The 57671-nt window shown below is 54.3% G+C and carries 49 protein-coding genes, 1 tRNA gene and 2 pseudogenes (2 of these 52 running past the window's edge); 29 read left to right on the top strand and 23 right to left on the bottom strand.

Annotation, left to right across the window (positions count from 1 at the left end):
* From PS2015_RS02245 to PS2015_RS02210, 8 genes are all read left to right on the top strand, one after another.
* A protein-coding gene (locus PS2015_RS02245; RefSeq protein WP_058020636.1) for a sigma-54-dependent transcriptional regulator crosses the window boundary here: on the top strand, nucleotides 1–455 show its 3' portion. Its footprint begins 949 nt before the window's first position; 455 of the gene's 1404 nt are visible here — the last part of the coding sequence; the start codon falls outside the window, past its left edge; its stop codon occupies nucleotides 453–455.
* A 156-nt stretch (nucleotides 456–611) separates the two neighbouring features.
* A complete protein-coding gene (locus PS2015_RS02240) occupies nucleotides 612–995 on the top strand; it encodes a DUF4168 domain-containing protein (protein WP_058020635.1) in 384 nt (127 codons plus the stop codon).
* A gap of 110 nt (nucleotides 996–1105) precedes the next feature.
* Complete coding sequence (locus tag PS2015_RS02235; RefSeq protein ID WP_058020634.1) at nucleotides 1106–3088, top strand: AsmA family protein; 1983 nt, start codon at nucleotides 1106–1108, stop codon at nucleotides 3086–3088.
* Nucleotides 3089–3090: 2 nt separating this feature from the next.
* Nucleotides 3091–4152: an A/G-specific adenine glycosylase gene (gene mutY, locus PS2015_RS02230; RefSeq protein WP_237113358.1), complete on the top strand. Its 1062-nt coding sequence runs from the start codon at nucleotides 3091–3093 to the stop codon at nucleotides 4150–4152.
* A 7-nt stretch (nucleotides 4153–4159) separates the two neighbouring features.
* Nucleotides 4160–4438, top strand: coding sequence for an oxidative damage protection protein (locus PS2015_RS02225; RefSeq protein WP_058020633.1), 279 nt, complete (start codon nucleotides 4160–4162; stop codon nucleotides 4436–4438).
* 92 nt (nucleotides 4439–4530) lie between these two features.
* A tRNA-Phe gene (locus PS2015_RS02220) sits at nucleotides 4531–4606 on the top strand.
* A gap of 321 nt (nucleotides 4607–4927) precedes the next feature.
* Nucleotides 4928–5884 (top strand): DNA cytosine methyltransferase, encoded by a 957-nt coding sequence (locus tag PS2015_RS02215; RefSeq protein WP_058020632.1) that lies wholly within the window; start codon nucleotides 4928–4930, stop codon nucleotides 5882–5884.
* A complete protein-coding gene (locus PS2015_RS02210) occupies nucleotides 5884–6747 on the top strand; it encodes an NgoMIV family type II restriction endonuclease (RefSeq protein WP_058020631.1) in 864 nt (287 codons plus the stop codon). The genes PS2015_RS02215 and PS2015_RS02210 overlap by 1 nt, the downstream gene beginning before the upstream one ends.
* Before the next feature lie 29 nt (nucleotides 6748–6776).
* Here the strand turns inward: PS2015_RS02210 and PS2015_RS02205 are convergent, their stop codons facing one another.
* The 3 genes from PS2015_RS02205 to PS2015_RS02195 all read right to left on the bottom strand — a co-directional run bounded on the left by PS2015_RS02205 (nucleotide 6777) and on the right by PS2015_RS02195 (nucleotide 12193).
* Nucleotides 6777–7907, bottom strand: coding sequence for a flavin monoamine oxidase family protein (locus PS2015_RS02205; RefSeq protein ID WP_058020630.1), 1131 nt, complete (start codon nucleotides 7905–7907; stop codon nucleotides 6777–6779).
* Between the two features lie 46 nt (nucleotides 7908–7953).
* Nucleotides 7954–9051, bottom strand: coding sequence for a glycosyltransferase WbsX family protein (locus PS2015_RS02200; RefSeq protein WP_058020629.1), 1098 nt, complete (start codon nucleotides 9049–9051; stop codon nucleotides 7954–7956).
* Nucleotides 9052–9124: 73 nt separating this feature from the next.
* Complete coding sequence (locus PS2015_RS02195; RefSeq protein WP_058020628.1) at nucleotides 9125–12193, bottom strand: TonB-dependent receptor domain-containing protein; 3069 nt, start codon at nucleotides 12191–12193, stop codon at nucleotides 9125–9127.
* Nucleotides 12194–12463: 270 nt separating this feature from the next.
* Between PS2015_RS02195 and PS2015_RS02190 the strand changes: the two genes are divergently transcribed.
* Nucleotides 12464–12886, top strand: a complete 423-nt coding sequence (locus PS2015_RS02190) for a DUF4399 domain-containing protein (protein WP_058020627.1) — start codon at nucleotides 12464–12466, stop codon at nucleotides 12884–12886.
* A gap of 295 nt (nucleotides 12887–13181) precedes the next feature.
* On the opposite strand, the gene PS2015_RS02185 is transcribed toward PS2015_RS02190, so the two are convergent.
* Nucleotides 13182–16448, bottom strand: coding sequence for a bifunctional diguanylate cyclase/phosphodiesterase (locus PS2015_RS02185; protein ID WP_058020626.1), 3267 nt, complete (start codon nucleotides 16446–16448; stop codon nucleotides 13182–13184).
* A 137-nt stretch (nucleotides 16449–16585) separates the two neighbouring features.
* On the opposite strand from PS2015_RS02185, the gene yrfG reads away from it, so the two are divergent.
* The 4 genes from yrfG to gshA all read left to right on the top strand — a co-directional run bounded on the left by yrfG (nucleotide 16586) and on the right by gshA (nucleotide 20948).
* Nucleotides 16586–17260, top strand: a complete 675-nt coding sequence (gene yrfG, locus PS2015_RS02180) for a GMP/IMP nucleotidase (protein WP_058020625.1) — start codon at nucleotides 16586–16588, stop codon at nucleotides 17258–17260.
* Nucleotides 17253–17654, top strand: a complete 402-nt coding sequence (locus PS2015_RS02175; RefSeq protein WP_058020624.1) for an RNA-binding S4 domain-containing protein — start codon at nucleotides 17253–17255, stop codon at nucleotides 17652–17654. Before yrfG ends, PS2015_RS02175 begins: the two co-directional genes overlap by 8 nt.
* A gap of 134 nt (nucleotides 17655–17788) precedes the next feature.
* Nucleotides 17789–19369, top strand: coding sequence for a phosphoenolpyruvate carboxykinase (locus PS2015_RS02170; protein WP_058020623.1), 1581 nt, complete (start codon nucleotides 17789–17791; stop codon nucleotides 19367–19369).
* A 4-nt stretch (nucleotides 19370–19373) separates the two neighbouring features.
* Nucleotides 19374–20948: a glutamate--cysteine ligase gene (gene gshA, locus PS2015_RS02165; RefSeq protein WP_237113357.1), complete on the top strand. Its 1575-nt coding sequence runs from the start codon at nucleotides 19374–19376 to the stop codon at nucleotides 20946–20948.
* Nucleotides 20949–20971: 23 nt separating this feature from the next.
* On the opposite strand, the gene PS2015_RS02160 is transcribed toward gshA, so the two are convergent.
* Nucleotides 20972–21487 (bottom strand): disulfide bond formation protein B, encoded by a 516-nt coding sequence (locus PS2015_RS02160; RefSeq protein WP_237113356.1) that lies wholly within the window; start codon nucleotides 21485–21487, stop codon nucleotides 20972–20974.
* On the bottom strand, nucleotides 21480–22748 hold the full coding sequence (locus tag PS2015_RS02155) for a mechanosensitive ion channel family protein (protein WP_058023098.1): 1269 nt from the start codon (nucleotides 22746–22748) through the stop codon (nucleotides 21480–21482). The genes PS2015_RS02160 and PS2015_RS02155 overlap by 8 nt, the downstream gene beginning before the upstream one ends.
* A 111-nt stretch (nucleotides 22749–22859) precedes the next feature.
* Here PS2015_RS02155 and PS2015_RS02150 point away from each other — a divergent pair, with 111 nt between their 5' ends.
* Nucleotides 22860–23357 carry a flagellar basal body-associated FliL family protein gene (locus PS2015_RS02150; protein WP_058020622.1) on the top strand — a complete coding sequence of 166 codons (498 nt, stop codon included), beginning with the start codon at nucleotides 22860–22862 and terminating at the stop codon, nucleotides 23355–23357.
* Nucleotides 23358–23392: 35 nt separating this feature from the next.
* On the opposite strand, the gene PS2015_RS02145 is transcribed toward PS2015_RS02150, so the two are convergent.
* Entirely contained in the window at nucleotides 23393–25531 is a 2139-nt protein-coding gene (locus PS2015_RS02145; RefSeq protein ID WP_058020621.1) for a dihydrolipoyl dehydrogenase family protein, read from the bottom strand.
* Nucleotides 25532–25620: 89 nt separating this feature from the next.
* On the opposite strand from PS2015_RS02145, the gene hemB reads away from it, so the two are divergent.
* The 4 genes from hemB to ubiD all read left to right on the top strand — a co-directional run bounded on the left by hemB (nucleotide 25621) and on the right by ubiD (nucleotide 30046).
* A complete protein-coding gene (gene hemB, locus PS2015_RS02140; protein WP_335338249.1) occupies nucleotides 25621–26625 on the top strand; it encodes a porphobilinogen synthase in 1005 nt (334 codons plus the stop codon).
* A 76-nt stretch (nucleotides 26626–26701) separates the two neighbouring features.
* Nucleotides 26702–27028 carry a thioredoxin TrxA gene (trxA, locus tag PS2015_RS02135; RefSeq protein ID WP_058020620.1) on the top strand — a complete coding sequence of 109 codons (327 nt, stop codon included), beginning with the start codon at nucleotides 26702–26704 and terminating at the stop codon, nucleotides 27026–27028.
* 280 nt (nucleotides 27029–27308) lie between these two features.
* Nucleotides 27309–28568, top strand: a complete 1260-nt coding sequence (gene rho, locus PS2015_RS02130) for a transcription termination factor Rho (protein WP_058020619.1) — start codon at nucleotides 27309–27311, stop codon at nucleotides 28566–28568.
* A gap of 14 nt (nucleotides 28569–28582) precedes the next feature.
* Nucleotides 28583–30046: a 4-hydroxy-3-polyprenylbenzoate decarboxylase gene (ubiD, locus tag PS2015_RS02125; RefSeq protein WP_058020618.1), complete on the top strand. Its 1464-nt coding sequence runs from the start codon at nucleotides 28583–28585 to the stop codon at nucleotides 30044–30046.
* A gap of 261 nt (nucleotides 30047–30307) precedes the next feature.
* Here ubiD and PS2015_RS02120 read toward each other — a convergent pair whose 3' ends face one another.
* Genes PS2015_RS02120 through hemC form a run of 4 tightly spaced genes read right to left on the bottom strand, consistent with a single transcriptional unit; the run spans nucleotide 30308 to nucleotide 33503 of the window.
* Nucleotides 30308–30550 (bottom strand): heme biosynthesis HemY N-terminal domain-containing protein, encoded by a 243-nt coding sequence (locus tag PS2015_RS02120; RefSeq protein WP_058020617.1) that lies wholly within the window; start codon nucleotides 30548–30550, stop codon nucleotides 30308–30310.
* Between the two features lie 4 nt (nucleotides 30551–30554).
* A complete protein-coding gene (locus PS2015_RS02115; protein ID WP_058020616.1) occupies nucleotides 30555–31748 on the bottom strand; it encodes a uroporphyrinogen-III C-methyltransferase in 1194 nt (397 codons plus the stop codon).
* Nucleotides 31749–31754: 6 nt separating this feature from the next.
* Nucleotides 31755–32543, bottom strand: coding sequence for a uroporphyrinogen-III synthase (locus tag PS2015_RS02110; RefSeq protein WP_058020615.1), 789 nt, complete (start codon nucleotides 32541–32543; stop codon nucleotides 31755–31757).
* Nucleotides 32544–32570: 27 nt separating this feature from the next.
* Nucleotides 32571–33503, bottom strand: a complete 933-nt coding sequence (hemC, locus tag PS2015_RS02105; RefSeq protein ID WP_058020614.1) for a hydroxymethylbilane synthase — start codon at nucleotides 33501–33503, stop codon at nucleotides 32571–32573.
* 125 nt (nucleotides 33504–33628) lie between these two features.
* Between hemC and argH the strand changes: the two genes are divergently transcribed.
* The gene (gene argH / locus PS2015_RS02100) at nucleotides 33629–35041 is read left to right on the top strand and encodes an argininosuccinate lyase (RefSeq protein ID WP_058023096.1); all 1413 of its coding nucleotides are present in this window, start codon (nucleotides 33629–33631) and stop codon (nucleotides 35039–35041) included.
* A gap of 104 nt (nucleotides 35042–35145) precedes the next feature.
* Here the strand turns inward: argH and PS2015_RS16000 are convergent.
* From PS2015_RS16000 to PS2015_RS02090, 3 genes and pseudogenes are all read right to left on the bottom strand, one after another.
* Nucleotides 35146–35496, bottom strand: a pseudogene (locus tag PS2015_RS16000) (response regulator); the annotation flags it as partial.
* Between the two features lie 105 nt (nucleotides 35497–35601).
* Nucleotides 35602–36234: pseudogene (locus PS2015_RS15995) on the bottom strand (sensor histidine kinase); the annotation flags it as partial.
* 752 nt (nucleotides 36235–36986) lie between these two features.
* Nucleotides 36987–37700: a response regulator gene (locus tag PS2015_RS02090; RefSeq protein WP_082627909.1), complete on the bottom strand. Its 714-nt coding sequence runs from the start codon at nucleotides 37698–37700 to the stop codon at nucleotides 36987–36989.
* Between the two features lie 166 nt (nucleotides 37701–37866).
* On the opposite strand from PS2015_RS02090, the gene lptM reads away from it, so the two are divergent.
* The 6 genes from lptM (at nucleotide 37867) to PS2015_RS02065 (ending at nucleotide 45793) form a co-directional block, all read left to right on the top strand.
* Nucleotides 37867–38058 carry an LPS translocon maturation chaperone LptM gene (gene lptM / locus PS2015_RS15990; RefSeq protein WP_082627908.1) on the top strand — a complete coding sequence of 64 codons (192 nt, stop codon included), beginning with the start codon at nucleotides 37867–37869 and terminating at the stop codon, nucleotides 38056–38058.
* Nucleotides 38018–39274, top strand: a complete 1257-nt coding sequence (gene lysA, locus PS2015_RS02085; protein WP_058020611.1) for a diaminopimelate decarboxylase — start codon at nucleotides 38018–38020, stop codon at nucleotides 39272–39274. Before lptM ends, lysA begins: the two co-directional genes overlap by 41 nt.
* A gap of 97 nt (nucleotides 39275–39371) precedes the next feature.
* Nucleotides 39372–40238: a diaminopimelate epimerase gene (gene dapF, locus PS2015_RS02080; RefSeq protein WP_211271221.1), complete on the top strand. Its 867-nt coding sequence runs from the start codon at nucleotides 39372–39374 to the stop codon at nucleotides 40236–40238.
* Nucleotides 40222–40896, top strand: a complete 675-nt coding sequence (locus PS2015_RS02075) for a DUF484 family protein (protein ID WP_058020610.1) — start codon at nucleotides 40222–40224, stop codon at nucleotides 40894–40896. The genes dapF and PS2015_RS02075 overlap by 17 nt, the downstream gene beginning before the upstream one ends.
* A gap of 4 nt (nucleotides 40897–40900) precedes the next feature.
* Entirely contained in the window at nucleotides 40901–44950 is a 4050-nt protein-coding gene (locus tag PS2015_RS02070; RefSeq protein WP_058020609.1) for a glycosyltransferase, read from the top strand.
* Nucleotides 44951–44956: 6 nt separating this feature from the next.
* On the top strand, nucleotides 44957–45793 hold the full coding sequence (locus PS2015_RS02065; protein WP_058020608.1) for a phytanoyl-CoA dioxygenase family protein: 837 nt from the start codon (nucleotides 44957–44959) through the stop codon (nucleotides 45791–45793).
* Here the strand turns inward: PS2015_RS02065 and PS2015_RS02060 are convergent, their stop codons facing one another.
* Genes PS2015_RS02060 through PS2015_RS02040 form a run of 5 tightly spaced genes read right to left on the bottom strand, consistent with a single transcriptional unit; the run spans nucleotide 45794 to nucleotide 50536 of the window.
* The gene (locus tag PS2015_RS02060) at nucleotides 45794–46765 is read right to left on the bottom strand and encodes a glycosyltransferase family 2 protein (protein ID WP_058020607.1); all 972 of its coding nucleotides are present in this window, start codon (nucleotides 46763–46765) and stop codon (nucleotides 45794–45796) included.
* On the bottom strand, nucleotides 46762–47667 hold the full coding sequence (locus PS2015_RS02055; protein WP_058020606.1) for a glycosyltransferase family 2 protein: 906 nt from the start codon (nucleotides 47665–47667) through the stop codon (nucleotides 46762–46764). The genes PS2015_RS02060 and PS2015_RS02055 overlap by 4 nt, the downstream gene beginning before the upstream one ends.
* Nucleotides 47654–48193 carry a hypothetical protein gene (locus PS2015_RS02050; RefSeq protein WP_058020605.1) on the bottom strand — a complete coding sequence of 180 codons (540 nt, stop codon included), beginning with the start codon at nucleotides 48191–48193 and terminating at the stop codon, nucleotides 47654–47656. Before PS2015_RS02050 ends, PS2015_RS02055 begins: the two co-directional genes overlap by 14 nt.
* 10 nt (nucleotides 48194–48203) lie before the next feature.
* On the bottom strand, nucleotides 48204–50063 hold the full coding sequence (locus PS2015_RS02045; protein ID WP_058020604.1) for a PleD family two-component system response regulator: 1860 nt from the start codon (nucleotides 50061–50063) through the stop codon (nucleotides 48204–48206).
* Nucleotides 50060–50536, bottom strand: coding sequence for a response regulator (locus PS2015_RS02040; RefSeq protein WP_058020603.1), 477 nt, complete (start codon nucleotides 50534–50536; stop codon nucleotides 50060–50062). Before PS2015_RS02040 ends, PS2015_RS02045 begins: the two co-directional genes overlap by 4 nt.
* 119 nt (nucleotides 50537–50655) lie before the next feature.
* Here PS2015_RS02040 and gshB point away from each other — a divergent pair, with 119 nt between their 5' ends.
* Genes gshB through ruvX form a run of 4 tightly spaced genes read left to right on the top strand, consistent with a single transcriptional unit; the run spans nucleotide 50656 to nucleotide 53550 of the window.
* Nucleotides 50656–51609, top strand: coding sequence for a glutathione synthase (gshB, locus tag PS2015_RS02035; protein ID WP_058020602.1), 954 nt, complete (start codon nucleotides 50656–50658; stop codon nucleotides 51607–51609).
* Nucleotides 51610–51635: 26 nt separating this feature from the next.
* On the top strand, nucleotides 51636–52484 hold the full coding sequence (locus PS2015_RS02030; protein ID WP_058020601.1) for an energy transducer TonB: 849 nt from the start codon (nucleotides 51636–51638) through the stop codon (nucleotides 52482–52484).
* Between the two features lie 21 nt (nucleotides 52485–52505).
* The gene (locus PS2015_RS02025; RefSeq protein WP_058023094.1) at nucleotides 52506–53093 is read left to right on the top strand and encodes a YqgE/AlgH family protein; all 588 of its coding nucleotides are present in this window, start codon (nucleotides 52506–52508) and stop codon (nucleotides 53091–53093) included.
* 7 nt (nucleotides 53094–53100) lie between these two features.
* Nucleotides 53101–53550, top strand: coding sequence for a Holliday junction resolvase RuvX (ruvX, locus tag PS2015_RS02020; protein WP_237113355.1), 450 nt, complete (start codon nucleotides 53101–53103; stop codon nucleotides 53548–53550).
* 50 nt (nucleotides 53551–53600) lie between these two features.
* On the opposite strand, the gene PS2015_RS02015 is transcribed toward ruvX, so the two are convergent.
* The 4 genes from PS2015_RS02015 to PS2015_RS02000 all read right to left on the bottom strand — a co-directional run.
* Complete coding sequence (locus PS2015_RS02015) at nucleotides 53601–54284, bottom strand: fumarylacetoacetate hydrolase family protein (protein ID WP_058020600.1); 684 nt, start codon at nucleotides 54282–54284, stop codon at nucleotides 53601–53603.
* A 65-nt stretch (nucleotides 54285–54349) separates the two neighbouring features.
* Nucleotides 54350–54520, bottom strand: coding sequence for a hypothetical protein (locus tag PS2015_RS15565; RefSeq protein WP_156412632.1), 171 nt, complete (start codon nucleotides 54518–54520; stop codon nucleotides 54350–54352).
* A 231-nt stretch (nucleotides 54521–54751) separates the two neighbouring features.
* Complete coding sequence (locus tag PS2015_RS02005) at nucleotides 54752–57184, bottom strand: zinc-dependent metalloprotease (RefSeq protein ID WP_082627906.1); 2433 nt, start codon at nucleotides 57182–57184, stop codon at nucleotides 54752–54754.
* Between the two features lie 98 nt (nucleotides 57185–57282).
* Nucleotides 57283–57671 carry the 3' portion of a MipA/OmpV family protein gene (locus PS2015_RS02000; RefSeq protein WP_058020598.1) on the bottom strand. The gene runs 442 nt beyond the window's last position, so the window shows 389 of its 831 coding nt (coding positions 443–831); its start codon lies off the right edge, out of view; its stop codon occupies nucleotides 57283–57285.

Genomic DNA, 57671 nt, shown 5'->3' with positions numbered 1-57671 from the left:
AGGTCCCGGCACTGCGCCAGCGTGGCGATGACCTGGACATCCTCATTGCGCACTTTATCCGTCGCGTTAACCTGCAGCAGAAGCGCCAAATCGCCGGCATCAGTGACGCCGCGCTGCAGCAGATGCGCCAATATACATTCCCCGGCAATGTCAGAGAGCTGTCCAGTGCCATTGAGCGGGCGGTAACATTCTGCCAGGGCGAACAACTACGCATTGAAGATTTGCCAGAAAAAATTCGCAGCGGCGGTCTGACAGCCAGGCTGCCAGAGACAGGCTCCGAACTCTCTGCAACCACCGAAAACTGGCCAACCCTGGCACAACTGGAGCTTCAACACATTCAGCAGACTCTGAAAAAATTTGACGGCAACAAACGTCAGGCCGCAGCCGCATTGGGCATTGGTCGGCGCACCCTGTACCGAAAACTGGGCGAAGAACCAGGCCATAGTGAGTCATAATCGCCGCACGCACTGACACATGTGTCGTATTGGCACATGCTCAGAATTTTAGCCATCCAAACAAAAAATAACATTTTCAACAGCTTAAAAATTTCAGCAACCTGGCACGATGCTTGATTGACTCCTGACACATACATAAAAACCAGGAGACATTTCATGTTGAAGAAAATGACTGCACTTACTGCTCTGTTTATCATGGCCCTGTTCAGCGGCTCGCTACAGGCTCAGCAACCCCCTGCCCAGCAAGCCCCCACACCCCAGGCGGCACCGCAGATTGAGCTGACTTCCGAGCTGAAATCAAATTTTGTGTCAGCCTACAACGACATCATGCAAATTCAGATGCGCTACGCGCAGCAGCTGCAATCGGTCACCGACGAAGCTGAAGCCAACGGCCTGCAGCAGGCTGCCCAGCTGGAGATGCAGGAAGCCGTAGAAGACAATGACCTGTCTATCCAGGAGTACAACCAGATCATCCAGATGGCCTCTGCCGATCCGGAGCTGCTGGAAGAGCTGGAAGCCGCGATTGAAGCAGCTTCCTGATTGATTGGCGCTGGGGACGGAGGCGGTCTACGTCCCCCGCGTTTCTCTCCACACCGCTTTCGTGAGACAATCCCCATCCGCTGTCTGATTGCCACGGGATGTCTGCAACCATGTCAAAGCTATTGAAGTACCTCGTTTTTTTAGTTTCCGGCCTGATCGTTTTTGCGCTGGCCCTGGTTTTTATCCTGTTTGTGGTCATCGACCCAAACCGCTACCGCCCCGCCATCGAGTCAGTGGTGGCCAGTCAGTCGGATCTGCAGCTGCAGATTGCCGGTGATATCGGCTGGACGTTCCGCCCCGTATTTGGCCTGAGTATTCAGGACGTTCGCCTGAGCAATGGCGTAACCCCCCAGGAGCTGGCTTCTTTTTCTAACGTAGCCCTGCGGCTGGATCCATCGTCGCTGATGCGTGGACAGCTTGATATCCAGGAATTTGTAGCGGACGGGCTGCATGTCAACTGGATTATCGATGCCAACGGTCAAAGCAACTGGCTGCGAGAAGCACCACAAAACACCACCAACACAGCGCAGACCGACATTCCGGTTGATATCAACATCCGCCAGATCACCGTCACCAATACCCGCTTGGACTATCAGGACAATCTGCAGGGCATTTTCAGCACGGTGCAGATCCCCAGCCTGATCAGCCGGAATACCAACGTCAACGGCCGGCCGTTCGACGTAGAGATGTCAATGCAGGTGATCGATCAGGTGGCCAGTCGCACGCTCGATATGTCCCTGCAAAGCAGCATGGCGTTTGATTACCAGCAGGGTACGGCTCAACTGAATAACCTGCAATTTACCATGAGTCCGCTGGTTATCAGCGGTTCAGCCAGCGCCAGCAACTTCCCGGACAATCTGCGCTGGCAGGCAGACCTGAGCAGCAACACCTTCAACCTGAGCTACCTGCTGGAAAATTTCATGCGCATCGATGAGGCTGCCATGCCGCCACCCGATGCCCAGCAGGTCACTGTGCAGAGCCTTAAACTGAATGGCGATGCAGCCGGACTGACACTGGAGGAACTGCTGCTGGGCCTGAATGATTCCGCCATTGAGCTGCGCGGCGATCTGCTCTACCCCACTGATACCCGCAAGATGCTGATCGGATATGAATTACAGGGTGGCAGCATCACCATCGATGATTGGCTCAACCAGCCGGAGAGGCAAACACCAGTCGCTGACGGGGCGGACAATATCACTGCCCCCATCGACACCCCGCTGCCGCTGGAAATGCTCGCCGACTTTGACCTGCGCGGCAATCATAGTCTGGAGTCAGTGACATACGCCGGCATGAACCTGGCGCCCGTGAATTTCTCTGCGCAGTTGCAAAGAGGCACACTCAATCTGGATGCTCGGCAGATCGGCTTTTACGAAGGCACTATCGATGCCAACCTGGTTGTTGATGCCAGCACCCAGCCTGCTCAAATCAACCTGAATTCCGAGCTGCAGAACATCAGCGCTGCTGCCCTGACGCGCGACAAAGAGCGCCTGGGCTTTTTTACCGGCCGCTTCAATGCCAACACTAACCACAGTCTGCAAGGCAATTCAGTGTTTGCCCTGCGTGACAGTATCAGCGGTGCCGCCCAGGTTCAGGTCGCCGACAGCTCTGTGGACATCACCCTGGTCAAACGCGTGTTCTCCGCCATTTCTGTGCTCAACCCGCAGGGCGATATGGCATCCCAGTGGCCCGACGTAGTACGCTTTAATAACGTTGACGCCCTGCTGATGTTCAACAATGGTATTCGCGAAAACCAGGAGCTCAGTGTTCGGCTGGACAACTTTGATGTTGCCGGTACTGGCGGCATTGATCTGGATAACGGCAGTTTTGATTACCGGCTGAGTTTTACCTTTCTGGGCGAGCCGGCACCTCAAAGCATCCGTATCAACGAAGATTACCAGAACATTCCCTGGCCGGTCCGCTGCGAAGCCGCTTTCAGTGACCCCGGGCTGCAATATTGCAGCCCCGACCTGCAGCAGGTGCGCGATGTATTTGCCCGCATGGCCCGTGACGAAATTGAGCGCCGGGCTACCGATGTCATCACCGAACAGGTGGACCGGCTGCGCGACAGAGTCCGCAATCTGTTTCAGGACTGAAGGTGAGTTCCACTCATAAGACACTGGACAGCCAGGCCGTGCTGACATGGTTCGATCAGCATGGCCGCCATGACCTGCCCTGGCAACAGGGCATCACACCTTATCGCGTCTGGGTGTCTGAGATCATGCTGCAGCAGACCCAGGTCACGACCGTTATCCCTTACTTCCAGCGTTTTATGCAGCACCTGCCCGATGTGCAGTCACTGGCCAGCGCACCGCTGGACAGCGTGCTGCACCTGTGGACCGGACTGGGTTATTACGCCCGGGCACGCAATCTGCACAAGACTGCCGTCATTATTGCCGGGGAGCTAAGCGGCCAGTTTCCAGACACCCTGGAAAAATTGTGCGAACTACCCGGTATCGGTCGCTCAACCGCCGGCGCCATCCTCTCCTTATCCATGCAGCAGCGTGGCGTCATCCTGGACGGTAACGTGAAACGTGTGCTGTGCCGTTACTACGCCATTGATCAGTGGTCTGGCACCAGCGCCGCCCAAAAACAACTCTGGCAGTTGGCCGAGGCAGCAACACCCGACATACGCAACAGCGCCTATACACAGGCCATGATGGACCTGGGCGCAACCGTGTGCACACGCAGCAGGCCCGACTGCCAGATCTGCCCCCTGCTGCGGGACTGCCTGGCATTTAAACACAGGCTGACCGACAGACTGCCCGTCAGCAAACCGCGCAAGACCCTGCCCGTCAAATCCGTTTATATGCTGATGTGGCGTGATACTGACGGCCGGGTAATGCTGCAGCAACGCCAGTCAACAGGCATCTGGGGAGGCCTGTGGAGCTTTCCAGAATGTGCCGACGACTCATCCTTGCAGGACTGGCTGGCCACCCGGATGATTGAAAAACAGCAAACCTGGCCAGTGGTCAGGCATACCTTCAGCCACTATCATCTGGACATCACGCCAGTGCTGGTAGATGGTCAGCCACAACCCGACCTGACAGATTCTGCCGGCATCCTGTGGTATAACCCCGATCATAGCGACCAGCGCATAGGCCTTGCGGCGCCCGTCAAAAAACTGCTGGGACAACTGGCATCAGAAAAACCCATGTGAGGTAAAAATGAGCAGAATGGTTTTTTGCAAAAAATATCAGAAAGAATTGCCAGCCCTGCCGACGCCGCCCTATCCCGGCCCGGTCGGCCAGGAGATCTTTGAGACCGTATCCGCACAGGCCTGGCAGGACTGGCAGAAAGAGCAGGTCATGCTGATCAACGAGAAACACCTGAGCATGGCATCTGCCGACGACCGCAAGTACCTGCAGCAGCAAATGCAGCGCTTTCTGAACAACGAAGCCTACGACACCGCCAGCGGCTACGTGGCCCCTGATTCAGACACATAATCAGCAATATTTCACCGCCACAGACTTGACTCCGGCGCCGTCAGCGGTTTTAATACGCGCCTTGTTGCGCAGTCAGGCGCTGACAGAGAAATGCCCAGGTAGCTCAGTTGGTAGAGCAGAGGATTGAAAATCCTCGTGTCGGTGGTTCGATTCCGCCCCTGGGCACCACATACAAAAGCCTCGCTTAAGCGGGGCTTTTTTGTATGTGCTGCCCAGGGGCGGATGAGAACCACCGATCTGGTTCGACAAGTTGCGTCAGCAACTTGCAACGAGTGCGACAGCACGAAGCCCGAAGGGTCCAAACAGCCCCAAGCTGTTTGGATTATTCCGCCCCGCTGGTGGGTATGACAGCAAAAGATCAGAAATCATCAATTGACGTAATTTGCCTGCAGGCAGCCCCATCCATCTGCTAAACTTATTCAGGCCAGCCATTCGACGGAAGATGGCTGATCATGATGTACTGAAGGCTGAACGCCAAAGGAATAAAGGATGAGCGAATTCACGTCGCTGGAAATATGCGCAGGTGCCGGCGGCCAGGCACTCGGCTTGGAGATGGCTGGTTTCGATCACGCAGCACTTGTTGAACTTGAACCGCCAGCATGCCAAACCTTAAGGCTTAATCGCCCGAGCTGGAATGTTATTGAAGGCGATCTGCGTGAATTTAGTGGGCTACTTTATCCTGGAGTGGACTTGTTGGCTGGTGGGGTACCTTGCCCGCCTTTTTCAAAAGCAGGCAAGCAGTTGGGAGCAGAGGATGATCGCGATTTGTTCCCTGAAGCTCTTCGTCTCGTCGATGAGTGTCGCCCGAAAGCCGTGATGCTGGAAAATGTCCGTGGACTACTCGATGCTGTCTTTGATGACTACCGCAACAAAGTTGAAATTCAACTTAAAAAACTTGGCTATGTCCCAGGATGGAGACTATTAAACGCATCAGACTTTGGAGTATCACAGCTCCGCCCACGAGTTGTGTTTGTAGGCATACGTAAAGATTTAGCGTCTGGATTCGAGTGGCCAAAACCTCAAGAAGCAGAACCTCCCACTGTCGGAGCATTGTTACACGACTTAATGAAGTCGGATGGATGGCGCGGAGCAGATAATTGGCGCGAACACGCCAACGCAATCGCTCCCACGCTAGTTGGAGGCTCGAAAAAGCATGGTGGCCCCGATCTGGGCCCCACACGTGCGAAAAAAGCCTGGGCAAGCCTGGGCGTAGATGGTATGGGCTTGTGGGATGCCCCCCCGCCACGTGACTTTATAGGGATGCCTAGACTCACTACCCGAATGACTGCACGCGTTCAAGGCTTCCCGGATGATTGGCAGTTTTACGGCAGAAAAACAGCAGCCTATCGCCAAATTGGAAATGCCTTTCCACCCCCGGTTGCTGCAGCCGTTGCACGTCAGATCCATAAGGCCCTATCAGTAAAACAAATATTCAAGGTCGCCTGATGAGCACAAGATCCGCGTTCTTAGACGCTCGCAAAGCATTTCATGCTGCGCTACTGGAAACAACCCTGACAATTAACAGTGCAGGCGTGGTCAGTAACGCTGATAGTAGCAATACAACAAGCAAAAAAATCGCTCGTGGGATCGCGGATCGCTTAAAAGCAGAAACAGTTGGCGAGCGAATTGCTGGGCAGACCTCAGGCAATCAATTCGAAAGCGTTTGTGCGGATTTTGTTAAAGCGACATTCATTCAATTGGAGCATTTACGCCCGGGCCCCTGGGACGTGCATCAAGTAGCGGGCCGCAACCGGCTGGAAATTGCAAAGTATGAGCAATATGCTCATTTGGTCGCGCTCGACAAAGCAGCTCGAAATGATGCGGAACTTGCAGCGGCATTAGGAAGTGATTACACCATCACACCCGACATCGTAGTTGTCCGGGAAACACTTAGTGACCAACAGATAAATCAACCAGTTTTAATTGTGGATGATACCATCGCAAGACTCGCTAGTTTGCGCAAAAAGAATGGTGGATTACCATTGCTTCATGCCAGCATCTCCTGCAAATGGACAATCCGAAGTGACCGAGCTCAGAATGCGCGATCCGAAGCACTTAATTTGGTTCGAAACCGAAAAGGACGGTTACCACACATCGTGGTCGTCACGGCTGAACCCACACCAAGTCGACTTGCATCTATAGCACTAGGAACTGGGGATATTGACTGCGTTTATCACTTCGCATTAACGGAATTGCAAGAAACAGTCAGAGATTTGGGCATGAGCGATGCGGAAGACATGCTTGCCATTATGGTGGATGGCAAACGACTTAAAGACATAGCAGATTTACCATTGGACCTGGCGATATAAAGTTCGACAACGATGCTACCTCACCACACTCATCGCCTCAGCACCCCCTCAACCCCCACAGCCGCCGCATCCACCGCCCCGGCCAAATACCCCGGATAAGCCACCGACCACTCACTGCCAATGCCAACCAGGCAACGTCGCCATGGCCCGTCCGCCGCCCGGTTGGGTGGCGCCTTGACATGATGACCTGCTGCGTTTTCGTCAGCTTCAGTTGCGGTAAACATTTCCTGCGCCCAATCCTTTATCAGCTCCGCCCGGGGTTCCAGAGCCCGGGCCCCGAACAAGCGCCCCAGCTGCTCACGGCACAGCTCTTTAAGCCGCTGTTCGCTCAAACCTCTGCGCATGTGAGACGGCACCCCCAGAAAGCCAAACAGTGCCGCGCTGCCGCCGGGCATCGATGCGTCGTGTATCTCATTCATGGGACCACACAGACTTCTGGCTTCGCCAGACAGACCCTGCTTACGCCAGAACGGTGCATCATAGACGGCAATATATTTCGCATGCGGAGCCATCCACGTTGGCGTGGCCTGCCAATGATGCCTTAAGGATTCTGGCAAAGGGGGGATACATTCAATCTTGCTGACAGCCAGTCGTGGCGGCAAGGCCAACAGGACCGTTGGCGTGCGCCACTGGCTGACATTGCCAGCTTCATCCACACTGCCGACCTCGACATGCGAGCCATGACAGGACAGTCTGTTTACAATCTGCCCGGTAAAAATCCGTTCAGCGCCAAGTCTCTTTTGCAAGGCTTCGGTCAGCTGCTGCGTGCCACTTGACAGTCGCATGGACGGTGGGGAATTGACATAACCGCGCATTCTGACCGGCGCTTCCGAGGGCGAGCGCTCACCGATCAGGTCGCCGCTCTCATGTTGTTGAAAGACTTCCAGACCCAACGACTCTATCAGGGACCCCAGCTCAGCCTGCATATCTGGCCAGAACCAGCTCGGCCCAAGATCAAACCGATCAAGACTGATGCCGCTCTGCTGATCTTTATCTACGCTGGCTGTCACCGACAGAATGCGGCCACCAATCCGCTGACGAGCCTCCAGCAGCACATAGTTTGTGATACCGGCCTGCTCCAGTAACCAGGCCGCATAAAGACCACTCAGACCACCGCCGATGATGGCGACATCTGCCTCGCATACATACCGATCCACCATCACACCCCACGCAGCATTTCTGAGGCGTGAAGCTTAGCTTATTCGGCTATTTTTTGCAGTGTCCAGCAACCCGCCGCAAAGCCTCAAGGTAGGCTCGTCCGTGGCGCTGATCAGGCTCCAGGTAATTTCCCTCGCCCCACTCATTCCAGGATTTGATAAAGATAAGCTGATGTTCAGGTTTTTTACCGGCAACGGCTTCAACGGCCTCGGCAACATGTTTTTCGAACAAGACCGGCGTCGACCCGGTTAACACCGTGCCACCCAGGCCACTGCGCGGCGTATGGTCCCAGCCAGGAATGACGGAGGGATAAATATTTTCGCGATATTCCTGTTCGGTCACAAACAGGGGTGCGGCTTTGGCGTAGGGCGTTATCCTTGGCAGACGCGCCAGACGCCAATACAGTTTTTTAAGGGTGCGTTTGAAACGGGATGTGGCGAGCTTGAAGTGGTCAAACAGACGAATAGTATTGATGCCGTCCACGCCCAGTTCGAATAACCGACCTTCTTCAACATCCAGCCGCTCAGTCTGGGCAATAAAAAATATTCCGGGCAAGCCATTTTCGACAGCAAGCTGTTGCCAGCGTTGAATAAATTGTCTGGCGTCCGGATGCTCTAGCGCTCTGTAAATCATGAACACCGGTTTACCGTCCACCTTCACGTAGCGCCTATCCTTAAAGGCCGGCAGGCAATAATGAAAATGCTGGACCACGTCATCGTCGCCCGGATAACTCTGTTCAACCAACAGCTCCCCATGGTGACTGCCATCAGCGTTCCAGAATTTTTTATGCCAGGACTGATTAGCCCAGCACAGACAGAACGGAAAGTCCGGCTGGTCGCTCTGCAGCACTTCCCGAAACGGCAGCTCCAGTTCCATACGGCCGTTGCCAAACCAGTAGTGGTAATAACAAAAGGCTTCTATGCCATGCGCACGGGCCAGATCAGCCTGCGCCTGACGCACTGCCGGGTCGCGCAGATCATAGTACCCCAGCTCACCGGGAACCGTCGGCCAGTCATGCCGGGCGAACAACTTCCTGGATTTTTTGAGATTACTCCACTCGGTGAAATTTTCACCGTAAGCCTGGTTATTGGTTTCAGTGGGGTGAAACTGAGGCAGATAAAGAGCAATGAAGCGGGGATTGATCATTCAGCAAACCATCAGAATAAAAAACACCCCGCAGCTTATCACTACGGGGTGTGTTTTTGAACGATATGACTGATCAGAAGGTCTTGCGCAAACCAACTTCAAAGGTACGTCCCAGCGGATTACCAATACGCGGATCGTAACCAAACTCCTGGCGCGAGGCCGGCGGATCCTCATCCGTTATATTGTTAATGGACGCTGTAAAGGTTGCCCAGGAATGATCCCACACCCAATGGAAATCAGCGGCCAGCCAGCCGCCGGGATCAACCCCATAAAACGACGGTTCAAAAGGCGTAGTTGTTCCTGGCTGGAACCCTCCTGGGATCAGCGCCGCTTCATTGATGGATCCATCCGCATTGTAGTAGCGCTCATCTTTCACGCCATCAATATATCCCAGGACAAAGCGGAAGTTGTGATCCCCCTGGCTATAGTTCACATTCAGGTTAGCGCGCCACTCAGGTGCTGACTGAGCGATAGTCGCAAAGTTGAGCGTACCCAGACGATCATCACCCGGATCCAGCAGGAATCCGTCCAGGGTGGTTTCCCCGAACTCAAACTTCTGCACTTTGGTCAGCGTCAGACCCAGCCGCATATCGCCGGCAAAGGCCGGGAAGCTGTAGTTGGCCTGCACATCAAAGCCTTCTGTGAGCTGACCGGGTCCGTTACCATATTCCGTGGTAATGCTGGCAAAGTCATTGGCTGTTGTCACTCCCTGAGTACAGGTGCCACCGTTAAATGTGACGCGATTGATCAGCGGGTGCGAACAATCTGCCAGGGCTGTTCTGTTGCTAGGCACGTTAGTCTGACCGGGTGGCGGAATGCTGAACACAGAACTGGCGATGGTGTTCGCCGATGCCAGCAGCCCCAGCTCATCCTCGGTTTCGATACTGAAGTAGTCCACAATAAACTGGAAGTTATGGGACACATCAAAACCTTCAGACTGCCAGATGACCCCGGTGCTCCAGACCGTAGCTGTTTCCGGTTCGATACCGGTCGCTGTAACAGTCGTCGCCCCACGCCAGTCGCCACCAGCGATGGAATAACTGTTCACGCCCACACTGACTTCACCCGGATTCAAACCGGCGCCGGGTGCCTGGTAGTTGGTACCGTAGGAGCCGCGGAAGGACAGATTATCGGTCAGATCGTACTTACCTGACACTTTGTATACCGTTGCATCCAGATCGCCGGAGAATCGCTCATGCCGGACAGCCGCCGTCATGATCAGGTTATCCAGCAACGGCAGGTTCAACTCACCGAAGGCTGATTCCTGGGCCTGCTTGGTAGAATCCGGTTCGTTGATGCCAAAGAAGAAAAACGGGCCGGGGCCATCAGGGGTACAGCCATTGTATTCCGGGTGAGTAGGCTCCAGCGGCCGTTGCTCTGGCCAGAAACATGGCGTGGCACCATTGTAGATTGGGTCAGGAACCGTCTGACGGTTGCGACTATCCCGGTACTGCAGACCAGCACCCCAGGCGATTGTACCACCGGGCAGTTCAATACCTGTCTCACCGCTGAATACCAGATCGACCGTGGCATTCCACGCTGTGGTTTCACCGTAGCGATCATTAAACACCCATTGCCGCAATTCCAATGGATTCTCCATATTGGGATTGTAGTTGGGATTGGCTAACCCCAGCTCCGGCTGACTGGCAAAGTTGGTGGCAAAAGGATTCCACCACATACAGTCACCAACGCCGGCCATGGCGGGGTTCTGTGTGCCCAGGCGATTAGGATCCAGATCCGGCGCATTGCAATTCGGCCCGCCAAAACCGTTCAAGGCCTGCTGTACGCGGGCACCCATGATATCCGGGGCAGAGCTGCGGATGTCAAATTGGTTATAAGTAATCGCAAAATCATAACCAATCTGATTATCAAACTCGCCAGTAAAACCTGTGGAAATGTGCCAGTAACGGCTCTCGTTTCTGTTAGGCGTACTGTGCAGTCCATCTTTCGCCCAGGTTGTATTTCCCCCATGTGCAAAAGCACGGTAGGTGATTGGCGTGAACCCCTGTGTCAGGCCGGACAAAGGGTTAGCCGACCAACCGGTTCGGTCCATAAACTCCTGTACATAGGGATTCGTTACGGGCACATAGAGCTGATAGGTCAGACCCGCCGTTTGAGCCGGGCCGCGAACAACCGGCTGCGAGGGTGAACCATAGGCCTCTGGCGTAAACACTCGCCCGTATGCGGCACGCGCATAAAACTCCAGCGAATCAGACATCTGCGTGGTCACCTGACCAAACAGCCGGTAGATCTCATTTTCTTCTACAATGTTGTAATACGGTATGTAACCGTAGTTACACGTGAACGAGTTAACGTAAATGCCGCCGACAGCATTACAGGATTCGGGTGTAAAATCCGAGACCAGACCCAGCGGGCTTCCCCACTCTGAATTTGCCGTCAAACCGGGATTTGCGGGCAAACTTGCCCGTGGCACCCATCCGGCCAGGTTGGTCAGGCCAGACCAGGGCGCCGGATTCACACCATACGGCAGACTGGCAAAGTCACGCTCCTTGGTCTGGAGACGCGAGCGATGATCCCATTCCGCCGCTACCAGGATATTGCTGTCTCCGACATCCCAGCCGGCCTTGGCGCTGAGGCTCCAGTCACCATCAGAATCAAAGCCCCCTTTATAGGAAGAGCTCAGCTCAACCCCGGAGTAACTGTCCTCGGTGATAAAGTTAACAACACCACCGGTGGCATCCGCACCGTAGGTTACCGCCGCACCGTCCTTGAGAATCTCAACGCGCGCGGTAACAGATGATGGGAAAATGGACGAATTCTGTGGGGTTCGTCTGCCATTGAAGAGAGTCAGGGTCTTGTCAGACCCGATACCCCGCAGGTTGAAGCTGACGTTACCAGTATTGCCGGAACCTCCGAAGTAATAAGCCTCACCGGTAATCGGACCGCCCGACGTCAGGGTTTTGGCAAACTCCAACGCGGTTGGGCTGCCGGTTTCCAGCAACTCCGCCGCCGAGAAAACCTCCACCGGCAAAGCTGCGTCCAGCGGTGTGCCCCGAATCAGCGAACCTGTGACAATAACTTCTTCGATTTCAGTTTCCTGAGCGGAAACCGGTAGAGAGACGCTGGCAAACATAATGGCCAAAGCCAATGACTTACGCCTGCCCAGATAGACATTTTGCATGTGGTCACGCTCCTGTAGTTATTTTTCTTATGCTCTAATGGCCCGAAAAGCACCACTGATACAGCTACGGCGTGGAATCGACGACGACTGCTGACTGTCATGACCGAGCATCAGTCTAGTCCTGAAAATCGCCACTTTCAACCGCATGTCAACCAAAAGTTACAAAATAAATTGACCTGAATCATTGGTCACAGAAACTTGCACAAAATGCCGTAGTAACATTTAATACCAGCGCAAGCATCATCCTACACGTCGTATCAGGAGTTATTGATGAAGAAGAACTTGAGCATTTTAAGCGGATTGATCCTGGCTGCCGGCCTGTCAGCCACACTATTGGCGCAACCATCAACTGCCCCGGAAGGCGCTTCGGTCTACATAGTCTCACCACAGAACGGTGATACTGTCAGCACAACCTTCACCGTTGTTTTTGGCCTGTCCGGCATGGGCGTGGCACCCGCTGGCATTGCCATGCCCAACACCGGCCATCACCATCTGCTGATCAATATGGATACTCTGCCCGACCTGGGGCAACCGCTGGGCGCTGACGTCATGCACTTCGGCCTGGGTCAGACTGAGACTACAGTGACTCTGGAGCCGGGCCAGCACACCCTGCAGCTGGTGCTGGGCGACCACATGCATGTTCCGCACAACCCACCCGTGATGTCCGAAAAGATCACCATCACCGTCGAGTAACCACGCGGGGGACGGAGGCAGTCTACGTCCCCAGTGCTACGGGGACGGAGGCAGTCTCTGACCCCTCCATCCACTCCCTGAGATTGAGCGCGCCGACTCAGAGTGAGGCGGCATCCATTCAGGCCACGCTTAGCGCAGGCCAGGATTTCCGATCAAGCGCGAGGCCTGTCTGAGTCCCGAGCGGCTTGGACGCGAGGTCGAGTTCCGCAGCGCCGGAAATCCTGGTCTGTGCTGTGGCCGGATGCCGCCTCACTCTGAGTCGGCGCGCGGATAACTACTGAACTTGAACAGGGGGTCAGAGACTGCCTCCGTCCCCCGCGTGAGCCAAAAGTTGAAACTCTTCTGCCGGCACTGGTCTGGCAAACAGGTAGCCCTGATACAGATGACACCCCTGACTGAACAGATAACTGCGCTGCTGCTCGGTCTCTACTCCTTCTGCCAGCACTTCCATGCCCAGAGCATGTGCCATCTCAACAATGGATTTAATGATCGCCATATCCTTCTGATTGACGCCGATCTGCTGAACAAATGACTGATCGATTTTCAGAAGATCAATCGGCAGCTGGCTCAGGTAACTGAGTGACGAGTAACCTGTGCCAAAATCATCAATGGCAAAGTGTACACCCAGTTTATTGAGTTTCTTGATATTGAGCCGGGCCAGCTCAAGGTTGTCCATCAACACCGATTCGGTAAATTCAAGCATGATGCGTGAGGCATCCAGCTCCAGGTCTTTGATCTGTGACTGCAGGCGGTCAGTAAAATCAGGCGCATAAAATTGATCTGCCGTCAGGTTGATGGATAATTTGAAGGACCCCAGATCCTGGTCTTGTTGCCAGTGTGCCAATTGTTTGAGTGACATCTTCAGCACCTCATCACCCAGCGCTGGCATCATGGCACTTTGTTCCGCAAGAGGGATGAACTCGGCGGGCGACACCAGCCCATGCTCCGGGTGACGCCAGCGCAGCAGGGCTTCGGCACCGATCAACTCGCCTTGCTGATCAACCTGCTCCTGATAGAACATGATGAATTGATCCGACTTCAACCCCTCACGCATGGCGGCAACCATGGCCGCGCGTTCATTAACGGCGGATTGCCAGGCCGGATCGAAGAAGCTGATATTATTACGTCCTGCATCTTTGGCCTGGAACAGAGCGATATCTACCTGCTTCAGCAGCTCCTCTGTGGTAACGCTCTGTCCATCGAACAACGTCGCACCGATACTGCAGGTCGTGAAGTATTTCTGCTGATCAATTGCATAAGTATCCTCCAGCGAGGTCAGTATTGAAAACGCGAGCTCCTGAACCGTACTGGCAGCCTTTCTCGAATCCTTTTCCAATTGAGCGAGGATAATTATGAACTCGTCACCACCGTAACGCGCTACGGTATCGCCGGGACGCAGCAGCTTCTGAATCCGTCGACCAACCTGCACCAATAGCTTATCGCCTGCCTGGTGCCCCATGGTGTCATTGATGGTTTTAAAGTTATCCAGATCCACCATCAATAACGCACCAAAAAGCCCGTCCTGTTGGTTCTGCTCGATAGTCTCCTGCATCAGCGTGATAAAGCGGGCCCGATTGGGCAGGCCTGTCAACGAATCAAAAAACGACAATTTGCTGATTTCTTCTTCAGCCTTCTTGATGTCGGAAATATCGATAAAATCACCAACAAAATGTGTGATTTCACCCTCAGCATTTCTGACAGCAGTAATGGTCAGAGTCTGCGGATACACCTCACCGTTTTTTCTGCGGTTCCAGATCTCACCGTGCCAATGGCCCCTACCTACAACCTCTGCCCACATCGAACGGTAGAATTGCTCATCATGCAAACCGGAACTGAACATGGCCGGCGTCTGCCCCTGCACCTCTTCCTGCGTATAGCCCGAAGTATTCAGAAAGGCATCGTTAGCTCGCAGAATCCGTTGATTGGCATCTGTAACCAACACACCTTCCTGTGATTCAAAAGCCGTCGCCGCAATGCGCAGCTCCTGCTCAATGCGTCTTTGTTCGGTGACATCCTCAACCAGCGATATGGATAGCCCTTCCTCAGGCACCGGAATATTCTGGGCGCTCACGTAACGTGTTTCCTGACCTTTACGGGTCAGTGGAATATTCTTCCAGATCATTCGCCCGGCATCACCTGAGGCAAAATCGCTAAGTACCCGCTCGCGGATGCTGGCGCGTTCTTGCTCATCTTCGTAGACCAGATTCCAGAAATCATCCGAGGCTTCCAGCGCTTCACGACTCGTGCCATAAAAGGCCGGAAAATTGTCGTTCATATACTCAAATTTGACCTGTTCACCAACCGAATTCACCGCCACACCCACTGGCAAATGATCCAGAGCTGCTTTTAGTATGCGCTGATCACGCTCCGACTGTCGTTTCGCATTAATTCGCGCGGTCACATCGCGAACCAGCATCAGACACCGATCATGACCATACGGACTTCGGATCAGACTGCTGCTTAACTCATACCAGTGCTGGCCGTCCTCCATGGGTAAAGAATAGACATGCCCCGAAGTTGCTCCCTTGCTAAAGACTTCAATCAAGGCTCGCTCATTGACCGCAATGGCCTCCGGCGGCATGAATTCGCGAAAATTGTGGCCGAGAAAATGTGCCGGTTCGGCTACCAGGGAATGTCTCCCAGCATGTGAGTGGTAACCGTGAATCACTCCCGCCCGGTCGATCTCAAACATCATATCGGGCACGGCTTCCAGCGTGGCCTGCAGTCGACTGCTCATATTATCCAGACGGTCGTAGGGTGCAGTGACGCCGGTGACGACCAGCGCCCGATACAAGTAAACGTAGGCGATGACCTTGTAGATGTGTCCGGATAAGTTAAATACATCAGTTACATCGGCATAAAAGGTGAAGAAAAGCTCTGCCCATGCCATGACGGCTGCTGCAGCCGCCAGATAGAGTTGTTCCACACTGCCATTACTCAACGACTGCCGAAGAAATTTGACTCCGGCTAACAGGTACAGCGCAATAAGCACATACTCACTGACCACCTTGAAAGCTGTCAGCCCCGACTCGGGATTGAAGGTTTCAGGCAAAATGTGCGGCGTGCCAAGCAACAACGCGTGAATGAGCAGCAGTACAGCAGAGATAAAAGATAAAAGTGCAAAACGCAGCCAGTGGCCGACATTAAAATTGGGCAGGAAGGCCGCTAGCAGCAGTGCCAGCGCCGCAAACAGGCGCGCAAACAGCCAGAAGTTGATCGCCTTTTGCGGGCTTGATTCGGTGACATACTCGGGCATACCCTGGTAAGACAGGGTATGGGAAAAATCCAGCACTCCGACACCAAGAAAAAAACAGGCCAGAACAAGAGCACCGAAATGGCGGGTGCGGGCATGTGTGTACCAACCGACCACAAAGATCAGCATGGCCACCACTATCGCCAGGGTTTCAAGAAATATATGCAGTGGAAGATAGTTGGCCACGCCACCCATCCCAGGCGAAACCGGTGCCAGCCGCAGTGCGATCAGGACGATACCCAGAAACCCGACCAGGACCAAATGCTTCTTGAATACGTCCCGGAATTGCAATGCACTTGTCTCAGCCATGAACAGGTGACCAGTTTTTCAGCATTAGAACGCGATTCTAACCAGACATCATGCGGTTTGCAGCAAAAACTCAATGCGCGGCATAATAGTTAAAGATAGTCCTACAAACCATCGAGGCTTCAGCCTCAAGGAATACAATGATCAACTGGCGCGATGTCGACACCGTTATCTTTGATATGGACGGCACATTGTTGGACCTGCACTTTGATAACTTCTTCTGGGAGCAACACTTGCCGACTGCCTGGGGCGAAAAAACCGGCATCAGCACTGAACAGGCCTGGGCACAGCTTCGCACTGATTATCAGTCCATGCAGGGTAAACTGGACTGGTATTGCATTGATTACTGGTCTGACCGGCTACAGTTGGATATACAGAAGATGAAGGACGAGTTACGACACAAAATAGCCATACGGCCCGATGTGCCGGAATTTCTGCAACGGCTTCAGCAGCACAGTAAAAATCTGCTTCTCGTCACCAACGCTCACCCCGGCAGCCTGAACCTGAAGCTGGAACATACCGGCATTGGTGAGCACTTCCACGCCACGATCAGTTCTCATCAACTAGGGCTGGCAAAGGAAAATCAGGGCTTCTGGCAATGCCTGCAAAATCACTCTCATTATGAACCCGCCAGGACTGTCCTGTTTGACGACAATCTGAGTGTGCTCAGGCGGGCTCGTGAAGAAGGCATTGCGCACCTGTTTGCCATTGAGCAGCCAGACAGCCAGCGACCACCGGTCGCGCCAGGAGAATTCACACCGGTTAAACGCTTCCGCGACATCATGCCAGACGCAAGGACCACCGTTGATGACTGAACAAAACCATCAATGCCCGACAAAGGTTCGCCTGGACAAGTGGCTGTGGGCCGCTCGCCTGTTCAAGACCCGGGCGCTGGCCAAGTCCGCTATTGAAGGTGGAAAAGTATCCATAGAAGGTCAAAAAGCCAAACCAGCCAAAGAAATCAGTGTAGGTACCGTGCTGAAGGTCCGACAAGGCTGGGATGACCGCAGCCTGACAGTACTGAAACTGTCTGAGCAGCGCCGCAGTGCGCCAGAAGCGCAGCAGCTTTATGAGGAGTCAGCCGACAGCATCCGCGAGCGTGAACGGCTGGCCGAACAGCGCAAACTGCAGGCGGCAGGTCAGTTCGCCAATGAACGACCCAACAAGAAAGAACGACGTCAGCGACAGGCTATGAAAGGACGCTTTTAAAGCACCAGGACCGGCTTGTGACGTCATGCCCATCGGCGATGCATCCGCCGCTGCTTTAAAGTGTTCACCACCGGGTATTTTTGGCATAATGCCAGCCACTTTAAAATACAGACAACAAGGCGGAATTAAACGGCATGACAACCACCACACAGGAAGTTAAGAAGGATAATAACCGCACCCTTTTCAGAAACCTGACGCCCAGCCAGTTAATCGAGATCGCCCTGCAACGTGGCGAAGGTCGGCTGGCAGACAACGGCGCGCTGGTTGTCGAGACTGGTCACCGCACAGGCCGCAGTCCCAAAGACCGTTTTATCGTCAAAGAACCTGACTCAGAAAACCTGATCGACTGGGGGGCGGTGAACCAGCCTTTTGAGCCAGCCAAATTTGACGCCCTGTGGCAGCGCGTCAGTGATTTTATGGCAGACAAGGACGTGTTCATGGCGGACCTGCATGTTGGCTCTGATCCCGAACACTACATCCCTGTGCAGGTCAACGCCCAGTATGCCTGGCACTGCCTGTTTGGCAGCACCTTGTTCATCAAGGCTGGAGACCATTACAACCCCAAAGACAAGGCCGTGTGGCAGATTCTCAGCGCACCGGAGTTCGTGTGCGATCCGCAGCGCGACGGCACCCATTCTGACGGCACTGTCATCATCAACTTTGCTCAGCGCAAGGTGTTGCTGGCCGGCATGAAATATGCCGGCGAAATGAAGAAATCCATGTTCTCCGTACAAAATTTCCTGTTGCCGGCCAAAGACGTGCTGCCCATGCACTGCTCTGCCAATGTCGGCGAAGACGGCGATGTCTGCCTGTTCTTTGGATTGTCCGGCACGGGTAAAACCACCTTGTCAGCCGATGAAGAACGTTACCTGATTGGCGATGACGAGCACGGCTGGGGCAAAGGGACGGTCTTTAACCTGGAAGGCGGCTGCTATGCCAAATGCATCAACCTGAGTCAGAAGAACGAGCCGGTTATCTGGAATGCCATCAAATTTGGCGCTGTTATAGAGAACGTGGTGATTGACGAAAAAACCCGCGTGGCTGATTACGCCGACACCAGCCTGACTGAAAACACCCGCGCCTGTTACCCGCTGACCAATATCCCCAAGCGCATTGAAGAAAACCGCGCTGGTGAACCCAAGGCCATAGTCTTTCTGACCTGCGATCTGACCGGCGTGCTGCCACCAGTCTCCATCCTGTCACCGGAAGCGGCTGCCTATCACTTTCTGAGTGGATATACAGCACTGGTCGGCTCAACCGAAGTCGGCGCTGGCGACGGTATCAAATCAACATTTTCCACCTGTTTCGGCGCACCGTTTTTCCCGCGCCCCGCCGGTGTTTATGCTGACCTGCTGATCAAACGTATCGCCGAGTTCGACAGCCAGGTTTACCTGGTCAACACTGGCTGGACTGGCGGTCCGCATGGTGTTGGGCAGCGCTTCAGTATTCCGGTCACCCGTGCCGTGCTGCACGCTATACAGAGCGGCTCACTGCGCAACGTCGACACTGAGCATCTGCCGGGTATCAACCTGACCATCCCGACGTCACTGCCTGGTGTTGACACTCACTTGTTGAATCCGCGCAAAACGTGGGCCGAGCCGGCCAAATACGATGCCAAGGCCGCCGACCTGATTGAACAGTTCCGCAACAACTTCAAGCGCTTTGACGTTGCAGACAAAATCGTCCAGGCCGGCCCGCAGCCCATCAGAGACTGATATCTTGAGCGACTCATTGCATGCATCTCTGAATCGTTTTGCGCTGCCGGAATTCAAGTCCGACTGGGCCAACATCAATCGCGGTATTGAAAAGGAAAGTCTGCGCGTCACCCGCGAAGGGCGTCTGGCGCAGACTGCCCACCCGCGAGCCCTGGGTTCAGCGCTGACACACCCTTATATCACGACGGATTATTCAGAGGCGCTGGTCGAACTGATCACACCAGTGTCTGATTCCATCAGCGGCACACTGGATTTTCTGGAAGATCTGCACAAATACGTTTACGACAATCTGCCCGACGGCGAGCGGCTGTGGGTGGCCAGCATGCCATGTCTGATTGAAAGCAATGATCAGATACCCCTGGCTCGTTACGGCAGCTCCAACATGGGTCAATTAAAGACCCTGTACCGAGAGGGACTGGGGCATCGCTACGGTCGGCTCATGCAGACCATTGCCGGCATTCACTACAATTTTTCCATGCCCGAGTCATTCTGGGCTGAATACAAGGATATGCTGGGTTCCACGGAGGATTTACAAACTTTCAGAACCCGCAAATACCTGCATCTGATCCGCAACTTTCACCGTTACTCGTGGTTGCTGGTCTATCTGTTCGGTGCCTCGCCAGCGGTCAGCAAATGCTTTACCCAGGGACGCGATCATCAGCTGGATGATTTTGATGAGGCAACGCTTTATAAACCTTATGCCACCTGTCTGCGTATGGGTGATCTGGGGTACCGAAGCGATGCTCAGCGATCGATCTATGTGTGTTACAACGACCTGAACAACTATATCGACAGCCTGTATAACGCCCTGATTACACCCTACCCGGAATACGAACAGATAGGCATGCAGCGCAATGGCCACCGCCTGCAGATCAACACCAATCTGTTACAGCTTGAAAATGAGTTCTACGCCACCATCCGTCCCAAACGAGTCGGCGGTGCGGGTAAGCGTCCACTGCAATTGCTGAAAGAAGGCGGTATTCAATATATAGAAGTGCGGGCACTGGACTTGAACCCGTTCCTGCCCTTGGGCATTGATGCCGAGCAGATCCACTTTCTGGATGCCTTCCTGATGTACTGCCTGTTCTCCGACAGCCCGGCCTGCGATGAGCGGGAGAATCAGGAGATCGAACAGAACCTTTCGCTGACCGTTAATCGTGGCCGGGAGCCAGGACTGCAATTGCATCGTCAGGGAACCAAAATCGCGCTGCAGGAATGGGCGCAGGTATTGATTAACGACATCCAGCACAGTGCTGATCTTCTTGATCATGCACACAGGACCAGTGCCTATACCCGATCGTTGGAAACTCAGCTTGGCAAGGTCAAAGACAGCAGCCGCACTCCGTCGGCCCGCATTCTTCAGACTATGCGCGAATCCGGCATCCCTTTCTGTCGCTTCGCCATGCGCGAATCAGAACGCACCCAGCAGGCGTTTAACGATGATTGCATCGACCCGCAGAGGCTGTCCGAATTCCAGGCCGCGAGCCGGGAATCGTGGGATGAGCAGGCCGCCAGTGAAGCCAGTGATGAATTGAGCTTTGACGAGTTTCTTACCCGCTGGAACGACTACCACCTGTAAGTGGCAGAGCACTGGTCAGGAAGTTATGCTTCCTGACGGAATGCCTGGAACATGCACAGAGCAAACAGTGCAACAAAACCCATCAGCGCCAGCTCGGGTATCGAGAAAATGCCCAAAAAGCGCCAGCTCACTTCCGCACAGTTACCGTCGCCTCTGAGCAGAAAGTTCAGCGTGTCCATCAACGGAAAGTTATCCAGCATGTAGCTGAAGCCGGGCCCGCAGGCAGGCACCTGATCTTCTGGCAGGTATGTGAGCCAGATCTGCCGTATGGCGAAATAACTCCCGGTCACACACATGGCTGCCGCACCAAAGGCGTAATTGCGTCGCCCCTTTGCGGCCGGGTTATGAATGGCGGCGGCGAGACACACCAGCCCTGCCAGCACAACAAATACGCGCTGGGTAATACACAGACCGCAGGGCTCCAGAAGCATCACATGCTCCATGTAAAGCGCGGCGCCGATGATCAGCGCAGTCGCCAGAAAGATCAGCAGGTTAAGCAGTCGTGAGTTCGGCATCAATGCCAGCAGTCTGTCAATCATGGTTAGTTTCCTGAGTCATTGATCGGCCTGCTCCGGCCGCCCATTCGCGCATATCAACCCCGCTGGGCACCTGGAATACGCGCAGCCCGAATTCTGGCAGTATAGACAGTAAATGGTCAAAGATATCTGACTGTATGCCCTCATATTCCACCCAGGCGGTGGTATTGGTGAAGCAATATACCTCGACAGGCAGGCCTTCTGGGCCCGGCGCCAGATGTCTGACAATCTGGGTCAGATCCTGCCGCAGACGCGGGTGGTGTCGCAAATAGTTCACCACATACGCACGGAAAGTCCCCAGATTGGTAATGCGCCGGGTATTGGCAGGCACTTTGCCCTGATCGGCCAGCCTGGCGTTCCAGTCATCAATTTCTTTTTGTTTACTGTTCAGATAGTCGCTTAACAGCGCTATGCCGCTGAGTCGCTGCTTTTCTTCTTCAGTCAAGAAGCGCACTGAGTTCTGATCAAGGAACACCGGGCGCTTGATGCGCCGACCGCCAGCTTCCTGCATGCCACGCCAATTCTTGAAGGAATCCGAAATAAAGCGCTTCGTAGGGATGGTGGTTATCGTTTTATCCCAGTTCTGCACCTTGACCGTGTGCAGCGCGATATCAATCACATCACCATCAGCATTCAATTGCGGCATTTCGATCCAGTCACCCACCCGGATCATGTCGTTTGAGGTAATTTGTACACTGGCGACCAGTGACAGAATGGTATCCTGGAAGACCAGCATCAAGACGGCCGCCAGTGCACCCAGGCCTGACAGCAGAATCAGCGGTGAGCGATCCAGCAAGGTCGCAATCATCAGCAGCACCGCAATCGCGTAGATGACAATTTTGACGACCTGCAGATAACCCTTGATTGGCCGGTTCAGCGCATCCGCCCGCTGACTGTAAACATGGTTAACCATGTCCAGTACACCTGACAGGGCCATGGCCAACGTCAGCACAATAAACGCATTGGCCACGTTCAGCACAACGGTAACCACGGCCTCCGGCAAATCAGGCACAAAACGGATGCCAAACGTGATGACCAGGGCAGGAATGACATTGGCCAGTCGGGGGATGAAGTCGAAGCGATCAAACTCACCCGGCCCTGCAGTGGGCGCGTTCAGCAGGCGCATCAGGCCGTTGACCAATATGCGTTTGCTAATAAAATTGGACAGCCAGGCCGCCGCCAGCAGAATAAACACCGATGTCAGCGTGTAAACCCACACATGCTCGTCCAGCCACTGCGACATATCTGGTGGTATTTCAGGCATCAGGTCTCTCATTGAATGACGGTAATCAGCCTGTCATCCTAACAAAGTTTACTTCAGATCGGCTAGCATTGGCCGATATCAACAGGTATCAATCAGATCGTGAGGTACGTAATGTCTGTCAGAATCAGAAGCCTGATTGCCGTTCTGGCTACTCTGCTGGCCGTTGGCCTTTCAGCATCAGCACTTGCCCAGGAAGAGTCTGCGCCCGAACTGTCCGCCGAGGCTGAAGAACTGGGATTGCCAGCAGGCATGGATCCAGACGACCCGGCAGCCGGAATGACTGATCTCATCTATTACACGCTGGGCCCCAGCTTTGTCACCAATTACGATGGTGCCGGTCGTCTGAAATACCTGAAAACAGACATCTCGGTGCGTATCCAACCGGGCACAGCCCCTTTCCTGGATCAGCATCTGCCCTATATCCGCAATCGTCTGGTTGTGCTCCTGTCTGGCCAGCTGGAAGAAAACCTGACTTCCACCGATGGCAAGGAGACTCTGCGTCGACAGGCGCTTGAGCAAGTCCGCAGTGCGCTGGCCACGGTAGAGTCACAGGCTATCGCAGACCGTGTCGTCAATCTGTATTTTATGTCCTTCGTGGTTCAGCGCTGATTCAATGGTCGGCAATTGACACCCGTTTTACCGCATTAATGTCGTAACCAGCGGAAGAATCCTTCTGCCACCGGCATCAGTTTCTGCGGCACCCGCGCACTGCGCCAGGCGTTGGCCGCAAAACGATTAGCCTCCAGCATGGTCGGATAAATGTGCGTAGTGGCACCAATTGTTTTTAAACCCATATTGTGGGTCATGGCAAACACAAAACTGCCAATCAGCTCACCGGCGTGCGAACCGACAATGGTTGCTCCCAGAATTCTGTCATTGCCCGGCACGGTGAGCACTTTCACAAAGCCATGGGCATACCCTTCGGCCAGCGCACGATCAAGATGGTCCAGCTCGTAGCGGGTAATTTCATAATCAACCCCCTGAGCCTGCGCCTCACGCTCATTTAATCCGACTCGCGCGACCTCCGGATCGGTAAACGTGGCATGTGGCACTACACGATAACTGGCACGAAATTTTTTCAGGCCTCCCGCCAGCGCATTCAGTGTGGCATACCAGGCCTGAAATGAGGCCATGTGGGTAAACTGATAAGGCCCAGCCACATCACCGCAGGCGAATATCGTCGGGCAGGAGGTGCTCAAGGTATCATCGACCTGCAAGGCGCCGGACGACGTCAAGGCAACATCCATTTCTTCCAGACCAAAGCCGCTGACATTGGGTTTGCGACCCAGTGCAATCAGGACCTTGTCAAAGTGAATACGCTGCTCGTTGCCATCGGCCGTTTTACTCAGCAGGTATTGCCCGTCATCATCACGCCCGAACGATTCCGCGCCATACCCCAGCAGCAGGTTGATGCCCTGTTGTCGGAACCGCGCCTCGACAAATTCACTGACCTCCGTATCTTCCCGCCCCATCAGATGTTCAGCCTGGTCCAGCAGGGTCACCTGAGAACCCAGACGCGCAAAACTCTGCGCCAGTTCGCAGCCTATCGGGCCGCCACCCAGCACCAGAAAGCGTGCCGGCAGTTCATCCAACTCCCAGATATTGTCGGAGTGAACAAACTCTACCTGATCCAGCCCCGGAAAATCCGGCACCAGTGGTCGTGCACCAGTGGCCACGACGATGGCGCGGGTACGGATGATTTGACCATTGACCTCAACTTCCCAGGGCGAACGAATATAGGCCTCTCCTTGCACACAATCCACACCCAGCGAGGTAAAACGCTCCACCGAATCGTGCGGCTCAATGGTTTTGATGACCTGCTGAACGCGTGCCATGACGGCCTTGAAATCCACCTCGACATGGGCATTTTTCAAGCCGAACTTCTCTGCATTGCGCACGGTGTCTGCCACTTTGGCGCTGGCAATCAACGTTTTGCTGGGCACACAACCGGTATTCAGACAGTCACCGCCCATTTTGTGTTTTTCTATCAAGGTGACTTTGGCCTTGGCACCCGCAGCAATAATAGATGCCACCAGACCGCCCGACCCTGCACCAATCACCACCATGTTGGTATCGAACTGTTTGGGTCGGGTAAACCGTGCAAAGGCCCGGCGACGCCTCAGCATATTGATCAGACCACGCCCCAGCCAGGGCAGCATGGCCAGCAGTACAAACGAGAAAATCAGAGAAGTGTTCAACAGGCCCGACAAGGAACTCAGTTGACCCAATTCCACGCCCGCGTTCACATAAACCGCCGTGCCCAACAGCATGCCAACCTGGCTGATCCAGTAGAAGGTCAGAGTCTTGATAGGCGTCAAACCCATCACCAGATTGATCAGGAAAAACGGGAAGACCGGTATCATGCGCAAAGTAAACAGGTAAAACGCGCCGTCACGCTCAATCCCGGCGTTGATTGCCTTTAGTGAGCTGCCAAAGCGACTCTGCACCCAGTCGCGCAACAACAGGCGGGCCACCAAAAATGCCAGTGTTGCACCAATCGAGCTGGCGAAGGATACCAGCAGCAAGCCCAGCCCGAATCCGAATATGGCGCCACCCAGCAGCGTCATGACCGCCGCACCGGGCACTGACAGCGCGGTGATCACAACGTACAGCAGGAAATACACACCGGCGCTGAGCCAGAGGTTATCCGCGGTAAAATCACGCATCGCATCGAGCTGCGACTGCATATATGCCAGGGTCAGGTACTGGCCAAGGTCAAATTGCAGGTAAGCAACAACGGCAGCCAGCAAGGCCACCAGGACAATAATTCTGGCTTTTGACATAAAACTCCCTGCAGCAATCCTGTTATGAACCATCAGGACGCTGTGCTATAGTTTTTGTTACTTCCGTTGAGCAACCATGAGTGATATTTGTGTCTGATCTTAACCTGTTTCTGGCCAACCGTATGCGACGCATGCGTCGTGATGAGTTCAGCCGTCGTCTGATGCGCGAAACCCGACTGACCACCGACGATCTGATTTTCCCCATGTTTATCGTCGAGGGCAGCGGCCAGCGTCAGGAAATTCCCTCCATGCCCGACATCGTTCGTTTCAGCATTGACGAGCTGCTCAAAGAAGCAGCGGAACTGGTTGAACTGGGTATACCGGCCATCGCCTTGTTCCCTTCGCCTGCCCAGGATACAAAAACGCTGACCGGCGAAGAGGCCTGGAATCCGGACGGCCTGGTACAGCGCGCCGTCAGAGCGTTAAAGTCAGAGTTTCCTCAACTGGGCATCATAACCGATGTCGCGCTCGATCCTTATACGACACACGGACAGGACGGGATCATTGATGAAAGCGGATATGTGCTTAACGATGAAACCGTCGAAGCACTGGTAAAGCAGGCCCTGTCCCAGGCCGAAGCCGGGGCTGACGTTGTCGCGCCTTCTGACATGATGGACGGGCGCATAGGCGCCATCCGCGAAGCGCTTGAAGACCATGGCTTTATCTACACGCGCATTATGGCGTACTCCGCCAAATACGCATCAAGCTACTATGGCCCATTCCGTGACGCCGTTGGTTCCAGTGGCAACCTGGGCAGCGGCAACAAATACACCTACCAGATGGATGTCAGTAACAGTGATGAGGCGCTGCACGAAGTCAGCCTCGACCTGGCTGAGGGCGCCGATATGGTAATGGTTAAACCGGGCATGCCCTATCTGGACATTGTTCGACGGGTGAAGGACGAATTTGGCGCACCAACCATGGTGTATCAGGTCAGCGGCGAGTACGCCATGCATATGGCGGCAGCGCGCAACGGCTGGCTGGACGAAGATGCGGTTGCCATGGAATCACTGGTCTGCATCAAGCGCGCGGGCGCTGATGCCATTCTGACCTATTTCGCCAAAAAGGCTGCCCGACTTCTGCAAAGCACTTGAATCCTGATTTTTAGGCCTTATGATAGAAGCGAACATTCATTCGAGTTACCCAAGACGTTAACACAAGGAATTTTTTATGAGCGACAAAATCGTTCACACTACCGATGCAAGTTTCGAGCAGGACGTCCTGAAAGCTGACGGCCCGGTCATGGTTGATTTCTGGGCAGAATGGTGCGGCCCCTGCAAAATGATTGCGCCGGTACTGGATGAGCTTGCTGACGAGTATGACGGCAAACTGACTATCTGCAAGCTGAATATCGATTCTAATACCGAAACAGCGCCACGCTTTGGCGTGCGGGGCATCCCAACACTGATCGTCTTCAAGAACGGCCAGGTAGCTGGCACAAAAGTCGGCGCCCTGTCCAAATCACAGCTGGCTGCGTTTATTGACAGCGTTATTTAAGCATCAGTCCGATCAAGTTTGTGACACCCCGACAGTCCGGCTGGCGGGGGTCACAAATAAATACACTTTTTACTAGACACCGCTCACAGAAGCCATTATATTCGGCTTCATTCCCTGCGCGAGCAGAGCGAAATCCAGTCTCTTGCCTGACTGACACTAAGCCTTAATCTAATAAACCAACCGGCATCCCAGGCCAGTAACAATACTATTGTAATTATTGACCATGGCCGCGCTGCCAACTTCAGATCCTCTGTATCCAGAATCAAGTAAACCTTAGCCTATGAATCTCACCGACCTCAAAACCCAACCTATCGCCAAATTGCTCGAAACTGCCCAGGAAATGGGACTGGAAAACCTCTCCCGGACCCGTAAGCAAGACATCATTTTTGCCATCCTCAAGAAACACGCCAAAAATGGCGAGGATATCAGCGGCGATGGTGTGCTTGAAATCCTGCAGGACGGCTTTGGTTTTCTGAGGTCAGCAGATTCATCCTATCTGGCCGGCCCCGATGATATTTATGTCTCGCCCAGCCAGATACGCCGCTTTAATCTACGAACCGGCGACACGATTTCGGGCAAGATTCGCCCACCCAAAGATGGTGAACGTTACTTCGCCCTGCTCAAGATCTCTGAAGTCAACTTTGCAAAACCCGAAAATTCCAAGCAAAAAATTCTGTTTGAAAACCTCACCCCACTGTTCCCCACTGAGCGCCTGCGACTGGAGCTCGGTAACGGCAGTACCGAAGATCTCAGCGCCCGCATTATTGACCTGACAGCCCCCATCGGCAAAGGCCAGCGCGGCCTGATCGTATCGCCACCCAAAGCCGGTAAAACTCTGTTGCTGCAGAACATCGCGCAGTCCATTACCCGCAATAATCCGGAATGTCGCCTGATCGTTCTGTTGATTGATGAACGCCCGGAAGAAGTCACCGACATGCAGCGCTCAGTGCGAGGCGAAGTGGTTGCCAGCACCTTCGACGAACCGCCGGCACGACACGTTCAGGTGGCAGAAATGGTGATCGAGAAAGCCAAGCGCCTGGTCGAACACAAAGAAGATGTCGTGATACTGCTCGACTCTATCACTCGCCTGGCACGCGCCTACAACACCATCGTGCCGTCTTCAGGCAAAGTTCTGACCGGTGGTGTGGACGCCCACGCACTGGAGCGCCCCAAGCGCTTTTTTGGTGCCGCACGTAACCTGGAAGAAGGCGGCAGCCTGACGATCATTGCAACCGCCCTGGTAGAAACCGGTTCCAAAATGGACGAAGTTATCTACGAAGAATTCAAGGGAACGGGCAACATGGAGATCCATCTGGATCGCAAGATTGCCGAAAAACGCATCTACCCGGCCATTAATGTGCGCCGCTCCGGCACACGCCGCGAGGAACTGCTGACTGGCGAAGAAGAGCTGCAACGCATGTGGATTCTGCGCAAGATCCTCAGCTCCATGGAAGATGTACAGGCAGCTGAATTCATCATTGACAAGCTGAAGGATAGCAAGACCAATGAAGAATTCTTCAACATGATGAAAAGAAAGTAACTGACGCTGGCTTTATGGCATTCAAAGATCTTCGGGAATTTATTGCGCTACTGGAAGCTGAGGGCGAGCTGAAGCGGATCACGGTACCAGTGGATCCGGTGCTGGAGATAACCGAGATCTGTGATCGCACCCTGCGTGCTGGCGGCCCGGCTTTGCTGTTTGAGAATCCGAAAGGATCAGACATTCCCCTGCTGGGTAATCTGTTTGGCAATACGCGCCGCATTGCGCTGGCCATGGGGCAGCAAGATGTTGAAGGCCTGCGTGATGTCGGCAAACTGATGGCTTTCCTGAAAGAACCGACCCCACCGAAAGGCTGGCGTGATATCTGGGAGAATCTGCCCACCTGGAAAAAAGTGCTGAATATTGCACCTAATGTCCGCAAGAATGCACCCTGTCAGGAAGTTGTGATCGACGAATCAGATGTCGATCTATTCAAGTTACCCGTACAAACCTGCTGGCCGGGCGATGCCGGACCACTGGTCACCTGGCCACTGGTGATTACACGTGGGCCGGAAAAAGAACGACAGAATCTGGGCATTTACCGCATGCAGCTGATCGGCCGAAACAGGCTGATCATGCGCTGGCTTTCCCATCGCGGCGGAGCGTTGGATTTCCGCGACTGGCAGCTCAAACACCCTGGCGAAGGCTTCCCGGTGTCAATTGCCATTGGTGCTGACCCTGCAACCATACTTGCAACTGTGACACCTGTCCCGGACACTTTGTCTGAATACGCCTTCGCTGGCCTGTTGCGCGGCAGCAAAACAGAGGTTGTAAAATGCCTGACTAACGATTTACAGGTACCGGCCAGCGCCGAGTTTGTATTGGAAGGCGTCATCGAGCCTGGTGATATGGCCGACGAAGGTCCTTTCGGCGATCACACCGGTTATTACAATGAAGTTGACAGCTTTCCGGTATTTACGGTCAAAAAAATTACTCACCGCAAAGACCCGATTTATCACAGCACTTATACTGGCCGGCCGCCAGACGAACCCGCCATGCTGGGCGTGGCATTAAACGAAGTATTTGTGCCGCTTCTACAGAAACAGTATCCCGAAATCATCGACTTCTACCTGCCGCCAGAAGGCTGTTCCTATCGCCTGGCCGTAGTCAGCATTCGCAAACAGTATGCCGGCCATGCCAAGCGCGTCATGATGGGTGTCTGGTCTTTCCTGCGCCAGTTCATGTACACCAAATTTGTGATCGTGGTTGATGAAGACGTCAACATCCGCGACTGGAACGATGTTATCTGGGCAATTACCACCCGCATGGATCCAACGCGCGACACGGTGCTGATCGACAACACCCCCATCGACTACCTGGACTTTGCCTCACCGGTTTCTGGCCTTGGCTCAAAGATGGGCCTGGACGCCACCAACAAGTGGCCAGGCGAAACTGACCGCGAATGGGGCACGCCAATCACCATGGACGCAGACGTAAAAAATCGCATCGACGACCTGTGGGATCAGCTGGGCATCTGAACACCCCTGGGGACGGAGGCCGTCTCTGACCCCCCTTCCACTTCCAGCGATTGAGCGTGCCGGCACAGAGCGAGGCAGCATCCATTCAGGCCACGCTTAGCGCAGCCCAGGATTTCCGATCAAGCGCGAGGCCTGTCTGAGTCCCGAGCGGCGCAGCCGCGAGGTCGAGTTCCGCAGCGCCGGAAATCCTGGGCTGCGCTGTGGCCGGATGCCGCCCCGCTCTGTGCCGGCACGCGGACAACCACTGAATTTAACAGGGGGTCAGAGACGGCCGCTGTCGCCGGATCTGAACCAGCGCATCGGGTTCAACCACCTCAGCAAGCTGACGAGCAGCTTGAACAGCACCACCAGCAGTATCACCGCAACCAATAGAGCAAACAGGCTGGTTTCGAAGGTGTGGTTGCCGTAAGCGATCAGGATGTAGCCGGGATCGCGGGTCAGCTGGATGGCCAAAGCCACGCCGGCCACCAGTGCAAGCAAAACCAGAAAGAAGGTCTTCTTCATGGTTTTACTCCTGACTGTCCGCGGCAGCGGAAGCCGAAGCCAGTTGGTTGATCAGGCTGGCGGTGACGCTCAAATCAGGCAGCTCTGCGCTGAGCTGTGCCTGATTGAGCGTTTCAAGTTCGGCCAGCATTGCCTGCGCCCGGGGATTACCCTCATCCACATAACGGGTGATGACATTGCCCAGCTGCCGCAACGCCTGCTGATACATCGCTTCATCTGCCTGCACCACTGCCAGTCGTGCCTGTTCCAGTTGCAGCATCATCTGTTGTTTCAGCAATTGTTCCTGATCCGGCTGCAGAAAGGCCGGCTGGCTGCGATCTACTTCGCGCCACACGAATACAGTCCGCAGCAGATCAAGAGCGGCATTCAGCCAGCTCTGCTGAACACCGTCGACACTCGTCCGCCCTTGTTGCCATTGCTGCTGAACACCATCAACATAGGCGTCCTGCTGAGACGAAGCGAAAGATAATTGTTGCAGGCGATCGCCCAGTGCAATTAACTGTTCTGCGACTGCAACTCTATTGGGCAAGCGAGTTTCCTGCAGCGCGCGGATATCCTGTTGTACATTCTGCCGTGCGGTGGTGGCCAGGACACTTTCCTGCTGCGCCAGCAGCTCATCAATGGTATTGAGCAGCAGCAGTGTCGACGCCACATCAGCTTCCATGACCAGTTTGCGTTGCGCCAGCCGCATCAGATAGGCCGCCTCGGCACTTAACCAACGCAAATCGCGCCGTTGCAGGTTCGCCACCTGTCCCTGCAGCGCAGTCACTACGCCAGACACGTCCTGCATATCGCGGCTGATCTGCTGCTGCAGACGATTCAGACGCTGCTCGTCACGCTGCTCAGCCGCATCCACATCAGCCAGTGTCTGCTGCAACACCGCTTCACTGTCACGCATTCGGTTCAGCTGCGCCTCGAAATCCGCATCCATTGCCTGCTGCGCATCAGCCAGTTGCTGTCTGAGCAGCTGATTGTCCTCGCGTAATTGCGTAAACGTCTGTTCATAACTTTGCTGCGCAAGCCATTGTTGATAGACAAACCAGCCGCCGCCAGCGCTCAGGGCAAGTACCACCATAAACAGCAACAACAACGGCCAGACCGGTACGCGCGATGCCCGTCTGGGCGCCTGATTCAGCCGACCGATTTCGTTCAACACCTGAGATGTATCAACAGGCTTGCCTTGCTCTTCTTTGGACATCGTCAATTACCCTGCAGTCAAAACCAGCTCATTGAGACTGCGCAAAATAAATTCGTCGCTGGCACCACCTGTCGTGATCACACGACTCAGACCCGCATCCAGAGCACGCTGACGCACCCTTTCTGAAGGCACCAGCAACGGTATGGTCTGCACCACGTCCAGCTTGTGATGCAGCGAGTGCAGCAAGACATCAAGAATCTGTGCACTCGTCACAACTATAGCGTTAACATGACATTCAGTAATCATTTCCGCCACCGCATCACTTGTGTAGTCGGGTGTGTGGCGATGATACAACTCAATGTAGTCGACCTGCGCCCCTCGCTCACGCAGTGTTTCTGCAATAAGTTCGCGGCCACCTACGCCGCGGAATAGCGCTACCCGCTGGCCGTGAATATTTTTTAGTCCCGGCAACGCCAGCAGATCCTCGCTGGTCACTCCTTTGTCAGAACAATAGACTGGCCAGCTGAAGGCTTGCAACGTTTCTGCGGTCGTTGGCCCAACCGCATAAGCCGACAAACCTTTGGGCAACTGCGGCCAGTAGCTGTCGATCCACTCCATGCCAAGGCGGGCGGCATTGGTACTGACAAAAATGGCCATCTCATATCTATCGAGATCGATAATCCGGGCTTTGATCTGCTCGTGCAGCTCTGGCTCAGAGACCGGCTCGATTTCGATAAGCGGCATTTCGCAGACCCGACCACCCCGCTGCTCAATTGCGCGCGCCAGGCTATCAGAACGCCCTGCCGGGCGAGTGAGCAACACAGTCAGGCCAGCAAGCTGTTGATCTCCACTCATTGTCAGTCCGCTCTTACTATTGGAGTCCTATTGCTCAGCGTATAACTCTGCCAGTATTTTGTCAGCCCCCTGCGCCAGCAACTCTTCCGCCGCCGCAATGCCAATTGCCTCCGCATCGCTGCGATGGCCGCGCTGTTCTGTGCGCAGTACCCGGCTACCGTCCGGTTCGCCGACCAATCCACGCAGAAACAGATCATCTCCCTGCAGCTCGGCATAACAGGCGATTGGCACCTGACAGCCACCCTGCAATCGGCGGTTCATGGCACGCTCGCACAAAACACGATCAGCGGTATCCTGATCGTGTAGCGGACTCAGCAGGTCAATCACTCGTTGGTCATTATTGCGACATTCGATACCCACAGCGCCCTGGCCACCGGCCGGCAGGGAGAGCTGATCGGGAATAAACTGGGCAATGCGCGACTCCAGCTTCAGTCGCAACAGACCTGCGGCTGCCAGCACAATGGCATCAAATTCTCCGCTGTCCAGTTTGCCCAGACGGGTGCCGACATTGCCCCGCAAGGTCCCAATCTGCAAATCCGGGCGACGCTCTTTCAGTTGGCACTGACGGCGCAAACTGGCGGTACCAACTCGGGCGCCCTGCGGCAGCTCCTCCACACTGGCATAGTGGTTCGAGACAAAGGCGTCACGCGGGTCTTCCCGCGGACAGATGACCGGCAGAAACAGACCGTCAGGGAACTCCATGGGCACATCTTTCATTGAGTGCACGGCAATATCAGCCTCACCCTCTAACATGGCCACTTCCAGCTCTTTCACAAACAGGGCCTTGCCACCAATTTTCGCCAGCGGAGTATCCAGGATCTTGTCGCCCCGGGTTGCTATACCAACCAACTCCACCTGCAAATCGGGATTGCGTGCCATCAACTCATCGCGCACATACTCGGCCTGCCACAGCGCCAGCGGGCTGCGGCGGGTTGCTATGCGAATCACATTCGAACTCATATCGTTTCCGGTCTGTCCGTTTTTCAGAAAATGTCAGACGCCATTCTACGCCAAATCATGCTCAAATGCGCCCCGTGCAGGCCCCGTGCTATAATCCGCCGCTGTTTCCAATGCAGGTGATTACCATGAGCCAGTCAGACAATCCCGCCAGGCAGAATTCACACACATTATGGGGCGGGCGATTCTCCGAGCCGACCGATGAGTTTGTGCAACGATTTACCGCATCGGTGAATTTCGATCAGCGCATGTACAACCAGGATATCAATGGCTCGCTGGCCCATGCCCGCATGCTTGAGCAGGCCGGCATCCTCACGAACGTTGAATGCCAGGCGATTATCGACGGACTGGAGAGCATCCGCGCCGACATACGTGACGGCAAGTTCAGTTGGTCTGTGGCTCTTGAAGATGTGCACATGAACATAGAGTCAGAGCTGACCAAACGCATCGGGCCAACGGGCAAAAAACTTCACACAGGTCGTTCAAGAAACGATCAGGTGGCCACCGATATCCGCCTGTTTGTGCGTGATGCAATTGATGTGCTGGCCTCTGAACTGACCCGTCTGCAATACGCCCTGGTGGACCTGGCCGAACGCGAAGCGGCCACTATAATGCCCGGCTTTACCCATTTGCAAACTGCCCAGCCGATAACATTTGGTCATCATCTGATGGCCTGGAATGAAATGCTGGATCGGGACTACAGCCGCCTGCTGGATTGTCGCAAACGCTTGAATGTGTCGCCGCTGGGTGCCGCCGCGTTGGCAGGCACCAGTTTTCCGATTGACCGGCACTTTACTGCCGGGCAACTGGGTTTTGACATGCCCAGTCGCAACTCGCTGGACTCTGTCAGTGACCGTGATTTTGCCATCGAGCTGGCCGCCTGTGGCAGCCTGTTGATGACTCATCTGTCGCGATTCTCTGAGGAGCTGGTACTGTGGACCTCGACCCAGTTTGATTTCATCGATCTGCCCGACAGATTCTGCACCGGCTCATCTATCATGCCGCAGAAGAAAAACCCGGACGTGCCAGAGCTGGTGCGCGGCAAAACCGGACGAGTGAATGGCCACCTGATTGCGCTATTGACGCTGATGAAGTCACAACCGCTGGCCTACAACAAGGACAATCAGGAGGACAAAGAACCCCTGTTTGATCTGCTGGACACATTGCTCGACTGCGTGAAAGCCTACGCCGACATGGTACCGGCCATCACGGCCAAAAAGGAAAACATGTATCTGGCCGCGAAAAAGGGATATGCAACAGCTACTGATCTGGCGGACTATCTGGTGAAAAAGGACATGCCTTTCCGTGATGCGCACGAAGTTGTCGGCAAGACGGTAGCCTATGGTCTGCAGCAGAACAAAGATCTGAGCGAATTGTCACTGTCTGAGCTAAGGCAGTTCTCTGACAGCATAACTGAGGATGTTTTCGAGGTGCTGACCCTTGAAGGCTCAGTTGGTGCGCGCAATCACATTGGCGGAACGGCCCCTCAGCAAGTACTGGCAGCGGTTGCTAATTACCGGATTCTTTTGCAGCAACGGTGACGTCTTGAGAACCCTGCTGTCAGGAGAGGATCCATCCTCTCCGCAACGTCCGATGTTGTTTTCAGCATGGCAGGGATTCTGACACAGGCACTAAGCACACTCCATTAGCCAGATGGGTCATTGAGCCCATCCACAAGTGCTTCCAACAGGTCTTTGGCGTCCACCGGCTTGACCAGCACATTAAAACCGGCGTCACGGATCTGACCCAGCCGTGTGCTGTTGGCATTGCCTGTCGCCATAATGATGCGCTCTCTGGGCATGATATCTGCCAGCCGCAAGGCGATATCAAGCCCACTCAACTGGTTATCCAGCATATCGTCCAACAGCACCAGATCAAAACGCCCGCCAGAGCTCATCAGTCGATCAACCTGCTCGGACGATGTCGCACGCGTGGTATGACAGCCCCATGTCTGCAGCAACACGGTCAAGGCATCCAGAATCGATTCGTCATCATCCACAACCAGCACATCCCGGTTCTGCAGACGGGAATGATCAGGGCGTATCACGGACTCTGTTGAAACGCTTCTCGGACTCTCTTCAACGATGGCGCGCAGGGGTATGAGCACTGAAAAGTTGCTGCCAACACCGCGCTCTGATTTCAGACTCACCGTCAGATCAAGCAATGAGGCGATGCGCTTTACAATGGCCAGACCCAGGCCGGAGCCTTTGCCTTTACTGCGCGACGGGTTACTGATCTGGTAGTAATCCTGGAATATCCGCTCCTGATCCGCCAGTTCGATGCCAACACCAGTATCAATAACGGAAACTACCAGCCCGTGACGAAGTCGCCGAGTCTGAATACTGATGGCACCCTTTTCGGTGTAGCGGACTGCATTCACGACCAGGTTGCGCAGCATTCGTTCCATCAACAGCATATCTGAACGAACAGTGACCGGGGCGACATACAGATGGATAGCCAGATTTTTTTGCTCTGCCTCCTGTTTTGCCGCATCAGCAATATTCTTGAGCATAATATCCAGCCGGAATTCGGTGACATCGGCTGCCACCACGCCGGCATCGAACTTCGACAAATCCAGCAGACTGTTAAACTGCTCATGCAGAATAGTGCTGGTTTCATCAATTTTATCGACCAGCTCGATCATGCGCGGATCAGTACTCAGATGCCGCAGACTGCCCAGAAACAGAGTCATCGCGTGCAGCGGCTGACGTAAATCATGACTGGCGGCTGCCATAAAACGATTTTTTTCCTCGTTTGCCTTACGAGCCAGATTGAGGGCTTTCTCAATAATAAGCTTGTCCTTCTCCAGCTTGGCATTCTGAGCCAGGTTTTCATCTCTGATGCGAATCGACTCCGCAAAAACCTCTGCATTACGCCGGGCAAATTCTGTCAACAGGAACATGATGGCAGCGACCGCCACGGCGCCCTCGAATTCCGGAGACTGGAGAAAAAACAACAAGAACATCAGCACCTGGCCTAGATTGGCGACCAGCAAAAACGGGAAGCCCCTGGAATGAAACGAGGAGTTGGTGGTTGTACCAATGGCATAAATAAGGGTGAGCAGAATCAACGCGAATCCGGAACGGAGATTGGCATCCAGGCCTATCCACCAGACACCAGAACCGACAGCGAGACAACTAAGCAGCGAGGTGAAAAACAGCGTGATTTCATTGCGATACAACTCTGACACACCGGCCTGTTCCAGCCTGGCCACGATCCGGTGACAGACCAGAACCCGAATGATTGCCAGCGCAATGATGGAACCGACCCAGACGGCCAGATTCATCCTGGCAACCTCATCCCACAGTCCAAACAGGTAAACCGCCCCGGTGATCAGAATCAGCCAGAGTGATTTCTCCGACTGCGCGGCACGGATTCGCTGCGACTCTACTGCCCGGCTTGCCTGACTGCGATCCAGAGCGCTTTCAAACGGCGCGAAACCCGCAATATAGTCCAGCAATGCCAGGCGCCGGGAGAAGGCGCTCACTACCCGACCACCTCCTCATAGCGGGCGATCTGATCAGGCTGAATTCCCAATTTGGCCGTCGCGTAAACGGCCTCTGTGCGGTTTTGCACCCCTAATACACGAAACGCAACCGACAAATGGGCTTTTACCGTATGATCAGAAATCTCCAATTCTTTGGCGATAGTCTTATTTGACTTGCCCTGAACTGCCTTCATTAACACTTCGAACTGGCGTCGCGATAGCTGGGTGATCATGACATCACTTTGAGCCGCCATTTGCTGCAGTTGATCAAGAGCCTGCATTTGCGAAAGCGGTTTCAAGGCACTACCCGGCAGATAAATACCGCCCGACAGGACCAGACGCAGTGCCTCCACAAGACTCTCGCGCGACGAAGATTTAGGGATATAACCAGAGGCTCCCTGGTCAATAGTCTGGCGGATGATCCGGGGGTCTTCTTCACCGGACACCACCACCAGGGTCGCACTCTCGAAGATTTCCCGGCACTTATCCAACGCCTCCATACCGTTTACACCCGGCATGTAATAGTCCAGCAGGACCAGATCGAAGGGTGACAGCTCTGCCAGGCGCAGCGCTTCGTTTAATGAACCCGCTTCGTAATACTGAACTTTATCGTCCAGCACATGCAGCAGATACTTAAGCCCCTCCCGAAACAGGTCATGGTCGTCGATCAGCAATATGCGCACCCGCGCTCTCCCTTCTGTCGATGCCGTCATGTCTCACACCTTGGACGCCTAGCATACCTTTGTTTTGTGATTATTTTCCAGACCCGAACTTTGACATATCCAGTTGGGGCAAACGACTAGCCATTTGGGTTAGCATCTCAATACACGCTATAATCGCTCACCATTATCCAAATCAGACAGATCAGGACTTTTCAGAATGTCACCGGTAAGGTTAAAAACAGGGCTTGCCCTGGCAGTGGCTGCGGCACTGCTGGGGGCATGTGGCCAGAAAGGGCCGCTGCAACGTCCCCTGCCTATCCAGGAAGATCAGTCCGCTTATCTGTCGGCGCCACCCGAATCAGGAACTCATGACACCATTTCACTATCAGAACGACGAGCTATTTGCTGAAGACCTGCCTCTGTCCCGGATCGCAGACCAATTCGGAACCCCCTGCTACGTATATTCCCGAGCAGCCCTGGAAGACAATCTGCGGGCATATGAGCAGGCGCTGGGCGATATTCCGCACCTGACCTGCTTCGCCGTCAAAGCCAATTCCAACCTCGCGGTATTAAATATCCTGGCGCGCGCCGGGGCAGGTTTTGACATTGTTTCCGGTGGCGAATTAGCAAGGGTCTTGCGCGCCGGAGGGCAAGCCAGCAAAGTAATCTTCTCTGGCCTGGGCAAGACCGAGGCGGAGATTGAGCAGGCGCTCAAAGCGGGTATTTTGTGTTTTAACGTTGAATCAGAGCCTGAGCTGGAGCGTATTAATGCCGTCGCCGGCCGCTTGTCCATGCGCGCCCCGATTTCGCTGCGGGTCAATCCGGACGTGGACGCTGGCACGCATCCTTATATCTCCACCGGGCTTAAAGAGAACAAGTTCGGCATCGACATTGCCCAGGCATTGAATGTCTACAAGCACGCCGCGACCTTGCCTAATATTCATGTGACCGGTGTCGACTGTCATATCGGCTCTCAACTGACCAGTATTGCACCGTATCTGGATGCCATAGACCGGGTTCTGATGCTGATCGATCAACTGTCTGAGCACGGTATTGAGTTGCAACATTTTGATATTGGCGGCGGCCTGGGAGTGGTGTACCAGGATGAACAGCCACCCGCGCCACATGAGCTGATTGATGCTGTCAAGGCCCGGTTGGCTGACCGCAAACTTGAGCTGATTGTGGAGCCCGGCCGCTCTATTGCGGCAAATGCCGGTATATTGCTGACCCGTGTGGAATTTCTGAAACATACAGATCACAAACATTTTGCTATCGTCGATGGCGCCATGAATGATCTGCTGCGACCCGCCTTGTATGGCGCCTGGCAGGCCATAGAGCCAGTCAAGCTGAAACTGGCCGGTCAGCATACAGGTCATGCCTACGACATTGTGGGACCGGTGTGTGAGTCCGGTGATTTTCTGGGCAAAGATCGCTGGCTGGAAATCGCCCCCGGGGATCTGTTGGCAGTCCGTTCCGCCGGAGCCTACGGATTTGTCATGAGTTCCAATTACAATACCCGCAACCGCGCGGCAGAAGTGATGGTGGATGGCAATCAGGCGACAGTGGTGCGTAAACGTGAGACTATCGATTATCAACTGAGCCTGGAAAGCACATTGTCGGACTGATCTCATGAGCAAGCAAAAGCAACGTTCTTCACGCCACAGGCACCGACCTCGCAATGGCCGCGAAAGACGCCCTGCCGCGACGGAGCCGGAAGGCGTCATCACGCTGCCGTTTACCAAAATGCACGGTTTGGGCAACGACTTTGTGGTGCTGGACATGATTTCTCATCCGGTCAATCTGACCACCGAGCAGATTCGCCAACTGAGTGATCGTAACCTGGGCATTGGTTTCGACCAGATGCTGGTTATCGACGCGCCCCGACGACCGGATGCAGACTTTTCCTATCGCATTTTTAATGGCGATGGCACCGAAGTTGAGCACTGTGGCAACGGTGCACGCTGCTTCGCCCGCTATGTGTTGGAGCGCGGCCTGATTGCCAACGCACCGGTTCGTGTACAAACCGCAAACCGCCTGTTGGAATTACACGATGACGGCGATCATCAATACCGGGTTGATATGGGCGAGCCCGACTTCAACCCTGAATCACTGCCTTTTTCCGCCGAACCGGCCCTCGAATACAGTTTGCAGTTGCCAGAAGAAGTTCGTTTTTTTGCGGCATCCATGGGTAATCCTCACATCGTGTTGCTGACTGATAATTGCGATAAGGCACCGGTCCACGAACTGGGTTCCAAACTGTGCACACATTCTGCGTTTCCGCAGGGTGTTAATGTGGGTTTTATGCAGATAATCGATCGTGACAATATTCGCCTGCGCGTGCATGAGCGCGGCGCCGGCGAGACGCTGGCCTGCGGCACAGGAGCCTGCGCCGCCGTGGCTTGTGGAATCCGGGCGGGATTGCTCAATCACACCGTTCATGTCGAACTTCGCGGCGGTTCACTCAATATCAATTGGCAGGGCGAAGGCTATCCGGTATTGATGAGCGGACCTGCTGAATCTGTTTTCGAAGGCACCATAAAATTAACCATCACAGCAGACCAGGAAACCGCACATGGCAACAGACGTTAAATCGGCCAAAGCAATCAGCAACCCGGAATTGAATGCCGATGATGTTGCGGTCTACTTGAAAAATCATCCGGATTTTTTTACTGACCGTGACAGCCTGCTGGCAGATATGACGGTTCCTCATGAAAGCGGCAAAGCCATATCGCTACTGGAACGTCAAGTTAAAATATTACGCGACCGCAGCATTGAGTCACGTCACACATTAAACGAACTGTTGGAAAACGCACGCTACAATGATCAGTTGTTCAGCGTCACGCGCAATCTTGTTTTAATGCTGCTGGAAGAAAACGATTTAACTCACTTGTGCAGTGTGACCGAGTCCAGTCTGGGCACGCAGCCTGGCATTGACGCCTGTCGGCTGATCGTTCTTGACACACCTGAAGTAGCCGGCGAACTGCAATCCGCCTTCCCTGCAGTCTTCCGCAGCAAGAAGGTTGTTACTCAGGCGCTGGATAAAGCTGCCTCCAGAGTGCTGTTTCCGTCGACTGCCACGCCCCTTCGCTCTGCTGCCCTGTGCCCGGTGACTTATCATCGTGATCTGCTGGCCTTGCTGGTGATTGGCAATCACTCACAGGAATATTTCACGGCGGAGCTGGACACCCTTTTCCTGGACTTTATAGCCGAAGTTCTGGGCGCGCTCATTAATCGGCTGAACGCGTGAACGAATGACCACCGCAGACAGGTATACAACAAAACCGAAAGTCTCTGTTATTTGCAGAACGCTGTTTCGTGACACCCTGGCTCGAACGCTGGAGTCTGTTAATCGCCAGTCATGGCCGATAATTCAGTTGGTGCTTGTAGATGCCAGCGGCGAAGCAACCGAAATTCCGACCACCCTTGACACACACGTTGAAATCACTTTTGTCAGTAGCAAAAATCACCTCGATCGCCCGGCAGCGGCCAACGCCGGGCTCAATGCGGCCACGGGACAATACCTGCTTTTCCTTGATGACGACGACTGGATTGCCGATGATCATATCGCTCGATTAATCGAAGGCACCAACAATCACAAGGAGAGCCGCGTAGTCTACAGCGGCACATGCAAGGTTGATCCTGACGGCAACCCGACAGATGATGTGATCGCCGTGCCATTTGACATCACTGCACTGCGAAGAGACAACTTCATCCCCATTCATTCGGCACTTTTTCATCGCAGTTTGATTGATGAAGGCTGCCATTTTGACGAATCTCTATCAGTTTATGAGGATTGGGACTTCTGGCTGCAGTGCGCCGAACTGACCTCTTTCAGATTGCTGGATTATACGGGGGCTTTTTACCGGATCGGCGGTGACTCTCAGACCATGCTGGAAGAACATGCACAGCGCTATCAGGCCGGCCACATAATTGCCGACGCCCGAGCAAGGGTTCTGGACAAGTGGCGCCTGCATTGGACTGGAGAGCAGCTTAACGCTGTTATGGGTCTGATTGACCAGACACCGGCACTGAACAATATGCACGATGAATTGAAAATGGCTCACCGGTTGATCGGGGAACGCGACCAGCAGGTAAAGCAACTTCATGATGCCATGAAAATACAGCAGGCGGATTTCCAGTCTCAACTTGCCCGACTGCAAAAGGAATTTCAATACTTGCAGTCTGCGCATACTGACCTCAACCTTGCACACGAGCAACTTGATCAGGATCTGCGTGAGATCCTCAACTCGTTTTCCTGGCGCGCAATGGCACCCTACAGGTATCTCAGGCACAGACTAAATCACCTACTGGCGCAACGCCCCCGTCACGTCACAACAGTTGACACCCCAAACGCCATCAACGCAGATATCGTCCTGCCCGCTGATAACAGCCAGGTATACAGTTCACCATTTACCGTGCAGGCTTGGGCGTGGTCACCGCACCGGGTAACAAAAATCGAGGTTGCGCTGGACTCTCTCAAACTGCGCACTATCACCCAGCCAATCCACTATGCAACCCTCGGTGACGCTCAACGAATCGGTTTCACTATGCTGATTGACACCGACACTCTTGAAACTGGCCGCCATCAACTGACCTTGCACATTCATGACGATCTGCAGAATACACTGGAAATCAAACGCGGTTTTGTTTACCGGGATCCTGTAACGGTTTATAACCGCTGGCTGGAGCAGTCGGCAGCGTTTGCAACCAATACCGGACAATACCGCCGGAATGAACCGATAGCACCTCTGGCTGTGTTGTTGAATGCCGCCGATTTCGATCGTGCCCGGCCGGGCGATCTGGCAGCTACACTCAACTCACTCACGTCGCAGACTGAAAACAACTGGCAGTTGTTTCTAATTGGTTCTGCTGACATGACTGACTACAACACCGCCGGCCTGACGACACATCATTTTCAGACCCTACCCGAGGCGCTGGACGAAAATTTCTCGTACCTTATTCCCCTGCGTCCAGGGATAATTCTACAAAAGAACTACCTGCAATCCCTTGTTGACCATGCCAGCGAGCAGGTCGCCTTATTATATTGTGATCACGACCACGTCCATTCTGACGGGCGCAGATCAGCACCATGGTTCACCTGGCACTGGTCGCCGGAGCTGCTCGCTGCCCAAAATTATATTGGGGACACATTTGCCATTCATCGTCGCCTGCTGAAAAACGAGACAACGGTGCAGACTACTGACGACTGGCCTTACACGTTATTGTGCGAACTGGCACCTGCGATCTACAAGGACCAGGTTGTACGCATCGCAAGCATGCTCTGGTCGGATACCATGCCTCCCAAAAGCATGACCAATGAGATAAACGCCAGACCGACGCAGCCAGCCATTGAAGGTCGACCCAGAGTTTCGATAATCATCCCTACTACAGGCAATCTTACTTATCTGAAACCCTGCCTCGACACACTGGCGAACAGTGATTACCCCGAACTGGAAGTCATTGTACTGGACAACAGCCGAGGGAAACACCCAGAAGGCATTGAGTACGCTCAGCAACATAGTGCCCTGGTCATTGAATGCAATGAGCCATTTAACTGGTCCCGCCTCAACAACACTGGGGCAGATCGCAGTACCGGTGAGCTATTGCTGTTTCTTAACGATGATATTGAAATAACTCACGCAGACTGGCTGCATCACATGGTTCACCATGCGCTGAAAGACGATGTCGGAACTGTCGGGGCAATGCTGTTGTACCCAAACGGATCAATTCAGCACGCCGGCGTTTTCCTGGTCGACCATGGGGGCGGTGCACGCCATCTGTTTCACAGGCAGTTACCTGGCAAGGGTATTTATCAACAGTTGGATCAATGCGACCGGGAGGTTTCAGCCAATACCGGCGCCTGCCTCCTGATCCGTCGGGACAGATTCTACGAGCTGGGCCAGTTCGACGAAAAGTTGCCGATCGTAGGTAATGATATCGATCTATGTCTTCGCTGTCTGGATGCTGGCCTTCGGAACATTTGGACGCCAGCCAGCAAACTGATTCATCACGAAAGTGTCAGTCGCAAGAGCAAACCAATCGGTAAAGACGAAAAAAGCATGTGGCAGCGTTGGGGGCACAAGTTCAAAGAGGGCGACCCCTATTACAATCCGAACCTGCCACTGAACCGCGAAGACTGTTCCTTGGCCGAACTACCAATACGATCTGATCAATCATTGGGGCCGGGCGTCAACATGGTTGCATATATCCGCGCCAGCATGGGCGTCGGGCAGGCAGCCAGAGGCAACGCAGCCGGCCTGCAAGCAGCCGGGATTCCCTTCGGCATCATCAACTACGAGCGGGGCAATCCATCAAAGATGGACAACCTTCAGTGGCAGCATAAGGAAATCCGGGAGCCCATTTACGAGATTAATCTCATCCACATTAACGCAGACCATATAGGCGCAGCCATGGCCGACATAGGTATGGCGAAGTTCGCAGGAAAATACAATATCGGTTTCTGGGCGTGGGAAATGCAGGAGTTCCCCGACCGCTGGCTCGGCAGTTTCGACTTGCTGGACGAGATCTGGGTACCCTCGGCATTTGTCAATTCCGCGATCGCTGAGAAATCGCCGATTCCCGTGATCACAATTCCGCATATCGTTGATGTCGACATGCAAGGTGCCAGACGCTATCCACGCGACTGGTTTGGTATAGAGGAGCATGTTTTTGTGTTTGTAAGCATGTTCGACACTCACAGTATCGCGCAGCGCAAAAATCCTTTTGGTTCCATCCGTGCTTTTCAGAAAGCATTCGACGCTGATGATTCCAGTGTATGTCTGGTGGTAAAGATAAACAATGCTGATCAATCCAGTATAAAGATACTCAAGGAGTGCATTGCTGATTACCGGAACATTATATTGATAGACAAACACTTTGATCGTGCGCAAACAGATTCACTGATTAACTGTGCCGACTGTTACGTGTCACTGCACCATTCGGAGGGGTTCGGATATGGGCCGGCTGAGGCCATGTTCATGGGTAAAGTGGCACTATTGACAAACTGGTCGGGGAACACAGAATACATGCGCGCAGACAACTGTGTGGCAATTCAATACGAGTTAAAGCGTCTGAACAAGGATTACGGGCCTTATGATGCTGATCAATTCTGGGCTATACCCGACATCGGGCATGCAGCTGAAGAAATGGCAAAGCTGGCTGGCAACCCGGAACGCGCCCGCACAATAGGGGAACACGCTAAACAAACCATAGCCATGGAGTTTTCCCCAAAAGCTATCGGCGAGCGAATGAAAAAACGCCTGCTATCTATTGCCAGAATCAGAAACTCCAATAAAAGGTGATACATTATGTCTGAAAAGGGCTTCCTTACTGAAGGCCAGATCGCCGACTTTGAAAGTGATGGTTATGTCATTGTTGATTTTGGTTTTGAACCCTCCGTTCTTGATGAGCTGATAACAACACTGCACCCCTATTATAACCCTGAACATTTGAAGGCGCCGAGTTTCGGCGCCCGTATTCAGGATGCCTGGAAATTCGTCCAACCCGCACATTACCTGGCCACTCACCCAAATGTGTTAAGCGCACTTCAGCAGCTGTTTGGGCGCAAACCCTTACCATTTCAGACGCTAAACTTCCCTGTCGGGACGCAACAGGCGACGCATTCGGATATCATCCATTTCAATAGTGTGCCCTCAGGTCTAATGGCCGGCGTCTGGGTAGCCCTTGAAGATATCGATGAGAACAATGGACCACTGCGGTACTACCCAGGCTCACATAAACTGCCCGAAATCACCATGCAGGATGCCGGACTGCGTCCGGGATATGAGGACTACCCCGAATACGAGAGATTCATAGCACGGCAAGTCGAAAATAACGCACTGGAAGCCCGTACCGGCTTAATGCCAAAAGGTCATGCTCTTATCTGGCACGCAAACCTGCTGCACGGCGGATCTCTGCACATTGACCACTCTCGCTCACGTCACTCGCAGGTAACCCATTACTTCTTTGAAGATTGCACGTATTACACGCCCATGCATAGCACACCCGAAGAAAAGGCGGTTCGCAACCCTGAATGGATAGACCCGCTTAACTGGGAGAAACGTGAACCGGTGACTCCAAATGCTCTTCGCGAGCCCCCACAGCGCTCACTCCGAACCCGTCTTGTCGACTGGCTGCGCGGATAGTTACTTACGAAGACGATGCATGCGCCGGAACAAAATCCGCTGTCCCCACAAACTCTTGTTTGGCATGTCACAGATCAGGTCGAGGCAATGCCTGTCGTGAGCACTTAGCAGGGCTTCATACCTATCCCTGAACGCTGCGGCCTGAGCCGCACTGGCCCTGAATAGCTGCTGTGCCTGCAGTGATTGCTGTCGCGCAAACAGTCGACGAAAGAAGGAGAAATCAATTCTGAGTGGAATGTGTGCTCTGGCACCCAGTGTATTGGATCCGTGCTGCCGGTAGTCAACCAGTGCCCGGTGAATAAAACTCAACTGACCAAACCGGCTGGCGACCAGTGACAACCACCAATCGTGCATCATGGCTTGAGGCGGGACCGGCAAGGCATGTTCAAGTAACGCTCTGTTTAGCAGGGTGGTACATCCGGTTACAGTATTGCTGACCAACTGCGCAGGAAAAGAAATTTTATCGCTGTCCAGCCCCTGATAAGCAATTAAGGATGCAGCTAACTCTACACCCTTTTCATCGACAACCCTGAGATCGCTGTGCACCAGCACCGGTTGCTCAGGCGCGTCCCGCTCTACATCGAGCATCTGCTGCAGTGTGATCTGCAGTTTGTGTGGGTGCCAGGTGTCATCCTGATCGGCCAATGCGAAGTAACAGTTTCTGTCACTGTTTTGTAGTCCCGTATCCTGTAAAGCCAGCATCATCAGGCGGGAGAAAGACGCCGATGCCCCCAGATTCCCCTGGTCATCCTCGATACATTTAATCTGTTCGGGATAAGCATGAGCATAATCCCGCAATATCGCCAGCGAATTGTCCGATGAACCATCATCACGAACCCACAGACACCAGTCTGCACTTTCTTGTCGGATAATAGAATCAATCTGCTCCTCCAACCAGCGAGCGCCATTATAGACTGGCAGCAGCACGAGTATACGGTGTCTGTGCCGCCCGGCCGTCGATGACAGTGTCATTGCATAGCACCTGCGTCGCGGACTCCGCGGCTAATCTGCTGCCAGAATTCCTGTCGTCTGGAGTCGAACATCAGCACCCAGATTGACTTGAGTATCAACCTGAACAGATCTCGAATTCTCCAATCAAGCGGCGCGTACGGTTGACGACGCAAATGCAATCGGTTGCGAGTGGAGTAGTACGCCCGAAGGGGACTGTGTGAGACCATAATGCCCGATTTCACCAGTGGATTAGAGCTGCTTTCACCGATGCGATGATGGAGTTGAGCCAGATCAGTGCCGCACAGCGCATAGCCTCGCGACCTTGCTCTGAAACACCATTCAAGATCGATATTGTCAATAAAGTAGCTTTCTTTCATCAGCCCGACATCAGACAGCGCTGCAATGGACAGCAGGGTGCCCGAAGAAATCAGAAAGTCAGTTTCGAACAATGCCGGAGCCACCGGCGCATCAGTCCGGTACATGAACCTGAAACACCGAAATGGTGTTTTGCGCCCACTATCCGGATCGATCAGCCGCGGTCCGACAGCAGCAACTTTTTGGCTGACCTTTTGAGCACGCTGCCATGCCTGGCGCATCGCAGCACAGAAACCAGGCCCGATACTGCTGTCCTGGTCAAACAGCAACGCGAAACGATAGCCTTGCGCACGTACCTGCAATAAGCCGGCATTCATGGCGGCCGCCAGTCCCCTGTTCTCTGTCCAGCACTCAAGAGTGACATATTCAGTAAATGGTAGCAGGCCTTGACGCAACTCCGCCGCATTGGCTGAACCATTATCTATCACGATTACCGGACACTGTTGTTTTACCAGAGACCCGATCAGCGCCAATAGTTCATGTATCTCTGGCTGCCAGGTCACGATAACCGCGCACTGGCTGGTCACTTTTGCTTCAGGCGGGGACATCAGTTGCCACCGGCAGGCTGTCTGCACCTTGACCGCGCAGTTGCAGCAGGTAGTAGAGAATGGACAAGATACCGAACACCAGGCCGGCCACCACACCAATATCGATAATGCCTCGCCAGGGTTGAGGCAACATCCGAACCAGCAGCACAAAGCAGATAATCATTGAGGTCAGCGCGATTGAAGTCATTCGACGTCTGACTGTGGCATGAACATATCCCATGCAATACAGGGGAGCCAGCAGTACGTGAAGAGCTTGCGGATGTTTCGCCAGATAGTCAGCACGCACAACCACCCTGGGCGCAAACGCCTTGTGAAAACCTTTATATCCTTCGGCCCATACCATGTAGGCAAACCAGATCACCAACACCAACCAGTGATGAAGCCCCAGGCTCTGATAATCGACTTCCAGCGCTACCCCACCCAGACGCAGCACAGCAAATGACAGCAATGTCAGAATACCGCCCACACCCCAGATAAAACCCAATACGCCCACTGAATACTGCCCTGACAATGATAAAGCGAGCATTATAGCCGGATTACGGCTGGTCCTGATAGGCAGGGATCTGTTGCATCAATTGGCTTTGTGTCCGCAGCAATTCTGACATAACGGCTCGAAGACTTTCTGAAGGTTCAGATCGGGTCAACAATTTCCGCAGGCGCCTGTTGATTTGATAACATTTTTGCCATTCTGCCGATTGGGGATGGGCACTGTTTGCCGTCTGATAGCGTCCTGGCTCATCGGCAACCGATTTATCCAGCAGCAACATGCGATCCAGCAAACGATACAGGCGTTCGGTCAACGAACCGGCAGGACTGATTGTCTGCCATGCTGCAGCCTGATCCAACAGCAGGCAAAGACAAAGATGCGCCCTTCGTAGCTGACTCATCGCTGCTGGCACATCAACGGTTTCAGGCTTTAAGGCAATCACACTATAGGTCTGCATCAACACCAGAGATACGGACTCTATCGCGGACAATTTCAGGGCATTCGCCACCTCGTTAAGCGCTGTCAGTTCGTGCCGGATTTCGTTGCAGACCAGATCATACTGTTCATGCGACCTGGTCAGGGCGGCCAGGCACGCTTGCGGACACGGTAAACGGCTGAGCTGAGCGGCAAGCATGGTCTGCTGCGCTGAACTGATTGCGAGGTGCGGACTGAGTGCTTGTCTGCGCAGCAGACGGACAAGCTGTTCAGTGTCGTGCACATCTGGCATGTTTGTATCCACAAACACCGAATCGACTGGCAAAATAAGGCTGGCGGCAAGACTGCTGGTTACAATTCGCAGAGTCTCCGGGGGCTCCGGCTGCAGACGCAACCAGACCAGCATTTGATAACAATCCGCATAGCTTGCTGTGCGCCGGTCACGCCAGTGTTCAAACACAGATTCGAGTTCTGCCACATGCTCATCTTCCCGGCGGGGCTGTGACTCTGCATCAATAGCAGTTGACCCCGTGCACAGGTTTAACAGTTTTTGCCACTCTTGCGGAACACGCAGCTCACGACAATGCCGCAGCCGGGCAGCCTGCCACAACCAGAGCCAGACTGACGGCGCGGCAAACCTGTTGTCTGGTGACAGTTTTAATGCGTACAGACCAGTCCCTATCCGAATGAATTCCTGCAGGTTTTTGTCGCAGCACTGCATATGCAAACCAAGCAGTTGCGCACCGCATCGTGCTCCCGGCTCGACCAGCGGATCGTCCGGACAGGCACTTATTTCACGGTAGACAAGCTGATATAGCTTAAGCAGCTCCATCATCGATTTCCGGGCAGACACCGGATCAAAAGTCACCCCAATCGATCCATGGACAGGCCGCAAGAAAGTCAGTGCATTATTTATTGTGTCCGACTCTTCAATGAGGCTGCTCAGCCAGCGAGAATGGCCATCAGTGTCGCAGACAGACAGTTGGCGAGCTTGATCAAGGTAGTGCCGCAAACGAATACCTATTTGCACAGCCAACTGCTGTGTGGCCCCAGGCTCAGGAAACTTCGGGGAGTTTAGTCCCTCCATGACTAACAGTCCACGTCTCCGCGCACCTGTGCGACCGGCTACCAGGCACTCCAGCTGGCGTAACATGTCCTGCCGACCATACTCCCGATTGATGACAGCAGCCAGCCCTCTGGCAATCGCCCATTGGTGATCTGAGGCCTGTTCCCGATCACTGAGCAGAATGATCCTGGGTAAATCTGGTGACCAGCGGCTGATCAAAGATGCCGCCAGCGAGAAACCATTACCGCGATATCTGATCAGCTCAACCAGACAGATATCCGGGCGCGGCTGATCTGCCAGCTCCGACAAACCAGCCACCGCGGCAACCTGGTAACCTGCCTTGAGTAACAAGTCGGCCATGAGCTTACGGGTCACAGGCAGTTCATCGATCAACAGAACCGAAGTCACCAGTCCATCTCTGACTGGACCGCCGTCGAACTCATGCCCTGTAATGTCTGAAGCAGGTCAGCCGTGGTGAAAGGTCGGCGCAGACAGGCATCGGCACTGACGTGATCAGCCGTTGCTGAGTCCAGAAAATTGTCACCGTCCGATAGCAAAACAACCCGCAACTCTTTAAAATCCGGCGACTGACGCAACAATGAGCAGACCTGCCCGCCGCTGAGCCTGGGCAAAGAACTGGCCAGCATCAACAGATCAGGCCGCCATTCGGGTAACCGGCACAGCACATCAAATCCGTCACTGGCGCAGACAACCTCATAACCCTGCGCCTGCAGAACCTGTTGCATGCGATCACGCACCAAAGGCGCCTCATCAGCCAGCAATATCTTCAGCGGCTTTTCTGCGTCGACCGATTTATCAACACAGCCGGACTCAATGACCGGGCAATTGCTGGCAACTCTTTCCCTGACAACTTGCATCATGATCCTCCCTGATCAGATTGGCTTATTTGTGTTTTAGCACAGCCGTTACCGGTCTGCTGAAATAGTGATGGGCAACCGTGATATGATGACCGCCATCAATAATGTGGAGAGATTATTTCATGCAGATCCGACTGGGCATCGTCATGGACCCGATCAGCCAGATCACCTACAAAAAAGACACCAGCCTGGCCATGCTGGTCGCGGCCCAGCAGAAAGGCTGGGAGCTGTATTACATGGAGCAGGGCGACCTGTACCTGGCCGGCGACACGGCTATGGCACGCATGCGACCTCTGACCGCGGCCTATGATCCTCATCAGTGGTATACGCTGGGAGATGCCGAAGAGCGTCCGCTGGCCGACCTGCACGTTATTTTGATGCGCAAAGACCCGCCATTTGACAACAACTACATCTACTCTACCTATTTGCTGGAACGTGCCGAACAGGCTGGCACACTGGTAGTAAACAAACCGCAGGCCTTGCGCGACTGTAACGAAAAAATGTTCGCCACTGAGTTCCCACAGTGCTGTCCGCCACTGCTGGTCAGCAGCCGTGCTGACCGCCTGAAAGCCTTCCACAAAGAGCACGGTGATGTGATTTTCAAGCCACTGGACGGCATGGGCGGCAGCTCAATTTTCCGGCTCAAAGCGGATGATTCCAACATCAGTGTGATCATAGAAACTCTCACCTTGCACGGCAGTCGGCCGATTATGGCGCAGCGCTATATTCCGGAGATTGTCAAAGGCGACAAGCGCATCCTGCTGATTGACGGGGAACCAGTACCCTATGCATTGGCGCGGGTACCGGCTATTGGCGAGAGCCGCGGTAATCTGGCGGCCGGAGGCAACGGCGTCGCACAACCGCTGTCAGATCGCGATCACTGGATCTGCACGCAGGTGAAAGAAAGCATCAAAGCCAAAGGCCTGCTGTTTGTGGGGTTAGATGTCATTGGAGACTACCTGACGGAAATCAATGTCACCAGTCCGACCTGTGTGCGGGAAATTGATGCAGCCTACAACCTGGACATCGCCGGTGATCTAATGAACGTAATTGCAGCTCGTCTCGGGCAGGACTGATCCTGGCTGGTCCGATATAAAACCTTATGGAATCAGAACGCTTTGGTTTTACAGTATTTATCTCTGCCTGCCTGCATGTCATTGTCATCGCCGGGGTCGGATTCAGCTTTATGAGCGAGCGCCCATCAACACCGGCCATTGAAATCACTCTGGCACAGTTTCGCAGCGAGCAGGCGCCAGAGCAGGCCGATTTTATAGCCCAGGCTAATCAACAGGGCAGCGGAGATCTGGATGATGCCGCCGCGCCCGCGACCCCGTTTGAATCTCCGATTAACAGTGATGTCATTCAGGAGGTACAGCCAATTCCGACCCCTGCACCGGATGCCAGACAGCAGCAAGATACCCGCGTTGTCACCAGCACCAGAGCGGACCAGCAGATCAGCCAGGACGTTGAATCTCTGAATGAGGATAGCAGCCAGAACCTGTCCGAACACTCCAGCCCACAGGAAATCGCCATGGCCATCGCCAGTCTGCAGGCCCAACTCGACCTGCAGCAGCAGGCCTATGCCAAACGACCCCGCCGTTATACGCTGTCTTCCGCCTCCACCCAGCAGCGTCACGATGCCCTGTATCTGGACAACTGGCGAAAACAGATTGAACTGGTGGGCAACCAGCATTACCCTGAAGAAGCCCGCCAAAATGAGATATTTGGCAGCTTGCGCATGATGGTTGCCTTGCGACCGGACGGCAGCGTGGCGGAGATAAGAATTTTACAGGGTTCCGGTCATCCGGTACTGGATCTGGCGGCGGTGGATATTGTGCAACTCGCCGCACCGTTCGATCCGTTCCCCGAAGAATTACGCGGCGAGGTTGATATTCTGGAAATCATCCGCACATGGCGTTTTAGACCCGGTAATGCATTCAGCAGCCAATGAGGAGATCAAATGATGGGTAGTATGAATCGACCTCTGGAAGAAAACGCCAGCAGCCTGGAGCATCATTTTCTGATTGCCATGCCCCAGCTGCGCGACCCGCACTTTAATGGTTCGGTCACCTACATCTGGAAACACAATGCCGATGGAGCACTGGGGGTGGTTATCAACCGCCCTGCTCGCCTGCCGGTGACCGACCTCATGAATGAGCTCAAAATCACCGTCAACCCGGAGCTTGACGGCCGACTGAATGAAGAGAAAGTCATGTCTGGCGGACCGGTCGAGCGCCATAAAGGATTTATCATTCACCCGGCCGGGACAGAGTGGGAATACACCATGGCGGCGAATGATGACGTCAGTATCTCCATGTCCAGAGACATACTGGAGGCCATCGCCAAAGGCGAAGGACCCGATCAATACATCATTGCCCTGGGCTGCGCCGGCTGGGAAGGCGGTCAACTGGAGCGCGAGATCATCGACAATGCCTGGCTGACAGTGCCGGCCGATCCGGCCATTTTATTCTCAAAGGACTATGACAATATGGCGTCAGCGGCCGCCGGGGTGCTGGGTGTCAGCCTCAGCCAACTGTCATCACTGACCGGCCATTCCTGAGTCGCTGGTGGACGTTTATCCGCAGAAAGTTCGCCAGCCGCTGACTGTGCTGGCCTTTGACTTCGGCACCAAACGCATCGGCGTCGCTGCGGGGCAAAGCATCACAGGCACGGCGCAGGCGCTGGATCTCATCCCTGCCCGCGACGGCATTCCCGACTGGACTGCTCTGGAAGCCCTGGTCAAAATCTGGCAACCCGATGCCTTTGTGGTCGGGCTGCCTTTCAACATGGATGACAGTGAGAGCGAACTGACGCTGCGGGCCCGCAAATTTGGCAAGCGCCTGGAAGGCCGCCTGCACAAACCCTGTTTTGGTATTGATGAACGACTGACATCCTTTGAGGCACGTGGTGAAATCCTGCGCGGCAATCGCGACGAAGCCGTGGACAGCATCGCCGCGCGGCTGATTCTGGAGAGCTGGTTTGCGGGATTGCCGGCGGTGACTGACGATCAGCAATAACAGGCACGTGTGGCAAGCGACTGTGCGCTGCCCCTGCCCCCCGTAGCCTCTTACACCATTTTGAAGCGCAGCTCACCGACCCCTGCTATTTGCACCAGTACCTCATCTCCAAGCTCCACTGCGCTGACTCCAGCCGGCGTGCCGGTAAAAATCAAATCGCCCGCCGTTAATATGTAATAGGTGGACAGCTCGGCAATAATTTCATCCACCTTCCAGATCATGTCAGACAGATCGCCCTGCTGACGCGGCTGCCCGTTAACCGACAAGGTGATACTGCCTTTTTCCAGCCAGCCGGATTGTGTTTTGGGCACCAGCGGCGACACTGGACCGGAGGCATCAAAGCCCTTTGACACATCCCAGGGGCGCCCCTGCTTTTTAGCTTCCCCCTGCAGATCACGGCGCGTGAAATCAACTCCGACAGCGTAGCCATAGACGGCCTCGCGCGCCTGCTCCAGGGTCAGATTGCGGCCGCCCTTATGCAGCGCGACAACCAGTTCACCTTCGTGATGCAGATCCTGGGTGCGCGGCGGGTAGGGCACCTCGCCCGATGGCACAAACACGGCACAGGCAGGTTTACTGAAGAAAAAGGGCGCTTCGCGGCTCGGGTCTGCACCCATTTCTTTGGCATGTTCCGCATAATTGCGGCCCACGCAGAAGACGCGATTGATGGGGAATTGCTGGTCCGTGCTAACGATTGGCAATACGGGCTGGGCGAGTTCAAACAGGTTTTTCACGACGCGTCTCTTGGCAGCTAAAAATCACATTTTGCCATAGTGCCCAACGGAGAGACACCGCCAATTTATCGGGCCGGCAATGCCGCCCTTGGCAGATTAACCCGCCCTCGCCCCGCTATCCGGCATTCCGTAGACGCGAACCCACCCACACCACTGGAACAATAAGCAGCAGGAAGGCCAAGTGATACCAGACCGGCATCATGGCCCAGACACTGGCCTGCTATTGTCATCTTCATGATAATCACTCCTGTCAATTGTTATTGTTGCTGGAGGTCAATCGATACTGCTGCTGTTGATACTTCTTTGATACTCATCATAGCTTATGCCTGCCCTGTCCAGGCACTGCTCAAGCTGTGACATGGGCACCCTGCCACACTCAAATTTTTGCCGGGTTTGCAAAGACTCATAGATTCCCCGATTTGAGCAACCGACAAAAAGCACTAAAAACAGTATGTATACCATTGGTTTCATATCGGCGCACCCGGCGGCATGGGCAGCGGCGCACTCAACAGGCTGTTTTCACCCCCACGATCCAGCCAGTTTTCAATTTCATCCTGTGCGAGCTGGTAATGTGCCTGCCACTCAGGATGGGCACTGTCATCAGCGGCATCTTCCAGCCAGTCTTCCAACCTGCGCAGTTGCAGGTTGATGGCGGCCTTGACCTGATTGTCCACGCGATCCGAACGCAGCAGGCCCAGCATTCGATAAATCACCACGTTGTTGACGGCACGTTGCACTGCTCCGTTGGCGCCCTGCTGCGGATTTGCCCGCACGGTGGCATCCAGCACCCGCACCAGCACAACCGGCAGCGAAGGCAGACTGCTGTCCAGCATGTTCAGGTTGTTGATGCGCGTCAGCCGCTCGGCTTGCAGGATACCGGTAATCGTATGATCGGCAGCGGTTTCAGCGATGGTGACAAAATCCAGCCCCAGGGATGTGCGCAAGGGGAAACTTTCCCGGTTGCGACCATAACCGGGTGCGCGGGGCGGGATCAGCGCAAGAATGTCCGGCGATAGGGTCAGGACTTCCGGTTCCAGAGTCTGCAGCAGTGCATCCAACGCTCGCATTTGATCGTCGGTATTCACCGGAATGACCTGATCAGAAGACGTGGCCTCACCTTCATAAACTGAATACTCGTAGAAGGTGCCACCAACAAGGCGATGTACAGCCTCAACCTGGTAGCGATGCAACAGGTAGAGTGGCACAAGCACATCTTCCAGCTCACCGTAGGGCTCACCCACGCGCAGATTGCCTGGCCCGAAACGATTCAGGGCAGCACGTCGCACATCCAGCAGCCGTTGCAATTCTTCCACCGGATCAGCACCGTTATCCCACAAATGCGAGAGCGGATGTGAACCTCCTTCAGCACGACTATCCAGATCTGTTATGTACAGAAGACCAGCATCACGGTTTTCCTGCAGAATGGCTGCAAGCCCAGCAGCTTCATCCTGCGGCGACGCATATTGAGAATACCCATATTTGATGGTTTGGAAATCCCAGGTGCCAAGTCCCACATCATAGGCATCCAGTGCATTCAGCACACCCTGATCGGTGACATCCAGCAGCGGATGCGGGTAGTCCATCACGGAGGCGCGATCGTTCACACTGGCCGCAAAATTGTGGGCAATACCCAGCGTATGGCCCACTTCATGCGCTGACAGTTGGCGAATACGGGCCAGTGCCAATTCCTGTATGGCCTCATCGGAGCCTTCGCCAGCCAGACCAATCAGCGACTGGGCAATACGGTAGTCCTGACGGACACGCAATGAACCCAGTGTCACCTTGCCCTTGATAATTTCGCCCGTGCGGGGATCGGTCACACTGGAACCATAGGACCAGCCTCGAGTCGAGCGGTGCACCCATTGAATCACATTGTACCGAATGTCCATGGGATCGGCATCTTCCGGCAGAATTTCCACGCGGAAGGCATCAATAAATCCGATCGCCTCAAAGGCGGCATTCCACCAGCGCGCACCATCCAGCAGGGCACTGCGCACCGGTTCGGGCACGCCCGGATCCAGATAATAAATGATCGGCTCAACCGGCTCGCTGCGTGCCGCTGTGGGATCACGTTTCTCCAGACGGTGACGGGAAATATAGCGGCGTGTCATGTCTTCATTGATGGGTGCAGCAAAGTCCATATAGCTGCGCGACCAGTAACCCGATGCCGGGTGAAAGGCGCGTGGCTGATAGTTGTCATCCGGCAGTTGCACAAAGGAGTGATGCTGGCGCACTGTAATGGCTTCGGGTGTGGGTGTTACCGAACGCACCCAGGCACCGGGTTGTGTACCGGTAAAGGTCAACTGCGCCTCCAGCTCGGTATTCAAGGGAAAGTTTCGGGTGCGGTCCAGATACACGGCCGAGCGCGATTTATCCACGCTGTAACTGCCCTGCTGACTGCGCTGCAAGGTGGTGCTGACCCCATGCGCGTCAGTGAGCAGGAAGTCCGTCAGGTCAATCAGTACGGCATCGCCTTGTACAGCCAGCACCGTGAACCCTGCCAGAATGGATTCGGCAAAGGCTTCTGTCACCGACAGGCGCTCGGCGGCACTGTCCGATTCGGCCCGATAGGCCAGATTGATCTGTTTAAGGAATACCTTATTGCCATGGCGTTCAAAACGCACCACCCGGCTGCTGCCCACCTGCCCGCGATCCAGGCCAATATCATTGGAACCGATGCCGGTGGACAAGGAATTGGCATAGAGGAAATCTTCATTCCAGCGGTTGACCTGTAGCAGCAACTGCCCGGTGTCCGGTTTGTAGTAGAAGTCAAAAAAGCCGGTTTGGTGATCAGCACCGTCGATCAGATCGTTCCAGCTTTGCTGGGCGTGAGCTGGCAGGGCGAAACTCAGAGTAAGGCACAGCAGTAAAAATGCGTAATGGCGGGCGGGTGACAACATGGCAGCTTCTCCGTTCAGTGATAGACGGAGATTAGCACAAGTTGCGGAAACAGAAACGCCGGCAATGCCGGCGTCCGTCAGTGCAACAAGCTGGTGGCTCAGAATACGTAGATGAACCCTATACCTACTTCAGCCTCATAATTGCTGCGCGCAATCGGACTGCGTCTGATGTCGCTGCTGAAGTGCTCATAGAAAACCTCGCCAAAAATCTGCCAATTTTTGTTGATGTAATTACGATAGGTGTAATTAATACCGATTGAACGAAATCCTCCACTCAGGTTAGTCGCATTCAGCCCCGATGCAGCAGACTGGCTTGCGGTGATGCCAAAATCTCTGTTGGCACGTTTGCTGTCATTAAAAACCGCCACGATGCCAAGCTCAGATCCAGTCCCATCACGCGTTTCGCCAAAACGTCGACCCGCACCAAAAACCCCCAGGTTTCCGTTATCTCCAGTGATGACCCGACCATCCAGCCAGTAACGCCAGT

The organism is Pseudohongiella spirulinae, assembly GCF_001444425.1.
In the GTDB taxonomy this organism is placed as follows: domain Bacteria; phylum Pseudomonadota; class Gammaproteobacteria; order Pseudomonadales; family Pseudohongiellaceae; genus Pseudohongiella; species Pseudohongiella spirulinae.
The sequence above is the reverse complement of the archived record's forward strand: the minus strand, read 5'-3'. Positions and strand labels throughout refer to the sequence as shown.

Excerpts from the sequence above, each read along its gene's own strand:
- PS2015_RS02240 (WP_058020635.1), top strand. The coding sequence starts at position 612 with ATGTTGAAGAAAATGACTGCACTTACTGCTCTGTTTATCATGGCCCTG.
- PS2015_RS02235 (WP_058020634.1), top strand. The coding sequence starts at position 1,106 with ATGTCAAAGCTATTGAAGTACCTCGTTTTTTTAGTTTCCGGCCTGATC.
- PS2015_RS02225 (WP_058020633.1), top strand. The coding sequence starts at position 4,160 with ATGAGCAGAATGGTTTTTTGCAAAAAATATCAGAAAGAATTGCCAGCC.
- PS2015_RS02215 (WP_058020632.1), top strand. The coding sequence starts at position 4,928 with ATGAGCGAATTCACGTCGCTGGAAATATGCGCAGGTGCCGGCGGCCAG.
- PS2015_RS02210 (WP_058020631.1), top strand. The coding sequence starts at position 5,884 with ATGAGCACAAGATCCGCGTTCTTAGACGCTCGCAAAGCATTTCATGCT.
- PS2015_RS02205 (WP_058020630.1), bottom strand. The coding sequence starts at position 7,907 with ATGGTGGATCGGTATGTATGCGAGGCAGATGTCGCCATCATCGGCGGT.
- PS2015_RS02200 (WP_058020629.1), bottom strand. The coding sequence starts at position 9,051 with ATGATCAATCCCCGCTTCATTGCTCTTTATCTGCCTCAGTTTCACCCC.
- PS2015_RS02195 (WP_058020628.1), bottom strand. The coding sequence starts at position 12,193 with ATGCAAAATGTCTATCTGGGCAGGCGTAAGTCATTGGCTTTGGCCATT.
- PS2015_RS02190 (WP_058020627.1), top strand. The coding sequence starts at position 12,464 with ATGAAGAAGAACTTGAGCATTTTAAGCGGATTGATCCTGGCTGCCGGC.
- PS2015_RS02185 (WP_058020626.1), bottom strand. The coding sequence starts at position 16,448 with ATGGCTGAGACAAGTGCATTGCAATTCCGGGACGTATTCAAGAAGCAT.
- yrfG (WP_058020625.1), top strand. The coding sequence starts at position 16,586 with ATGATCAACTGGCGCGATGTCGACACCGTTATCTTTGATATGGACGGC.
- PS2015_RS02175 (WP_058020624.1), top strand. The coding sequence starts at position 17,253 with ATGACTGAACAAAACCATCAATGCCCGACAAAGGTTCGCCTGGACAAG.
- PS2015_RS02170 (WP_058020623.1), top strand. The coding sequence starts at position 17,789 with ATGACAACCACCACACAGGAAGTTAAGAAGGATAATAACCGCACCCTT.
- PS2015_RS02160 (WP_237113356.1), bottom strand. The coding sequence starts at position 21,487 with ATGATTGACAGACTGCTGGCATTGATGCCGAACTCACGACTGCTTAAC.
- PS2015_RS02155 (WP_058023098.1), bottom strand. The coding sequence starts at position 22,748 with ATGCCTGAAATACCACCAGATATGTCGCAGTGGCTGGACGAGCATGTG.
- PS2015_RS02150 (WP_058020622.1), top strand. The coding sequence starts at position 22,860 with ATGTCTGTCAGAATCAGAAGCCTGATTGCCGTTCTGGCTACTCTGCTG.
- PS2015_RS02145 (WP_058020621.1), bottom strand. The coding sequence starts at position 25,531 with ATGTCAAAAGCCAGAATTATTGTCCTGGTGGCCTTGCTGGCTGCCGTT.
- trxA (WP_058020620.1), top strand. The coding sequence starts at position 26,702 with ATGAGCGACAAAATCGTTCACACTACCGATGCAAGTTTCGAGCAGGAC.
- rho (WP_058020619.1), top strand. The coding sequence starts at position 27,309 with ATGAATCTCACCGACCTCAAAACCCAACCTATCGCCAAATTGCTCGAA.
- ubiD (WP_058020618.1), top strand. The coding sequence starts at position 28,583 with ATGGCATTCAAAGATCTTCGGGAATTTATTGCGCTACTGGAAGCTGAG.
- PS2015_RS02120 (WP_058020617.1), bottom strand. The coding sequence starts at position 30,550 with ATGAAGAAGACCTTCTTTCTGGTTTTGCTTGCACTGGTGGCCGGCGTG.
- PS2015_RS02115 (WP_058020616.1), bottom strand. The coding sequence starts at position 31,748 with ATGTCCAAAGAAGAGCAAGGCAAGCCTGTTGATACATCTCAGGTGTTG.
- PS2015_RS02110 (WP_058020615.1), bottom strand. The coding sequence starts at position 32,543 with ATGAGTGGAGATCAACAGCTTGCTGGCCTGACTGTGTTGCTCACTCGC.
- hemC (WP_058020614.1), bottom strand. The coding sequence starts at position 33,503 with ATGAGTTCGAATGTGATTCGCATAGCAACCCGCCGCAGCCCGCTGGCG.
- argH (WP_058023096.1), top strand. The coding sequence starts at position 33,629 with ATGAGCCAGTCAGACAATCCCGCCAGGCAGAATTCACACACATTATGG.
- PS2015_RS02090 (WP_082627909.1), bottom strand. The coding sequence starts at position 37,700 with ATGACGGCATCGACAGAAGGGAGAGCGCGGGTGCGCATATTGCTGATC.
- lptM (WP_082627908.1), top strand. The coding sequence starts at position 37,867 with ATGTCACCGGTAAGGTTAAAAACAGGGCTTGCCCTGGCAGTGGCTGCG.
- lysA (WP_058020611.1), top strand. The coding sequence starts at position 38,018 with ATGACACCATTTCACTATCAGAACGACGAGCTATTTGCTGAAGACCTG.
- PS2015_RS02075 (WP_058020610.1), top strand. The coding sequence starts at position 40,222 with ATGGCAACAGACGTTAAATCGGCCAAAGCAATCAGCAACCCGGAATTG.
- PS2015_RS02070 (WP_058020609.1), top strand. The coding sequence starts at position 40,901 with ATGACCACCGCAGACAGGTATACAACAAAACCGAAAGTCTCTGTTATT.
- PS2015_RS02065 (WP_058020608.1), top strand. The coding sequence starts at position 44,957 with ATGTCTGAAAAGGGCTTCCTTACTGAAGGCCAGATCGCCGACTTTGAA.
- PS2015_RS02060 (WP_058020607.1), bottom strand. The coding sequence starts at position 46,765 with ATGACACTGTCATCGACGGCCGGGCGGCACAGACACCGTATACTCGTG.
- PS2015_RS02055 (WP_058020606.1), bottom strand. The coding sequence starts at position 47,667 with ATGTCCCCGCCTGAAGCAAAAGTGACCAGCCAGTGCGCGGTTATCGTG.
- PS2015_RS02050 (WP_058020605.1), bottom strand. The coding sequence starts at position 48,193 with ATGCTCGCTTTATCATTGTCAGGGCAGTATTCAGTGGGCGTATTGGGT.
- PS2015_RS02040 (WP_058020603.1), bottom strand. The coding sequence starts at position 50,536 with ATGATGCAAGTTGTCAGGGAAAGAGTTGCCAGCAATTGCCCGGTCATT.
- gshB (WP_058020602.1), top strand. The coding sequence starts at position 50,656 with ATGCAGATCCGACTGGGCATCGTCATGGACCCGATCAGCCAGATCACC.
- PS2015_RS02030 (WP_058020601.1), top strand. The coding sequence starts at position 51,636 with ATGGAATCAGAACGCTTTGGTTTTACAGTATTTATCTCTGCCTGCCTG.
- PS2015_RS02025 (WP_058023094.1), top strand. The coding sequence starts at position 52,506 with ATGAATCGACCTCTGGAAGAAAACGCCAGCAGCCTGGAGCATCATTTT.
- PS2015_RS15565 (WP_156412632.1), bottom strand. The coding sequence starts at position 54,520 with ATGAAGATGACAATAGCAGGCCAGTGTCTGGGCCATGATGCCGGTCTG.
- PS2015_RS02005 (WP_082627906.1), bottom strand. The coding sequence starts at position 57,184 with ATGTTGTCACCCGCCCGCCATTACGCATTTTTACTGCTGTGCCTTACT.